Below are 57,671 nucleotides of genomic sequence, written 5' to 3'. Positions count from 1 at the left end.
GCCGCGCCGAGGGACGCCCATAAGCCTGCGAAGCCAGAACCGAGTACAAAGACCGCACTCATCGCGCTGTGTCCACCTCCCTCTCATTTCTGTCGTTCCGCGAGTCGACCATGTCTTCCCGCCTATGTTGCTTGACCGCTCAACTGATGATTGAGGGCCGGCGCCTGTGCGCCCTAACCCGTCGATGTTGCTCCGAAAGGCAGGTAACCCTCCGAGCTCAGCGTGACACCCGCGTTGGCCGTAAAACGTTGGGGCCGAACCGGCTCAGCATGCCACCATCAGGGAGTGAAGCTGGCGTTCTACGTGTTTCTGTGGCCGCATCCGGGAATGGAGCAGGCACTGGTCGCCCACGAAGACACGGTGCTTGCGCTCGTTGCTGAGCATGCAGGGGTGGTGCTGCAGCGGGCCCGGACTGACGGTGGTGGCGGCCGCCCGCTGGAAATCCAGCTGTTCGAGTGGTCTTCGCAGGACGCCATGGACGCCTACATGTCTGATCCCCGCCGCGGTGCCCTGGCCGGCGATCGTGACCGGGCCATCGCCCGCACCGAGATCGTGCCCGTACAACTCACGTGAGTTCGGTTGGTGCCCACGCCGTCCACACGGCGCTGTCGACGTGAGCTGGCTGGCCACCTTGACAGCGCGTGCGGCCTGGTAGCGCGCGGCATCCAGAGTGAACTGGGTGGGCGGGATCATCTTCAGGGTCGATGGAGGAGCCGGTGGTGGGGAATTCTCCGATTCGCAAATGCTGCGCTTACGTCCGCGGGGCCCGACTTTCATCGATGACGATGTGGTACATCCGCTTACCGAAGAGCCATCGCCCGTCGACGCGGTGAAGGGTGTCGTCGTAGCCCCCGACGAGCTGGCGCGTGGCTCCGTTCCTCAGTTGCAGTGTTTCGAGGCAATACGACCGGGTGTGGGCAGTGTCACCGTCCACTTCGATCGCCCCGATTTGGGTGATGAAAACCATCTGTGACAGCACCTGCCAGATGCCATGCCAATGGGCGCGCAGTTCGTCGGTGCCGTGGCATTCGCCCCCGGCGCCGAGGCGCACGGGATTACTGGTCCAGCAGTCGAGATAGTCGTCGAGCGCGCCGCGGCATACGGCATCGCTATAGCGATCGAACAGTTCGCGGATGAGTAGCCGGTCGTCTACGGGGCCACTGAACATAGTCAGCCCCTGCCGACCATGTAGCAGGCGATAAGGGCGACGGCGATCAGCACGACCCTGAGATCGGTGAGCCGACACAGAAGTGCCGGTGCGTGCCGGACTTCCATGAACTCGCGGAAGATGATCCGGACTTTCACCAGTTCCGGCCGGTGAAGTACGTCGCCCTGATGCACGCCAAGATGGCGCAGCTTGGACCAATAGGCGCGGGCGTCATCATCGCTATAGGTCATGGCTACGCTCTTCCGGGGCTGTGCACGGTGGGAGCGCCCAAGCGTATCCGAGTTCAACGCGTTTCTGCGGAAACGAGACACGTCGCAGAATGGCTGGCGGATGCCAACGACGCACACGCCGCGTCAATGTCGTCGTGGATGAGCACGCCGGACTCCGCTTAGTCCGCCGCTTCACGGTGGGTTACCGCCCCGAGGGAACTCTGAACGGTGCACCGGATCGCGGCTCCGACGCCATGCGTCCGGAAGACTTGTCAACGGTCAATCGCTAAGCGAACAGCTCCGTCACAACGCCGGCCTCGTCAAGAATCTCGTAAATCGAGGCAATACCGTGGCATAGGACGCGTTGCGGAATCGGCCCTACCGCGTTCCGGAGGCAAGAAACCTATCGGTGCTGATCAGCTGCGTCCGATCTTGCGGCAGGAGCCGAATGTTGTGGCCAATGGCGACTGCGCGTCGGATTGGAGATAGCTGACTTATGGCTTCGGTGCGAGGCGCCGATTATTGGATGTCCGATTCCTTCAACACCAAACGGAGACACCGATGCCATTCCGTGACCTGGTGCGAGCCTTCAACAAGCATCTACTGAATCCCGTCATGATGCTGATGGCGGGCCGCAAACACTGGTACGCCGGGTGCGTGTGCTTTCGATTTCTCTTCTCGAGCCGGTGGTTGTGCTTCCCGTTTCTCGACCATTTCCAGTGACCGGAAGTAGGCCTCGGCACTCAGCAGACGCTTGATGGTTTCGAGGTAACGGTTGGTGGCCGTCATTTCAAGCGTCCTTTTCTTGGTTGGTCTAGATTGCGTGGGAAATATTTGATCCGTTGATAATTCGCCGCCTTCATTAGTCGAAGTTGGGTGCCGACTGTCTGTTTTTTCATGAGTTGACAAGACCCGACTGCAAAAGCGCGGCGTCCACGAACCGCTGGACCGGCCGTGATTGGAAGAACCCGGTGTGTCCACCCTCGAACCAGACGATTTCGGGCCTGCCCCAGTGTTCCCAGAGGCGAACAACCTGTTCGCGCGGATGCACGAGTTGATCGGCGATCCCGGCGTAAATGAAGCGGCCCTGGACGGGAACCCGAGGTGTCAGTGACAGCGGCGAGACCATTCGGCCCAAGGGTTCGGCCAGTGTCACGGTCTCACGGCGGGGGTCGTTGCGTTTCATCCCGGCATGGCGCCCGAGCAGTTCAGTCATATCAGCGACGGGGACACCGAGAATTGCGCAGGTGAGGCCTTCCTCAAGGCTGGCCACAAGCGATGTGACGTAGCCGCCGAGGGAAATGCTGTTCATGCCGATGGGCGAGTCGGGTTCCTGCGCGCGTATCCAGGACAACACCCGGCGCACGTCCCACACGGCCTGAGCGGTGGCGTGGACATTGTCCAGTACGTCCTGGCCGGGAAACACGGCGCTTGCGGGTAGGTCACGCGCCCGCGGGCCGTGCATTGGAAGGACTGGCAGGACAACGTTCAGGCCGAGATCCTCATGGAGGTGCCACGCCCGGAACAGTGCAAGGTCGAGCCGGCCGCGGCCCATCATGGCACCATGTACGCACACCAGCCAAGGACGCGGCTCACGATGCCTCAGTAACAAGGCGTATTCGGAGTTGTTTGCGGTATAGCTCAGCCATCGTTCGCGACCCGGTTCGCCGACCTTCGGCTCATATCCGCTGTCAAACACGATGCGTTCAAAGAACCGACCATACGTTTCAACCGGCCTGACAGTGACGTCGGCAAGCGGAGGTGGGGCCTCGAAAAAACCGTCGGGATTATCCAAATAGCCTTGGTGGCTGAAGAATTCGATTCCGTCGCGTACTTCTCCTTTGATGCGCTCGAACAGATGCGGGTCACCAAGGGGCTGAAGAATCCGGATGCCGGTGAGCACAATTTCGTCGCGGAACGCTTGTGCGGCCAGTGCGAGCGTGGGGCGCGCCAATGGAAGCACGTCGGGCTGATGACCGAGATAGTTCTGCCAGGATCGAGCGTAGTAACGGCCAGTTCGTCGAAACGGCCGGATCACGTGGTCCAGTGCGGTGGAACCGCGCGAGGGCAGATGAGTGGGGACCGCTCGTGGTTCGGCGTTATACCCGGGTGCTGCCATGTCGATGACCGTAATTCTCAGCCTGCCGGACGTCCTAGGGACTTAGGTCCTGTTTGAGACGGCGGATTGCCATTTCGACGAAAATAGTTTTGGGGCAACGGTATTGTGATCGACGACGATGCTCTGATTCAGAGCAATTGGAGGAATTGGGAACTGGCCTGATGAATCCGCTGGAGCCGCTGGACGCGGCAATGATCACGGCGGAGTTGCTCTCCGACCCTTTGCATGTGGCCGCGCTACTGATTCTGGCGCCGCCGGCGACGGCTGGGCCGGGATATGTCAATGAGCTGTTTGCGCAGGCCCTGACGGATATCGCTGAAATGGACCCGCGCTTTCGTCGGCATCCACATGTCGGCCTCGACACCGCGGGCCTGTGGGTATGGCGTACCGCTGACGGCATCGACATGCGAGATCACTTGGAGTGTCGAACTTTACCTCCGGGCTCAGGTCGGGAGGCGTTGTGGAAGTTGGTCAGCGAACTGCACAGCGAACCGCTCGCCCGGTCACGGCCAATGTGGATTGCCTATCTGATCGACGGTCTGGAGGACGGTTGCTTCGCGTTCTATCTCAAGGTGCACCACACTGTGATCGATGGTGTCGCAGGAATGAACAAGATCGGTAATTTGCTGAGCGCCGATCCCGATTGCCGGTCTTCGCCGCCGTTCTATGCCATCGAACAGACGCCATCCGTTGCGCATGCGGCTGCCTCGCACCGGCGGCGTGCCAACCCGTTGGCACTTGCGCACACGGCGACGGCCGGCGTGGTCTCTGGCCTGCGTTTCGCTCGGCAATTTGTATTCGGCGAAATATCAACGGCGGTGGCGAGTATCGGGGCGAGGGCTACCGTACTTCCGTTCAGCGCCCCGTATACAAGATTCAACGGTCGACTCGGCCGAGGGCGCGTCTTCGTCGGGCTCAGTGTGCCCAAATCGCGCATCCAGGCGGTGCGCGATGCAGCCGGGGTGACCTTCAACGACGTACTGACTGCAGTCGTAGCCGGTGTGCTTCGCGAGTGGCTCGCGGCTCGCGCCGAGTTGCCGGATAAGTCTCTGGTGGCGATCTGCCCAGTCACGGTGCGAGGCCGCGGCGGCCGGGAACGGTTTGGCGAGGACAGCCACGGCAACTTGTTCGGCCTGGAGTTGTGTTCGTTGGGCACCGACCTCGCGGATCCAGCTGACCGGCTGGCTCGTATCCATCGCACGATGAGCTGGGCCAAGTCCCAAGTGGCGCAACGGGGTGCGAATGTCACGTTGCTTCTTGCCGCGCCCAGTATTGGGCCCACGGTCTTGTTGCCGCTGATTCCATTCGCGTCGTGGGTGCGCCGGGGCTATAACGTGTCGATCTCTCACGTTCCCGGCCCGAAGACTGAGATGTATTGGAGTGGGTGTCATCTCGAGGAGATCTACCCTGTGTCGACTGCTATCAGCGGTCAGGCATTGAATGTGACGACATGTTCCTATGCAGACCGGGTTATGTTCGGCTACGTTTCTGGGCGCCGAGTCATGCCAGATATCGAGTCGGTCGTACCGCTCACTGAGCGTGCGCTGGTCGATTTGGAGAATGCGGTCGCGGTGCTTGGTCGACGTGGTTAGTAGTGTGACGACGGTGGGCATAATCGTCGCCTGGTCGATCCTCTGACTGAAGTCACCTTGGTCGGGTCCTTTGCGTGTCGCGGGTCGATAAGCACCAGCGGTATGCAGTAGCAAGCACACCTTTCAGGGAACCTGTGTTGTCGATCTGCCAGCACCCGGTTGTCCCGATCAGATGCGCGAGTCAATCACGATTCGGACGGAAAGAGTCACGATGTTCAGTAAAGGGGGCGTTGAACCGTCCCAGGTTTGATGCCGCCTCCTTCTGTGAGAAGGATGGCGATTGTGCCCACGCATTGCGGCACGACAGGCCAGGCGCACACCATCTTCGAGGACTTCCACTGGAAGCATCATGTTGAGCATGGTGATCCCTTCCAGGGTTGCGCTATTTCGAGTGTCCCAGCGCGACAGGCGGATCCGACAGAGTCGTAGGTCCTCGTCTGTGACGTGAGACCGCGGGCGTGACCATCACGGGTGACTGCCCGTGGCGTATGAGTTCATTGCTGACCGAGCCGAGTACCAGGCTCGCGAGGCGTCCCCGGCCCCGGCTGCCCACAACCGTCAGCTGCGCCAGCGCGGATCTCTCTACGAGATGACGGGCGGGTTCGTTTTCGACGACAACGCGATGAACCTGGACGTCCGGATAACGTTCCTGCCAACCGGCCAGCCGCTCCGCGAGGATCTCTTCACCGACCTTGCGCAGGTTCGATTCTTCAAGGCTCGGTACGTCAGCGACCTCGGAGTATGTCCACGCATGTAGCGCCACGAGGGTGGCGTGACGCCGCGAGGCCTCATCAAAGGCCAGTGCAGTGGCCCATTCCGACGACGGCGTTCCGTCGATGCCGACCAGAACGGCGCCATCTGCTGCGGTAGGCACAGGATTTCTGACCACGACGACCGGGCAGTGCGCGTGCTGCAAGGCCACCGCGCCCACCGAGCCGAGCGGCCCGTCACGGCGTGGTCCGAGTTGACGGTGGCCAAGCACAAGCAGATCCGCGCGTCTGGTCAGGGAGCCCAGCACAATCCCGGGAAATCCCCAGAGCAGGCGGCAGTGAACGATCTGATCGCCGGACATGCATTGTCGGGCAATCAGATTCGCGTCGGCGAGTAGCTCGCGCCCTTCAGCTTCGCCCTGCACAGCCACTTCGGCTGCAGCGATGGGGCCAGGTGCCAAGCTGGTCCCGACTCCGGTGTCGAGGACGTGCACCAATGTCAGCGGCTTGCCTAGGGACTCGGCTTCAGCAGCGCCCCAGCGCACCGCGCGGATGGCGGCCGGCGATTCATCGACGCCGACGACGACTCCGGGTTCGCGAATTTGCGGTTGCGACATACGTCTTTCGTACTGCCTGCCGAACTACGCTGACAGGGTCGGAAGTCATCGACGAAGCGCCCTTTGGCTCACGACCGTCGGGTCGACGAGCACCGGGGATGATTTGGGCGCGTTCGCAGTTCAGCCACGGCCGCAGGGCGCGCGCCAGACCTTCGCCGGCCCCCCGGGCGTCGCCGCGGACATCATCGCGTGACCCGAGAACCGCCTACTCGGTCTCGGTCTTGTTGTGGAGGATCGCCGATTGCACCGCACCGAACCGATGTTGCGCCTGCTCATCGGCTCTTTCCTGCTCCTCGGCGGTGACGACGACCGCGTCCGAGCCCGGAAATACCGTCGCCTCGTGGTCGGTCTGAAGCCACCGCACGACGTACGGCGGTGAGCCGTCGCGTGAGTGCACGTCGGTGATCAGGCCCCGCTGATCCGGTAGATCGATCGTCGTGCCCTTGAGCACCAACCAGTCGCCAACTTTGGCCTTCATCGGCTGCCCCTCTCCTAGGGTTCCAATCGTGTCCGCATCTCACCGCTGCGTCGTTGCATCGGCGGGCATGTCGGTAGATCGGGGTTCAGCTGCACACTGATCTGATCTCTCATCGTCATGTCGGCGACACATCGACAGCATAAGTTCGACGGCGCTGCTCGTGATCCCTACGGCGACGATTTTTTCTTGCGGTTGTCTTTCTTGTGGTCGACGTGTGTGGGGTTCAGCGCGCGGTCGGTGCTGCGGATCAGGTTGCGATGGAACTGATACTGCGCGGTGACTAGAGTGTCGGCCAGGCTGATTGCCGCGTCGGTGATCTTGGCTCGCAGTGGATGGACCGCTTCGGGGATCGCCTCATCTAATGCTTTGTTGAACTGGCGCCAGGCCTCGGCTGCGGCGTGCTGACCGGCGCGGTCTGATTCGCGGAACTCGTCGAACAACTCGTCTGACTGCGACGATCGGGACGTCGGGGCCGTCGCTTTCAATGATGAGGACTTCGGCTTCGTGGTCTGGGGCATGTCAGGGCCTCTTGTGCTGGGTGCAAGTTTTCGCTCGATGCTATCGGCGGATCGGACGGCGCCATAGCGCCGAAAGTCCTTACGTTGCGATGGCCGATGGTCCCGACCGTTGTCAGCTGCCGAGACCGCCCTCCTGCACACGGGTTTGTGGCGGGGCTGGCATCTGTGCCCGAATTGAGCTGCGTAGATGACGCGAACGGCACCCATCATCCGTGGTATTCAAAGGAGTCCTAAGGATTAGGATCAGGCTGATTCACACCGTCAGCACCCGCTGACGCCGCCGTTACGCTCCGATACGAACACCTGCACGACAGCAAACAATCTGAAAAGAGGTCGCGGTGACGGTCACTGACGAATACCTGGCCAACAACGCCGCCTACGCGAGCACGTTCGACGGCCCTTTGCCGCTGCCACCGAGCAAGCACGTCGCCGTGGTGGCCTGCATGGACGCGCGGCTGGACGTCTACCGAATTCTGGGTCTGGCCGATGGTGAAGCGCACGTGATCCGCAACGCCGGTGGGGTGATCACCGATGATGAGATCCGCTCACTGGCGATCAGCCAGCGCCTCCTGGGCACCAAGGAGATCATTCTGATCCACCACACCGACTGTGGAATGCTGACCTTCACCGACGATGACTTCAAGAAGGCCATCCAAGAGGAGACCGGCATCAAACCCGAATGGGCCGCCGAAGCCTTCTCTGACCTGGAAGAGGACGTGCGTCAGTCGCTGCGCCGTATCGAGGCCAACCCGTTCGTCACCAAGCACGAATCGTTGCGCGGCTTCATCTTCGACGTCGCGACCGGCAAGTTGAACGAGGTCGTGCTCTGAAACCCGATGGCGCACGCCATCTCAGCCTCGACTCCAAAATCGTCGCCGCCCTCGACCGGGTCGGGGACGCTCTGCGCGTACTGGCCCGGCGGGCCGCAGAAAGCCATGACCTGTCGAGCACCCAGATGCGGGTTCTCGGTTGGCTTTTCGTGGGCCCGCCGCCCGACGCCCGCGGCACCACCTTGGCCCGTGAACTCAATGTCGCCGATCCGACAGTCAGCGATGCCATTGCCGCGTTGATCCGCAAAGGCCTGGTCATCCGCACCCCAGATCCCACGGACCGGCGCCGCCACGACCTGGTGCTGACCCACGCCGGTCGCAAAGCCGCGGCCGAACTATCCGGATGGACCGCACCGGCAGAGATCGCGACGTCCAAGCTGAGCCGCATCGAAGCCGAACAACTCCTCGACACACTGCTGCGCGTCATGGCCAAACTCCATGACGCGCAAATGCTTCCCGTCATACGCGCCTGCAGCACCTGTGTTCAGCTGGAAAGCACCGGCATTGACATGCGCAGCTACCGCTGCACGTTCTACGACACACCACTGACGATCTCGGACCTGCGAGTCGACTGCGCCGACCACGTCACCGCCTAACCCCCTCCACCTCGGCTGGGTCGATGTCCCGCAAGAGGAACTGGGCTGCGCTGCGTCCGCGCTGCCCGAGGCTCACCCAGCTCACGTTCGCACCGGCCGCACGGGCGGTCCTAGCCGACCGGGGTTCAGGCCGAGCTGTGTTCGTCGTTTGGTTCTCCCCCGCAGGACGATGATGGTATCTCTTACTGTATGGCCAACAGTATCTTGAGGAAATGCGGGCGAAGGCCACCGGGAGACAAACCCGCAGACCTCGTGGTAGCGACACGTCCAAAGGATGATTGATGAGAACCAAGGGCGCCCTTCTATGGGACTTCCACCAACCTTGGTCGGTGGAGGATATCGAGATTGGGGCACCGCGGGCCGGTGAGGTCGCGGTACGGATGGAGGCCGCAGGGCTCTGTCACTCCGATCATCACCTGGTGACCGGCGACATTCCCATGGCGGGGTTCCCGATCCTCGGCGGGCATGAAGGTGCAGGCGTGGTGATCGGCGTTGGCGACGGTGTAGAGAAGGTTGCGATCGGCGATCACGTTGTCATGTCGTTCATTCCCTCCTGCGGCATCTGCCCGTCATGCCAAGTCGGAATGCGCAATCTGTGCGACCTCGGAGCGGGCCTGTTGTCGGGTGCCTCGGTGTCCGATGGATCGTTCCGCGTCCAGGCACGAGGGCAGAACGTGGTGCCGATGTCCCTGCTGGGCACGTTCGCCCCCTACAGCGTCGTACACGAATCCTCGGTCGTGAAGGTCGATCCCACGGTGCCCTTCGAGGTGGCCTGCCTGGTGGGCTGCGGTGTGACCACCGGATACGGGTCGGCGGTGCATACCGCGAACATCGGCCCGGGCGACGATGTAGCCGTCATCGGCATCGGCGGCGTGGGCGTCTCGGCGCTACAGGGCGCGGTGTTGGCCGGCGCCCGCCGCATTTTTGCGGTCGACCCGGTGGAATGGAAACGCGAGCAGGCCATCTCGTTCGGCGCCACCGAGGCGTACCCGGACATACAGTCCGCCACCGCCGCCGTCGCCGCGGCAACGGGCGGGGCTATGTGTCGGAAAGTCATCGTGACGGTTGGCAGGGCCGAAGGCCGCGACGTTGAGTCTTGGCTGCAGTTGACGGCCAAAGGCGGCACCTGTGTGGTGACTGCGATGGGCAACGTCGTCGACACCGACGCTACCGTGAATTTGGCGTCGCTGACACTGTTGCAGAAATGCTTGTGCGGCAGCATCTTTGGCGGAGCAAACCCGCAGTACGATATTCCTTCGCTGTTGACGCTGTACTCGCTGGGGCAACTGAACCTCGACCAGATGATCACCCGCCAATACACCCTCGACCAAATCAATGAGGGCTATAGCGACATGTTGGCAGGCCGCAACATCCGCGGCGTCATCCGGTTCACTGACGCGGACTGGTGACCCCCGAGTGAGGAGCCCGCGCATTGCCATCATCGGCGCTGGATTCGCCGGAATCGCTGCGGCACTGCGACTTCGATCTGATGGGCACACCAACATCGCCGTATTTGAGGCGTCAGCTGACGTCGGCGGGACGTGGTTGCACAACACCTACCCCGGCGCCGCCTGCGATGCGCCTTCGCATATCTACAGCTACTCGTTCGCCCAGCGCACCCAATGGTCACGCCGGTTCGCACCGGGCCCAGAGATCCTGTCCTACCTGCATCGCTGTGCTGCTGATGGCGGAATCGCCGAGATGATTCACACCAACGCGCGAGTGATCACCGCGCGCTGGACCGGAACCCAGTGGCTCCTGGAGTTCGCCGACGGTGCCACCCACACTGCCGACATACTGGTCCCGGCACTCGGGCAGCTCAATGTGCCGGCGATCCCACCGATCACCGGCCTGGATCGGTTTGCCGGCAAGCACTTTCACACCGCCCGATGGCGCCACGACATCGATCTGACAGGTCTGCGGGTCACGGTCGTGGGGACCGGCGCCAGCGCCATCCAGGTGATCCCTGAAATCGCTCCGCGCGTCGGGCATCTGACCGTCGTCCAGCGTTCGGCACCTTACGTGCTACGGAAGTTCGATACCACCTATACCGAACGACTGCACCGCCTCTACCGATCCCTGCCACTGCTGCGAAGTGCTGCTCGCCAAATGATCTGGGGGTACCTGGAATTGGTCACTGTAGGCTTCACGCGGTGGCCACACGCTCTAGCGGTGCTGCAGCGTTATCACGACCGGATCCTGCGGACACAGATAGCCGATCCGGCACTGCGCAGGAAGCTTCGGCCTGATTACCCGATCGGATGCAAACGCATCCTGATGTCGAACGACTACTATGCAGCACTGACCCGCCCGAACGTCACCGTGCTGAGCGAATCACTCACTGGTGTAACTGAATTCGGTGTCACCACCACCTCAGGTCACCATCATGCCGACGTCATTATCCTGGCCACCGGTTTTACCAGCACGCCGCTGTTCTCCGGCATCGAAATCGTCGGGTGCGACGGCACCCGACTGCAGCAGGTCTGGGCCGAACGGGAAAGGGCCTATCTCGGGTTATCAGTGCCGCGCTTCCCCAACATGTTCCTCATGTACGGGCCCAACACTAACTTGGGTTCCGGTTCCATCGTGTACATGCTGGAAGCGCAAGTCGCCCACATCGTGGCTGCAGCCAATGTTATACGTGCACAACATAATCGCGCGCTGGAGATCACCGATCGCGCCTTCCATGCCTTCGGTGAGGAACTCGATGCTGCGCAACCACGCACCGTATGGTCGGGATGCAGCAGTTGGTATCACGATGCAGCAGGGCGCGATACCCACAACTGGCCGTGGACCATGAGCCAGTACCGCCGCCGAACCCGGCGAATTAACCGTGCCGACTACGAGCTGCTCGACATTTCGTCTCCAACGTGACAAGTGCCGTCCGAGTCGGTCTTTTCGAGCCGTTCAGCTGGACTCACGCCGTGTTCCCGCCTGTTGCCGCTTCGATGCCGATGGCATTGCTGGCCCGCGCCTCGTAGGACTTACGTGCCGTCGTGTCGAAATCCAGGAACAGGCGGTCGCTACCGGTGCGGCGGTGCACCCAACGGCGCCCACGTGGTCCGAGCAGGCCGACCAGGGCGAGTGCTACGCGGATGCCGCTGGGAACGGTCACGTGAGTCTTCGGTTTGTTCAGTGTCTTCACAATCGCCGCCGCGATGGCCGTGGGCTCGACCGGTCGGCTCGCTCCCGTCTGACGGGTGCCCGCGATCAGTTCGGTGTTGGTAAACGGTGGCATGACCACCGTGACGTCGACTCCGTGGGGCGCGAACTCGTCAGCCATCGCGGTGGACAATCCGACCACGGCGAATTTCGTTCCCGCATAGACAACTTGACCTGGGACGGCCATGACTCCGGCCAACGAGGCGATGTTGACGATGTGTCCGCGGCCGCGCTGGACCATCTCGGGCAGTATCAAGCGGCATCCGGTCAGCACGCCGTGGAAGTTCACTTCGGCCGCAGTTCGAATGGTCTCGTCGCTTTGTTCGAGGAACGGGCCAATGGGCATCACCCCGGCGTTGTTGATCAGCACGTCGATGTTGCCGTCTCCGTCGGTACGCGCCAGATCCAGGAATGCCGCGAAGGACGCCGGGTCGGTGACATCGAGTGGGTGGCCGCTCACGCTGCCGAGCGCGGACAGCTGTGCGACGGCGGTGTCGAGTGCTGTGACATCGCGATCACCGATAACAACCGTAGCTCCGTGCTCGAGCAATGCCCGTGCGGTCGCGTAGCCGATGCCTCTGGCGGCGCCGGTAATCGCGATGGTCTTTCCACTGATCCGGTCTACCACGTTCTCTTCCTATGCTGCCGTTGCCATTTGGGCCATTCGAGCACCTGCTGTCACCCCGATGGTGGAGAGGTACTCTGCGCGTCGACGGCAGCCAAAAGATGCGTGCCTGACTGATTCGACCGAGACCCATTCGACTCCATGCTGGGTCGCCGCTCTCGCCAGCTTGCGCAGATCAGGAATCGTATCACTTACGGTATCGGCAACAGTATCATTTTGAGAAGGCGATGCCGCCGGCATGCAGTCCGAGGAAGCTGACGCGCCTATGCGGTACGAAGCGGATGACCTACCGTCGCGTTGCGCTGTCGACGATGAACCATATGCGGCCAAAGAGATTTACCAAGGCGAGTCCTGCACCGGTCACCGCGACCCAACGTGTCCAGGTAGCGTCGGCGATCAGGTTCGTCAGCATGACGACACAAAACGCGGTGTCGGCAAGAATCAGGAACGCCACGACCGGCGTGTACCAGCGGATGAGCCCGATCTTCCAGATGGTGTGGTTGGCTACCGCGCGGGCGGGATCGGGTTCGTCGCCGAGCCGCTCGAAGTATTTCGTGTCGAACACCAACGCGAGTACCACCACCGGCAGCACCTGCGCGATTGTCGCGTAGAAGTCACGCACTCCGTCAGCCTTTCATCGGTTGCTGCTGTCACGGTTGCTTCGGTCAGAGCGGCCTGAATATGTAGTGGATCAATCTCCAGGTCGCTTGATCCCGCAACGTCGTTTCCGCCTGCGTGCCATTAGCCGCCTGGGAGGACGTCAGTAATAGGGGTGTTCTGCGCCGCGACAAGCCACCATTGGCCGTCGCGCTTGGTCAGCACATACATCGCCATCTCGCTGAACCCCCCGTGCAGTGCTTGGCGGCGAATCTGGGTTACCACCACTCCGGGAGTGGGACTGGTGGTTGCGACGATCTCGAAACGCGACGTGAGTTTGACTGGCTGTGCGCTCATCATCTGCCGGTGGACGGAATTGAGGAGGGCAAACCCGCGAACGACCTGTCCTTTCGGTGTACCCCACAGGATGTCTTCGGCGAACAACTCGTCGTACATGTCGGCTGCCCCGGTGTCATACCCGCGCTGCAATGCATGCAGCAGCGCATGGACAGCGGTTTCGGTGTCACCGCTGGGCTGATCGAACGCCGGGCGATCGGGTCCTGCCACGGCTGTAATCGTAGAACCTCAATCCTGTTTGAGGGCAACACAGCTCATCGTGCGCTGCCCGCGGGTGGCGTCATGCTCACTTGTGTTTCGTGGGTTTTAATCCTGATCTCCGGGGCGTCCTTGGTGGGCGATAGACGGCTGTTCGATAGGACCGCGGATCGATGGGGGCGATCCACTGCAGGGCCCGACGTAGCCGGGAGATGTTGGCGCCCAAGTCGTTGAGCATCTCGTCGAGGTTGTGTATGTCGAACGGCGCCACGAGTGCCCCGCGCGCATGATGGCCGTCGGTGCGGCGATGCATCCATGTCAGCCGCGCATCGATATCGGCTTCGCGCTGTTCGGGCCGGGGCAATTGCAGGCGACCCTCGAGCAGGGCCGCTGTCCACAGTGCCCCGATCTCGGCGCCCAGTGCGCTGACCATCGATGAGTTGTATCCGGCGAACGTCACAGCAGGCACCGTGGTGGGCAGGATCTGCCGATACAGCCGGAAATTGCCCTCGGGGTCGGTCAACTGTTCTCGGATCGAGCCGTCGAAAAAATCCACCTGTTGGTGAAACCCTGTGGCGCACACGACAACATCGGCGCGCACCCGGGTTCCGTTAGACAGCTCCACGTCTTTTCCGTCGCACAGGCGCGTGATTTCGGCATCGCGGTGAACGGTGATCAGCCCGGTTCCGACCTTTTCGAAAAATCCCTGGGTGACCAAGCTCGCAGTGCTTTGCGCGATCTCCTCGAAGGGTCCGTCAGGTTCCAACCCCAATGCCCGCAGCCCGAGCTGCCGGCTCACCAAGGCCTGCACCGCGTCGAGGGCGACGTCGCGCAGCAGATGGCCACGGCCGTTGTAGAAGCGCTCGAATCGATTCGGCCGCAGATAGTCGAACCCAGCTTCACCCAACCGGGTCAACGCCAGGTTCTCGTAGTTGCCGAGCACGCGCACGCGTCGCGGCATTTTCCATAACACCCGCCGAGTGACCACAGTGGTGGACGCGGCGACCTCGGAGACAGCCTCTGCGATGTCGCAAGCGGATTTGCCGTATCCGACAACCACCACATGCTCGCCGTAAATGTCTCTGAGAGAGCGGAATTCGGTCGCGTGACACACTCGTGCTCCGGCAGCGATGAACCCATCGTAGCCGGGGTAATCGGGCCTGGCCGGTGTGCTGAACACGCCGTTGGCAACCACCAGATGATCACACGTGTAGTCGGTGAGCCGGTTTTCGGCGAGCTCATGGAGCTGCAGTGACCAGCCGCCGGTGGGTACCGGTCGTGCGCTCAGGACATCGGTGCGAAGGTGGATCCGGTCTGCGAAACCGAACCAGCCGGCATAGCTCTGCAGGTAGGCCTGCACCTGCGCGCCACTGGGCACGCGCGGGTAGGTGTCCGGCATCGGAAAGTCGGAGAAGCAGTAGGTGCGTTTATTGTTCTGGCTGCGCAATCCCGGATAGCTGCGGGTCGCGCTCCATACCCCGCCCACATCGCCAACCCGGTCGAACACATCGACCGCATGGCCAGCCCCGTCTAACACTTTCGCGCTGGCCAGACCGGCGATACCCGCCCCTACGATCGCGATTCGCACTCATACAGCGTGCCAGGCCAGACCCGGTCGGAGGGCGTCAAAACGTCGGATCACAGGAAAGTCTGCGGCGACGACCTGATGGGCTCAAGCGCTAGAGGGGGATCGTCCGGGACGGAGGTGCACGTCGGGCGTATCGGCGCCAGTGGCTGGTGTAGGCGAGTGCGGGGCCATTGTGCTTGGCGTTCCTCGGCAGAGAGCTCTCCAGCGGTCATTTCGATCCGGCGAGCCGGCGGGGCATCTCAGCCGACATTCGAAAGTGACGGCGTCGGGAACGAGTGCGGAGAACGGTTCCGGCGACGGGGTTGGAGCTGGAAGCCCCGGGGTTTGAGCGTGAGCGATTCAGCGATCTGCAGCCGGTAGGTGTCGCTGGGCGACAGGTCGTAGCGGTGAAGGAGCAGACCCAGCGTGAGTACTGCTTCGTGCAGAGCGAATTGGCGGCCAATGCAGGCGCGCTGGCCTGTCCCGAAAGGTTTGTAGACGTGCGGAGGTCGGGCTTTGGCTTGGCCGGGGGCGAATCGGTCGGGATCGAACTGGTCGGGTTCCGGCCAGACTTTGGGGTCGCGGTGCGCTTGGGGCAGCAGCACCAACGCCCAGTCCCCTTGACGCATTCGGTACCGGCCGCCCAAGACGGTATCGGCCCGCGCTTCGCGAAGGTAGGCGGGCACAGTGGGCCACAGCCGTAGTGCCTCGTCGAGGGCTGCGCGTACGTAGCGCAGTTTGGCGATGTCGGTGAATGCTGGCTCGGGTTCGTCGCTGCCCCAAAGATCATCGACCTCGGCCTGGGCCCGTGCCATCGCCTGTGGGTTCGCCGTGAGGTAGTAGAGAGCGAATGACAATGCACCGGAGGTGGTTTCGTGGCCGGCGACCACGAAGGTGATGATCTGCTGGCGGATGTTCACCGGGTCGAGTCGGGCACCGGTATCTGGGTGTGCGGTGTGCAGCATCCGGTCGAGCAGATCGGGTGTCTCGGGTGTGGCTCCGGCGCGGCGGGCGGCGATAACGTCATCGACGGTGCGCTCCAACAATGCGACATCGGCTCTGTGTCGGCGCGTCGAGCCGACCACGGCTCGGCGGATTGGCGCCAGCCACCGGGTGGCGGGGAAGTTGCCGTAGCTCAGGGTCCGGTTCATGGCGGTGACAAAGGGGTGCGGTCTGTTGCGGTCGAACGCGTCGAACCGGTAACCGAATCCCGTGCGCCCGATCGTTTCCAGTGTCATGCGGGTCATGTCGGCGCTGACGTCGACGTGCTGGTGGCGCTGCGCAGCGAGATCCCAGCGGGCCAGTAGCTGGCGGGCAACAGACAGCATGGTTGCGTGGTAACCGAGCATGGCCTCGCGGGTGAACGCGGGCATCAGGATCTCATGGGCCAGTTGCCAATTCGGCTCGTCGTTGTCGGCGGTGAATAATGCGTCGCCGACGATTTGGCGCAACGCGTAGATGTGCAGACCAGTGTTCTTGGCAAAACGCGTCTCGTCGTTGAGGTCGGCGACCAGATCGGCTCCGCCCACCACAACGATGTCGACTCCGAACAGTCTGCGCACCGCGATCGGCCCCAGGTCACTCACCATCTGCATCGTCGACTGGACCGGAGTACGGGGGTTCAGCCCGACCACATCGCCGAGCAATGGCAATCGATACCGGGGATGGGGGATGGCGGCGGTGTCCACGATTGGCCCTCCTGGCTATTGACACAGAATCAATAAGGCATGATGCCGACGTTATTGAGGCGATGTCAATAGGATGTGAGGGTGCGAACGCGTCTGAATACAGCCCAGCGGCGCGCCCAGCTGCTCGAGATCGGCGCCAAGCTGTTCGGGCAACGCCCCTACGACGACGTATCGATTGAGGAAGTCGCCGAGATCGCCGGAATTTCCTACGGCCTGCTGTACCACTACTTCCCCAGCAAACGCGCCTTCTACCTGGCCATCGTCGAAGACGAAAGTGTGAAACTGCTGCACGCCAGCACGCCCGACCCACTGCTGCCGCCGCTCGCGCAGCTCACCGCCGGCCTGGACATCTACATCGACTACGCCGCGCGCTACCCCGACGGGTTCCGAGTCGCCCAAAGCGGTGCTTTCACCAACAACGATCTCCGGGAAATCCATCACGCACGCACCATTGCTCACCGTGACCGCATCCTGACGTCTCTGGCCGCAGTCATGGCCACCGACGGCGCGACCCAGATAGCGGTCACTGCTTGGCTCGGATTCGTCACCATCGCCATCCTCGACTGGCTCGACAACCGCGCCGTTACCCCCGACCAACTCCGCGACCTCTGCGTCCGCGCCTTCCTTGCCGCCGTAGACCTTCCCGCTGCTACCGCCTCGTCGTAACGGCAGATCGCGGAAGTATCCAACCCAACACATTCGATGCCGCTCGACGGGCTCCCGCACCACGCAAGCTCGTCGGATGGCGAGTGCACTGAATGCTCTCAGCTGGGTCCGGCTTTGCGGGGTAAGTCGTTGCCCTACGCGGGCTTTCGCGCGATCAGGTACGCCTGCTGTGTCGACTCGACGCCGTCACTGTCGGGTTGGCGCACCACTCGTCCGTTGATCGTGGCAGAGGCAAACACTAGAGGCGCCGATCCACAACCGCAGGCTGCGGCGGCTCCGCTTTCTGGGAGTTGTTCGCCGATCTGCTCGACTAGCATTGCCGTACATGGCTGTTTTCGTCGCGGCATCGCGTGAAAAGCGTTGAATGCCATGCGTACAGGGTCTGTGAAGGCTTCGCCGTCCACCGGGTCCATCCGCTCCCGAACTGACGGCTGGCTGGTAGCCGGGTACGTCGTTGCTGGAGGCTTCTTTGCTCAAGAGCTGTTTCTGCGTCGGCGCGGAAGCGCCTCCAGCCTGAACGCGTCTGCGGGCGACGAGGGCACTACGCGCCTACTCTTGGCGTCCTCCGCGCTTGCCGGTGGTGTTCCTCTGGTGATGCGCCGACTGCCCGTGCCGGTGATGCCCCCGCGGTGGCGGCCGCGGGGCTGGTCGTGCAAGCGTGTGGACTGGCAGTGCGGGTGTGGTCCATGCGTACGCTTGGCGGTTTCTACACCCGGACCCTGCGTGCCGCGCAGGGCCAACAGGTGGTCGACACCGGCCCGTACCGAGTGGTTCGTCACCCCGGTTACAGCGGTGCCCTGTTGGTGTGGATCGGCTTATCGCTGGCTTCGCGAAGCGTGCCTGCGACCGTCGTGGTTGCCGGTCTGATGGGCCGGGCCTATCGGCGGCGGATCGCGGCCGAAGAACACCTACTGCGAAGTGCCCTACCGGGATACGCCGACTACTGTCGCAGGACCCGGAAGCTGATCCCGTTCGTCTGGTAAGCGTCGACGCGCGTCCGGGAGATCAGTGTGCGACCGGCGTCGGGCCGCTGGCGGTTCGATGAACTTTCGGACGCCCAGGCTCGCCACTCCGTAGTGTCGGATGCACGTGGTCACGACGAGGAAGTGGTGTGCGATGACTTTGACCGAATATGCAGCCGGCACTGCGTTTCCAGGGCGCGTGGGTCGGACCATCGCCGAATCAGACCCGGCTTGGCCCAAGCCGAACCGGGCCTAGGCCGGTGCACCGAACGTCGTGTTCGTCGTGCTCGATGACACCGGCTATGGACAGTTCGGTTGCTATGGATCACCGATCAACACACCCAACCTGGACCGGCTGGCGCAGAACGGCTTGCTGTACACCAACATGCACACCACGGCGCTGTGCTCACCGTCGCGATCGTGCATCTTGACCGGTCGCAACCACCACTCCAACGGCATGGCGTGCATCACGGAAGGGTCCACCGGCTTTCCGGGGTCCAATGGGGCAATCCCGTTCGAGAACGGTTTCCTGTCGGAGATGTTGCTCCCGCACGGCTACGCCACCTATTGCATCGGGAAATGGCATCTGACTCCGGCTGAACAGATCAGTGCCGCCGGCCCGTACGACCGCTGGCCGCTGGGGCGGGGCTTCGAGCGTTACTACGGCTTCCTCGGCGGCGACACCCACCAGTACTACCCGGACCTGGTCTTCGACAACCACCAGGTCGAGCCGCCCTCGACGCCCGACGAGGGCTACCACCTGTCCGAAGATCTCGCCGACCGAGCGATCAGCTTCATTGCCGACCTCAGACAGGTCGCACCCGACAAGCCGTTCTTCCTGTACTTCGCCACCGGCGCGAACCATGCGCCCCATCAGGCCCCTGTTGAGTGGATAGCCAAGTACCGCGGGCAGTTTGACGATGGTTGGGATGCGTATCGAGAGAAGGTGTTCGCCCGCCAGAAGCAGGAGGGCATCATCGCCGAAGACGCGGTGTTGTCGGCGCACGATCCCGACGTGGCGCAGTGGGACGAGCTCGCCGATGATGAAAAGCGTCTGTACGCGCGGATGATGGAGGCCTTTGCCGGGTACTTCGAGCACGCCGACCACCAGATCGGCCGTCTGGTGGACTATCTCGATTCCACTGGGCAACTCGACAACACGCTGATCATGGTGATCTCGGACAATGGGGCCAGCGCTGAGGGCGGCCCGCATGGCTCACTCAACGAAAACAAGTTCTTCAACAACGTTCCCGACGATCTCGCACAGAACTTGGCCGCGATCGACGAGCTCGGCGGACCGAAGCACTTCAATCACTACTCGTGGGGCTGGACATTCGCGGGTAACACCCCGTTCCGCCGATGAAAGCGCGAAACCTACCGCGGCGGTGTCGCAGACGGCTTCATTGTGCACTGGCCCGCAGGTATCGAAGCCAAAGGTGAACTGCGCCATCAGTACGGCCATGTGATCGACATGGTGCCGACGGTATTGGAGGCGCTCGCTGTCGACCCGCCCGCGGCGGTGCGCGGAGTCACCCAGTCGCCCATCGAGGGTGTCAGTTTCGCGCACACCTTCGACGACGCGCAGGCGGCCACCAAACATCACACGCAGTATTTCGAGATGTTCGCTCACCGGTCGCTTTACCACGACGGTTGGCGAGCGGTATGTCCTTTTCCCGGACCATCTTTCGTCGAGGCCGGGGTCAGCTTCGGCATGCTCGAACTCAAGGAAGATGCTCTGCGGCAACTGGATGCCACCGGCTGGGAGCTGTACCACGTCGACGTCGACCCCGCAGAAACCAACAACCTTGCCGACCAGGAGCGTCCGCGGCTCATCGAGATGATCGCGCTCTGGTACACCGAAGCGGGCAAGTACAACGTCCTGCCCCTGGACAGTCGGGGCACCATGCGCTTCGCCGATGAGCGACCCCAGATCAGTGCCGCGCGTGACACCTACGTCTACCGTCCCGGCACACAGGTCGTGCCGGAAAACGTTGCGGTCAAAGTGCTCAATCGCGCCCACTCGATCACCGCTGAGGTTGAACTCTCCGACACCGACGAGGGCGTCGTCATGTGCCACGGCAGCAACGTCGGTGGCTACACCTTGTTCATCCAGGACGGTCTATTGCACTACGTGCACAACTACGTCGGTGTTCGCGAACTGCACCTGGCGTCACAGGCCCGCGTTGGTGCAGGTAGGCACACCCTGCGCTACGAGTTCGAACCGACCGGAGCGCCCGACTTGCAAGCCGGTAAGGGAACCCCCGGGCACGCGCGGCTACTCATCGACGGGCAGGTGGTGGCCGAGGCCGACTTCCCGGTGACGATTCCGCTCGCGATAGGGATCGGCGGTGGCTTGGTGGTCGGACGCAACGCCGGTTCGCCGGTCACCGAGATGTACTCGTCGCCGTTCGGGTTCACCGGCACCGTCGATACAGTCACCATCAGCACCGCGCCGGGCGAACACGACGACGAAGAAGAGAACAAACGCGCGCAGGCACGAATCGCTATGTCCCGGCAGTGATTCGAAAGCTGCCATCGACCGGCGGCTTAAGATTTGCGCGACGTTGACCTCGGTACGGCGTGAGCCCGAACTGACGGGGCGATCCACTCATCGAGAAACTCGCGCAAAACCGGTCCGTGGCGCGGTGGCCGCCCAGGGTCCACGATCAGCGATTGGAGCGTCCGGAGCATCACCTCCACCAACTCGTCCAGCTTCGATTCAGCGAAACCCGCTGCGGCCCAATCAACATCGAATCGTTGCAAGATCTGTCGACCGAACGCTACAGCCATCTCTGATGTGATGCCCGCGGTGAACACGCTGGCCTTGCCCGGTTGAAAGACCAGGTTCAGGTATCGGTCGGTAGCCAATTGCTCATAGGTGTACGCGATACCCTCCACGACCGCGACCGTCGGATCGGTGATCGAACCAAGGTGGGCCGCGAGCCGGTCGAGAAAACCGTCGACCGAGGCCAACGCCGTTCCGCCCAGCAGCGCCTCATGGGTGGGGAAGTAGCGGTAGATGGTTTGCCTTGTGACACCGAGAGAATCGGCGACCTCAGACACGCTCACCGTTCCCTGTTTGTCGATGGCTTGACGGGTTGTCGCGATGATGCGCGAGATCGCCTCCTCGTCATCAGCCGGGATATCGCCCGACCAGCCATGCCGTCGCATCTGGTGATCGTCGCACAACGGAAGCGAGAATCTTGACAATACAAACTAGCTTGACTGTATGGTCAACCAAAGGCGATCTAAAGGAGTCAGGGATGGCAACGACAACTAGTGGTCCGGTGAGCGGCACAGACGAGTCACTGACTCAGCGGGGCCTGCGTCATGCACAGGACAAGACGACCGACCTTGCCGAGCGTGAATTGCGGGTGCCGCTGCACTACTACCGAGACCCGAAGATCACCGAGATCGAAGAGTCCCAAATTCTGCGGCGTGTGCCGCTGGCCATCGTCCCGTCGGCGCAGATCCCTGAACCCAACGATTACGTCGTCCGCTCTGTGCTGGGCGATTCACTGCTCGTTACCCGTGACCGCACCGGCACCAGCCACGTCCTGCTGAATTACTGCCGCCATCGTGGCGCCATGCCGGCGTGCGGTTCTGGCAACTCCACCCGCTTCGTATGTCCCTATCACGCATGGTCATACAAGAACACCGGCGAACTGTTCATGGTGCCGGGCAAAGCCGGCTTCGACTCGATGGACACCAAGGATTACGGCCTGGTCGAACTTCCATCCGAGGAGCGTCACGGCTTCATCTGGGCCGTGCTGACTGCCGACGCTTCCATCGACCTCGACGCACACCTGGGTGACTTCGGCGCGGAACTGTCACTCTGGCAATACAATTCATACGGCTACCACACCGAACGGGAGTTCACATCAGACGTGTCATGGAAGGGGGCGTTGGAAGCATTCGCTGAGGGCTACCACTTCCCTTATGTCCACGGCGAGAGCCTCATTGGCCAGAACACACTGGCCAACACCATGGTGTACGACGAGTTCGGCAAGCACCATCGGATCGGCTTCCCGTTCAACTGGATCACCAACGTCGACACCGATCCCCAAGCGTCGCGGGAACCGTTGGCCAACATGGGCGTCATCTATTGGGTCTATCCCAATCTCATCCTCGCCAACAGCCCGGTAGGCGTAGAGATCATCGACATCCTGCCCGCCGGTGAACCGACCCGCTGCACCGTACGCCACAGCTGGATGGGCCGCGTGCCGGCAACCACCGACGACATGCGAGCCGGCTACGACGCCGTGTTCCAGGGCGTTCACGCAGCCGTTCGTGACGAGGACTTCGCGATGCTGCCCCAATGCGGAGAGGGTGTCAGGCACGGGCAACACGACCACATGATCATCGGGCGCAACGAAATTGGTGTACAGCACATGATCAAAGTGTTCGCCCAGGAGCTCGGCGTGGCTCTGGCATAACTCACAGCTAGCCACGCCACCACTGTTGTGGCAGTTGATTCGGATAGCTCGGCGTTGGCAGCAGGTACTGCGGCGGATAGTTGGATAGCCGTCGAATTCTTTGTCTCCAACCCATTTCAGGTTCACCCTGAGCACGCCGCATCTCGAGGGCGACGAATTGAGATTTGCATGTGCCGCGAGAGCCGCGACGCATCACGATGCGGCCAATACCTTTGGCCCACAGAAGCGTTCGCTGTCGCGCAGTCATTGCGGCGCGTCGGGTCGATTTCTGGCGTTGCTGACTAGATCGTCTTCGAGTGGGTAGCTTATGAGTTGGGCGGGTCGTACACGGTTTCAATAAGCGAGTTCGACAGGGAGGCATAAGTCATGGATTTCGACGTATCCCGACGTTCGGCGCTGCGCAGCGCGGGACTGGCCGCCGCTTCGGTCGCCGCCGGTGCTGCTCTCGCGTCGTGCTCACACGAGGAAAAAGCAGCGCCCCCAGGGCCTTCGCCGGCGAACCCGGATCGGACCGCACTTCCCATGAACGACCCGCCGTTCACCGGGAAGATCGGCAAGACCTACCAGGACTCCAAGGAGGCGTGGCCCGAGCTTCCCAAGCCGCCGCAGGGTGCGCCGAATGTCGTCATCGTGCTGCTCGACGACGTCGGCTTCGGTCAGGTCGGCACGTTCGGCGGACCCGTCCCGACACCGGCTCTGGACGAACTTGCCGCAAACGGACTGAAGTACAACCGCTTTCACACCACAGCCATCTGCGGGCCATCGCGGGCAGCGCTGCTCACCGGCCGGAACCATCACAACTGCGGGTCGGGTTTTCTCGCCGAGTGGGCGACCGGATTCCCCAGCTATACCACGATGCTGCCGAAGTCGACGGCCACCATCGGCAAGATTCTCAAGGAGAACGGCTACAACACCTCGTGGTTCGGGAAGAACCACAACACTCCGGACTGGGAGTCGAGCGTCGTCGGCCCGTTCGACCGCTGGCCGACCGGTCTGGGCTTCGACTACTTCTACGGGTTCATCGGCGGCGAGACCAACCAGTACTACCCCGTGCTCTTCGAGAACACTGTCGCGGTCGAGCCCGATAAGTCGCCCGAAGAGGGCTATCACTTCATGACCGACATTACCGACCGGGCCATCAACTGGCTGCAGTACAGCAAATCGGTGAACCCCGACAAGCCGGTGCTCATGTACTTCGCGCCGGGTGCGATGCACGCTCCGCATCAGGTAGCCGCGCAGTGGCGCGAGCGGTTCACTGGGCAGTTCGACCGTGGTTGGGATGCCGTTCGCGAGGAAACGGTGCAGCGCCAACGGAAATTGGGTGTCATCCCGCCCGAGGCGGAGAACACCCCGCGGCCCGACTGGTGCCTGGCCTGGGATTCGCTGAGCGCTGACGAGCGGCGGCTCTACGCGCGATTCATGGAGAACTACGCGGGCTACATGGCCTTCGCCGACCACGAGATCGGCCGCCTCCTTGCCACGATCAAGGCCCTGCCGGACGCCGAGAACACCATGGTGATCTACATCGTGGGGGACAACGGGGCAAGCTCGGAAGGTGGCCTGACCGGCACCATCAACGAGATCATGAACCTCAGCGGGTTGGAGGCATCGCTCCAAGAGAACCTGGCGCGCATCGACCAGATCGGCGATCCCACAACTGAACCCCACTATCCGCTCGGCTGGGCGTGGGCCGGCAATGCACCCTTTCAATGGGTCAAACAGGTAGCGTCCCACCTTGGTGGTTCTCGCAACCCGATGGTGGTGTCGTGGCCGGCGCACATCACCGACAAGGGGGTCGTGCGCTCGCAGTTCACCCACCTCATCGACTTGGTCCCGACCATCCTCGATGTCGCGGGGATTCCTGCCCCCGACACCGTGAACGGCATCAAGCAGAAGCCGATGGACGGGGTGTCGATCCGCTCGACATTTGCCGATGCCGGCGCCAAGCCCGTTCGCCAGCGCCAGTACTTCGAGATTTTCACCAATCGTGCGATCTACGACAACGGCTGGATCGCGTGTGCTCAGCACACATTTCCTTGGCGGCAGGACTACGCACCCGGTCACTGGGAGAACGACCGTTGGGAGCTGTACCACTTGGACGAGGACTTCAGCGAAAACCACGACCTCGCCAAGCAACACCCCGACAAACTCGACGAACTCAAAAAGCTATTCGACGAGGAAGCCGAAAAGTACGGCGTCTATCCGTTTGACGATCGCGGTTCGGCCCGGCTCACGGTTCCGAAGCCACCGCCGGGTGGAGCGGATCCGAACCGGTGGCACTTTGTCTACTACCCGGGTGCCATCAGGCTGGCCGAAACTGCCGCTCCCAACACCAAGAACCGCACCCACCGCATCACTGCGCATATCGCTCAACGCGGCGACGGAGTGCTCTGTGCCATCGGCGGTATCTCGTCCGGATTCGTCCTCTACGTACAGAACGGCATACCGCACTACGAGTACAACTGGTTCGACCGCGAACGCACCGTGCTGTCGGGCAAGGCCGCGCTCCCGGAGGGTGCGTCGACCGTGACGTTCGACTTCCTGTACGACGGTGGCGGCGGTGGCAAGGGTGGCGAGGCCATCCTGCTGGTGAACGGTGCCGAGGTCGATCGCAAGCGCATCGAAAAGACCGTGGCGGCACGGTTCGGCCTCGATACCTTCGGAGTTGGCGTCGACACCGGGTCGCCGGTCAGCATGAGCTACAAGCCGCCATTCGCGTTCCAGGGAAAGATCGACCGCATCGAGTTCGAGATCGGCGAATCCGGCTTGAACCCCGATGAGGAGGCCAAGCTGCACGCCCGCTTCACCGCGGGCAAAGACTACTGACCCGCGTTCCGGAGGGCGCGAAGCCGCGGTCACCTACCCATAGAGCAGATCCCTGAGCCAGTATCGTGTGCAGGAGGCGGACGGTTGACCTAAAGGAGCTTAGAGAGCTGGGATGGCCCTAACAGAGGGATTGTCGGCGCGTGACGCTAGACGTATACAGACGCGCGAACGACTGCTAGGGGCAGCTATTGCCGAGTTCAAGCGCGCGGGAATGGCAGCGGCCGATGTCGGCGCCATCGTCGCTGCGGCCGGTGTGGCACACGGGACGTTCTACTTCCATTTTCCGACAAAGGAACACGTCCTGTTTGAACTTGAGCGGCGCGAAGAAGAACGGATCGCCAAAACGCTCGCACAGTACCTGCGACAGCCTCGAAGCCTTGCCGAGGTGCTCGATCAAGCAGCGAAGTCGGTGATGGGGCTGGAGCGGCGGCTGGGTCAGTCGCTGTTCAATGACTTTCTGGCTCTACATTTTTCGCAAAATCGTCCACCGCAGGAAGACGGTGACGATCATCCAGTTATCGTTCTGGTCGCCCAACAAATCGAGGGTGCGCGTACTCGTGGCGAAACTGACCCCACGATAAACCCGATGAATTGTGCGGTCTTTTTCCTGCTGGGTCTTTACGCGCTGCTGATCACGACATCGGACTGGCCAGGCCGGCAGGGGACTGTCGATGACTACCTGACACGGGCGCTGCGCAGTATGGGCCCGGCCCTGCCCTGATGGGGCAGGGTGCCGTTTGTGGCCCGTTTATTCAATACTGTTGCAGTTCAACGCGTTTGGTTGGCCATGGTTTGCGTGCCCAGGTGACGACCGGGGTTGGCGGTCACCACACCAATCCGCGGATCGTTTCGCTGATCGGTATTTGTTCCACCGAGATCAGTCCTTTGGGTGCACGACAGATCCAGTCGATCGCATTTACTACGCGTGCAGCGGTGGACATGCAACCGGCAGCGGTCGTGTCCAGCCGTGGATATGACACATGAGTGTTGAGCTCCACCCGCGGATCGCCCTGCACCACGACGCGGTGTACACCCGGTTGTCCGGTTGGCGGATAGTCCCATTCCGGGCCCGATGCCGGGGTCAGTCGATTTATGTGCTCCAACGTGATCAACGGCGCTCCGTCACGCACACCCTCGACCGCGAACCGCACCGCTGCCAGCTGTCCTGGCTCGACCGTGCACATGGCGCATTCGATCCGCTCCGTTGCGTACCAGCCTTCACTCCGCTGCCGGACCTCGTCGAGTTCCACTCCGAGTTGTTGGGCCAGGTTCCGCACCGGACCGCCCCACATACCGGCGATCACACCGGGAATGAACAGCATCGGTGTTCCCTCGTCGGCGGCCATGCCGAAACCCATTGATTTTCCAGTGAACTCGTAGTCGTCGTAGTTTCCGTAGTCGAGGATTTCCTGCACGGTGATCGACTGGACTCTGCCCGTCAGGCTCAACGCGGCGTGCACCTCGGTGTCACCTGAGTAGCCGGGGTCGATGCCGTTGACATAGAGCGAGGCATTGCCGGCTTCGCACGCTTGCTCCAGGGGTACGCGTAGCCAATCATCAGCGTGCTGCGGCGCGACCAGCCAGACCATGGAGGTTGCGGCAACGTTGATGCCGGCGGCAAGGAATTTGGCCATCTGTTCGATGGCTTCCATCGGTCGGGTCTCGCCCTGCGCCGTATAGACCACGCAGTCCGGCTCAAGGGCGATCAATGCGTCGATGTCGTCGGTTGCCAGCACGCCGGTGGGATCGGTCAGTCCGCACAGTTCGGCGGCGTCTCGCCCGATTTTGGCGGGATTGGCGGCGTGTACGCCGATCAGTTCGAGATCGGGCCGGCCGATGAGCATCCGTAATGAGTACTGGCCGACGTTTCCGGTAGAAAACTGGACAACTCTGCGCATAGTCGTTCGATCCTGATCACTTGTCGGGGAAGGGGAGCGGCGAATAGTTCGAATCGATGCCACCGTCGACATGGAAGACGGATCTGGAGTTGCAGCAGTCGCGTGTTGATGGGGGCACGCACATCCTGCCGTTGAACCGTTCCGGTGTCATGCCGATTCCCTCCGCCGACGCCGTGTATGCCTATCAGGAGTTGCTGACTACAGTCAATAATCCATTCAAATATGTTGCAGCACAGTTGAAATAGGGTAAAAGGGTGTTCCGCACGCTGGCCTGGAATTCAACGCATCGAGGTTGAGCTCAGCTGAATCCACCTAGAACCCTTGCCGAGGAATGTGTTTGCAACCCAAAGCGGGCAGGAGTGCTTCGCGGCTGGGCTGGCGCGTGGGCGGCGGCGATGAGGGCATTGACTTGCCGCACTCACTGACTATAGTCAGTAATTGTGAGATTGCTGGCCCCCGAACCTGGCCGCGACCATCGCCGCGCGCCGGCGGCGGATGGGATGGCGATCGGGCTCGATGAGCATGAGGAGACCTCGCGGCTGGCCCAAAGACAGGCGGACAAGTGGCTGGTCTCCGGCAGTCTGTTGATAGGCACCGCTGCACTCGGCGTCTTTGGTCTGCCATTGTTCCTGCGCGGTTTGTGGCTGCTGCGCAAGGCGCAGCGCGACGGGTTGAACGTGCGTCCGACGTTGGTGACCTTGATCGGCTATCTGGTGATCATCGATGCCGCCATCAACACAGTCGGTTGGTCGCTGGACACCTTCGCCAACCACACCATTCTTGCCCGAGTCCTGTTGAACGGCTGGGGAAATATGTTCGACGCGGGCTACTTCTGGCACTACAACGAACTGTGGATAGGCGGCGCATCAGGCCCGGGTGAGAAGGCCATGGAGGTCGGCATGATTCTCACCGTGTTCACCATGCGGATCGCCGCGGGGATCGGGTTCCTGCAGATGAAGCGTTGGGGCCATCAGTACATGGTGGTCACCTGCTGGATGGGTGTCGTCATCTGGTGTGTCTACGTGTTCAACATGACCATGTTCGCCGATGTCCGATTCGCCGGGGTGGTGCTGCCTGTCGTGGGTTGGTGGCTCTACGACATCTTCTACATCACCCCGTTTCTCGCGATCCCGTACCTGCATTCGGTCAATCGGGAGATATTCACCGACTGATATCAATGACTTGACTCAGTGATAACCGACCCTAGAGCGCGGCAAGGAGGCCTAATGTGACCGCACAGGTCAGACAGTCGGCGCGCGAGTTGCGCCGGTTGCAGACCCGGGAACGCATACTCGGTGCCGCCATCGCCGAGTTCACATCATCGGGCATGGCGCACGCCGATATCGGTGCGATTGTGAACGCCGCCGGGGTGGCGCACGGCACGTTCTTCTTCCACTTCCCCAGCAAGGAACACGTGCTTCTGGAATTGGAGGTCCGGGAGGAAGCGCGGATGGCTTCGGAGTTCGCCCGCTACCTCGGCGGCACACACGATTTGGCGAGCGCCCTCGATCATGTCGTGCACCTGATCACTGGCCTTGAGCGTCGGCTCGGCCCATCGCTGTTCAAAGAATTTCTCGCGCTTCATTTTTCGCCGACCCGGCCGAGAACCGATGAATGGACCGATCACCCGCTGATCGTGCTGCTGGTCCGCGAGATCGAACGCGCTCGCGGTGACGGCAAGGTGCCGCCGGAGGTCGACGCGTTGTCTAGCGCCACGTTCTTCCTGCTGGGGATCTATGGGGTACTGACCACCACGTCACACACTGACACCCGCGACGCCATGTTGGCCGGTTTGGTGGCCACCGCCCTCCGTGGACTGGAAGTCCGATGACATCCGAGAAAGGACTCTGACATGGACTGGATCTGGGAGATCCTCCGCTACGTTGCCGCTTGGGGCGGAACGGGTTTGATCATCTGGTTCTGGTACTGGGTGTTTTCCAACATCGGCACTTTCTGAACCGATGACATCCGAACCCTCTGATGCGGATGCCATGGCCATCGAACGCAGTTGCGCGGTGACCGCCATGGCACTCAGCGATGGACGCCGGACTGGCGTGCGTTTGGTCACCGGGCACCGGCGCGGCTTCAGCCTGAGCGGTCAGCTCGACAGCATCTACGTGCCCTACCCCGCGCCGAGCCGGGACTGGACCCGCAGAACGCTCACATGTGGTGTGGCGCTGCAATGTTCACCGTCAAAGGAACGCCTACTCGACTACAGGATCAACGAGCTGTCGACTCGTGAACTCGCCGCACTCACTCTTGTCGAAGCAGGGGTAGCGCTCGGCTGGGTCGCCGAACAATGGCCGGGACTGGTCGCCGAACTGTGCAGGACGCTGCCTGCCCTCCAGCCGGCCGAAGCAGGCATGGACGTCAACGAGATGCTCAACCACGCGATCGTGCTGGCACGCTCGTCGCAACCCCTGGCGATCGATCCGCTGCTGGGCCGCCTGCCGTGGCAGTACACCGTGCCACAAGGGCTTTCGGACAAGTTGCGGCGGACGTTCGGGCGGATGCCGTGGACCAGCAGCCAGAAGCGGCTGCCACGGCCGTACTCGGTGCCGGTCGGCGGCGACGGTGGCGTCCGCAACTCCAATCTCCCTCCGGCGAGCCGGCCGCATGACAACGATCTCGACGTCACGCCAGAGCATCGCCCCGGCATCCCTTACCCCGAGTGGAATGCCTGGACGAAATCGTTCATGGCCGACCACGTCGCTGTGGTGGAGCGAGCCCATTCCGGCGGCAACCGACGTAGCGGGGTTGTTGCCATTGATGTGCGGAAGTGGTTCGAGCAGAACACGTATCGCGCGATGCGCAACCGCCTGGAGGACGGATCCGACCTCGATGTCGAACAGTATGTGGACCACTACATCGATGTCTCTGCCGGCGAAGCGGACGAACCGCGTCTGTTCCGCGAACTGCTGCCCAGCAGCCGCGACGTGACCACCGCACTGCTGCTCGACGGCAGCTCATCACTGGGCGTGCACGGCGGCCGCATCTTCAAACTAGAGCTGGCCTGCGCCGATGCTTTGTCCCGGGCCATGACTTCGGCACGAGAACGGCACGGCATCTTCGTGTTCACCGGCAACACCCGGCACCACGTCGAAGTCAATTGTCTGAAGGACTTTCCGGAGCGGCGCTTCGTCCCGCCCAGCGGGCTGGGCCTGTCCACCGGCGGATACACCAGACTGGGTGCGCCGCTGCGTCATCTGACCAGCCGGCTGTTGGCCCAGCCGTCCGAACGTCGGCAGCTCATCGTGATCGGCGACGGACTGATCTCCGACGAGGGATACGAGGGGCGCTACGCCTGGGCGGACTCAGCCCATGCCGTCGAGGAGGCGTGCGACGCCGGCGTGGCCATGTACTACATCGGCATCGGTCCGGTCCGGGTCGACCCCCTTCCGGAAGTGTTCGGGCCCAAGCGATCCCAGCGCATTCGCCGGATCGAAGAACTGCCCCGCGTTCTCGCCCACGTCCACAGGGAGTTGGTTGCCGCGTGACCACAAGCAAGGAGCCGAAGGCGGATTGCGCATGAGTGAAGATACGTACTTCGCCAACGCCAACGAAGTCCAGCTGTTCGAGCAGGCCTACCAACAGCAGCTGCCCGTCATGCTCACCGGGCCCACCGGCTGCGGCAAGACACGACTGGTCGAGCATATGGGACTACTGCTGGGCCGGCCCGTCGTCACCATCAGCTGCCACGATGACCTGACCAGCTCTGACCTGGTAGGCCGGTTCATGGTGACCGGCGGCGACGTGGTGTGGACCGACGGCCCGCTGACCAGAGCGGTAAAGGCCGGCGCCATCTGCTATCTCGACGAAGTGGTCGAGGCGCGTCACGATTCGCTGGCGATACTGCATTCGCTGACTGATCACCGCCGCGCGCTGTACCTGGATCGAGCCGGTGAGGTAGTGCAGGCACCCGAGAGCTTCATGCTGGTGTGCTCGTACAACCCCGCCTACCGCAGCTCACTGAAGGAACTCAAACCTTCATTCCGGCAACGGTTCGTCACTCTGCCGATGTGCTATCTCCCGCCGGAACGGGAGGCCGAGGTGATCGTTGCCGAGACACAGGTCGGCCTGCCGACCGCGCACCGCTTGGTGCGCTGCGCCAACTCGATTCGGGCGGCCGACAAGGCGTTTCACTTCGAACCGCCGTCCACCCGGGTGCTCGTCACCGCGGCTCAGCTGATCGCCGCGGGCGCAACCGAACTGGACGCCGCGCAGGCGTGCATCTTGGCGCCGCTGACCAACGACGGCGCCATCACCGAAGGGTTGCTGGAGATCGCCGCCGCATGCCTCTCCAACTCCGACACCGAAAGCCCTCTCTAGGAAGGAATCACCGCCATGGTGGATCAGAAAGAGAAGAACCGTAAGAAGGCGCTCATCGTCCTGCAGATTGTCATCTACGGCTATCTGCTGGCGATGTTCGGAATCCAGCTCTACATGTCCTTCGCCCGTGGGTGGTGGGACCTGTGACGCTGTCGCAGGCGTCCGTCGGGTTGGAGGAGCACCACGACGAGTCCCGGTTGGCCCAGCGCCGGGCCGACAAATGGATGATCGCCGGCGCCGCGCTGATGGGCATGTGGGCTCCCGGGCTGATCGGTTTCCCCATCTTCATGCGCGGGGTGTGGCTGCAGCGCCAAGCCCTGCGCTCTGGTCTCTCGGTGCGCCCCATGATCGTCACGCTCATCGGCTACCTCACGCTGATCGACGGCATGCTCAACAGTCTTGGCTGGGCACTCGACCTCATCGCCAACCACACGCTGATCAACCGAGTCCTGATGGTCGGTTGGGGAAACATGTTCGACGCTGGCTACTTCTGGCACTACAACGAACTGTGGGTCGGCGGCGCCGCGGGCCCAGGTGAGAAGTCGATGGTCTTCGGGATGATCCTCACCGTCTTCACGATGCGATGCGCCGCGGCCATCGGATTCCTGCAGATGAAACGCTGGGGCCACCAGTACATGGTTGTCACCTGCTGGATGGGTGTCGTCATCTGGTGTGTCTACGTGTTCAACATGACCATGTTCGCCGACGTCCGGTTCGCCGGCGTGGTCTTCCCGGTCGTGGGTTGGTGGCTCTACGACATCTTCTACATCACCCCGTTCCTTGCCATCCCGTATCTGCACACGGTCAACCGCGAAATCTTCACGGACTAAAGGAGAAACTGTGACCGCACCAGCGAGCACCGAAGACCAGGCCGAAGAACTTCCCCCCGGCACCACTCCCTACTACGCCCGGATGCACAAGTGGATCAAGCGCGCTGTGCTGGTCTGTCTGGTCGCCCTGGTTCTGGAGGGCGCCTTCACGTTGCCGTTCATGGCGATCTACTACGGCTACCCAACCCTGAGCCTTACCCAAATCTGCAGCGAACTGCTCAAGGTCCGTTATTCCAATGACGCCATGGAATGCAAGGTGCCCTACCCGATGTTCGGGCCCCCCGAGGGTGCCGAAGGTAAGGCCACCGCACAGGATCAGTGGGGGATCCAGCCGATCCCCAAGTACCACCGGCTCGGCTTCCGCGAACTGGTGCGCATACACGATGAAAGAGAAGCGCGGATGTCGACCAATAGGCCGACACCGTGACGGCCACACCGGAGAGCCACGCGCAGAACTGGGATCTGCGGCACGCGGATTTCAACGACAATGACCTGCTCTATGACGTCTACTCCGTGATGCGCCAGGGCTGTCCCTTCCCACACACTGATAATCCATTTCTCGCCGACATCCCCGGCGGGGCCTGGGTGGCGGTCAACTACGACGACTGCTACCGCATCGCCCAGGACTGGGAACATTTCTCCAACAACCCGGCCCCCGAATCCGCCGACTATGTCATCGGCGATCTGGTCGTGATGATGGATCCACCGCGGCAACAGAAGCTCCGCAAGGTGCTCAACCCGTACTTCTCGCCGGCCCAGATGAAGGCGCTGCAGCCGCAGATCGCCAACGAAACCGACTTGCTCATAGACGATTTCATCATGGACGGCGCGGGCGACCTGGCCCGCGTGGCCTGGCGGCAGCCGGGTATCGTCCTGTTCAAGTACCTGTTGGGCATCCCCGTAGACGACGTTGCGACGTGCTTCCAGCTCACCGACGATGCACTCAACGGCCCGAGCGACGATGTCAGGATGGCGGCCTGGGCCGGGTTGTATCAGCACATCCACGACGCCGTGACAACACGGATCGGCCAACCGTCCCGTGGTGACATGATCGATGTCCTGCTGGCGGCGGAGATCGACGGCGAGGCGCTGCCACTTGAGGATGCGGTTGCCAACGCGATGCTGCTCGTCCAGGCCGGCCTTGAGACCACCGCAAGCGCAATGTCTTTCGCCTTCCACCACCTTGCCGCCCATCCCGGGGAGCGGGACCGGCTGATCGCCTCACCCGATCTGATCCCGCGCGCCGTGGAAGAACTCATCCGTTATGCGGGCTCGATCCACGGGCTGCACCGGACCGTCACCGAGGACATCGAACTGAGCGGGCACACGTTCCGCGCGGGTGACACGGTGATCGTCAACTTCGCCGCTGCCAACCGTGACGAGAAGGTCTTCCCGGACGCCGACCGTTGTGTCCTCGATCGCCGCGAGAACCGTCACCTCGGCTTCGGGGCGGGCGTACACCGCTGCCTCGGCTCCAATCTGGCACGCCTGGAATTTCAGATCGGGGTGGAGCGGGTCCTGTCGCGGCTACCCGACTTCCGACTTGTATCCGCGGCCCGGCCGGAATTCCACGGAAACTCGATCACCCGTGGATTCCGTTCGGTCCCTGTGGAGTTCACTCCTGGGCTACGGTCCTCGACATGACTTATCGCGTAATCCAATGGATGACTGGTGACGTCGGGCAGGCCGGAATCCGGCACTTCGCGACCAATCCGACATTCGATCTTGTTGGCGTGCTTGTGCATAGCGCGGATAAGGTTGGCAAGGATGCCGGTGAAATCGCCGGCATTGCGCCGATCGGCGTGACCGCCACCGACGACGTCGAGGCGATCGTTGCACTCGACGCCGACTGCGTCTTCTATACGCCGATCATCATGGACGTCGACATGGTGTGTCGGCTGCTGCGCTCGGGGAAGAACGTCGTGACGACAAGTGGTTTCTTCCACCCGTCCCCAGATTTCCTGGAGCCGGCCAATCAGATCCGCGCCGCATGCGCCGAGGGCAGTACGTCGTTCCACGGTGGTGGCATCCACCCCGGCTACGCTGGCGATATCCTGCCGTTGACGTTAGCCCGCGTGATGAACAGGATCGACACCATCCACGTCTACGAGGTCGTCGACGTATTGAAAGATGCGCCGCTCGATCACATCGATTGGATGGGCTTCGGCAAAGCGAAAGAGAAATTTCTCACTGAGCCAACAATTTTGGGTCTAGGTTTACCCTTCTTTGCGCAGTCCATGCACATGATCGCCGATGGGTTGGGGGTGACCATTGACGCCGTCACCGCGGCCGATATCGATGTCGCCGTTGCGACGCAGGACATCCCATACCCCGAAGGTGCGATAGGCACAGGTACCGTTGCCGCACAGCGGCACGAGTGGACTGCCTGGGTCGCCGGACGACCGCTCATCGTTTTCCACGCCAGCTACGTGACGGCCGGCCCCGAAAGCCTTGACCCACCGTGGGATTGGGGCACGACCCGGTACGAGATCGTCATCGAGGGCGATCCGCCGACCGAATTGATCATGCAGGGCATCCGGCAGCCGGACGGCAGCATGGCGCATCCCGGCTATACCTGGACAGCGATGGGTGCGATCAATGCGATTCCGGACGTCTGCGACGCCGCACCCGGCTGGCTCAACCACTTGGACCTAGGCTTGATCCGACCCCGAGGACTGGTCCGCCCATGACCGGGTTTCGGCCGAGCGGCGTTCGCGCCGGATGCGCTCTGCGGGGTCGGCCGGCCCCAATCGGAGACTTCTAGGTGGTTTCGATCAGTCCGAGTTGTTGGTAGATGTCGTTGCGGTAGAGGGGTGCTTGTGAACTGGTGGGAAGCCCCCCGAGTGCCCAGTCATGGATTTGTCCCATCCCGATGACGACGTCGATGGGTGATCCCGCTTCGGCCATGCGCCCAGCGAAGGTCATTTCGTCGGGGGCGAGGATGTCGCGGGTGCCGACGTAGATGGTGGTGGCCGGCAGGTCCGCGGCGGAGCCTTGGCTCGGATCCCACAAGAGCGCGTCAGGACCGGTGTCTGGCAGGTCGCCCTGCCAGCCGGGGTCTTGTCCGGGTTTGGGAACTGACTCAACGGGATCATCGATCAGTGCGACGTTCGGGTCGGTGAACAAGGCGGTCCCGCTCAGCGCCGGAGACAGGAGCACCATGTGGTCCGGTCGGGTGCTTGCCAAACAGGCTGCGTCGCCGCCGCAGTCACGAACAATCTTCTGTACGGCCAGCATCGCGATGTCACCGCCGGCGGAATCGGCGTAAATGCTGACGTGGTCAGCGCCGTAGTCGGCGACCGTGGCGGCGATGAAATCGGCCATCGGCGGCACCACCGCCGCGGCATCGCCGCCGTTCTGCGCCAGCGGATACATGGGCACGATCACGGTGGCGCCCGTGTCGCGGGCCATCTGCGAATAATCCAGCCACTGAAGGAGATTGGGTTGAATGGTGAAGGCCCCACCGTGGATGGCTATGACCACGTCGTCGGTCGGCTGGGTGGGGCTGATCTCCCACACCTTCCACGATTGTGTGCTCCCGGTGTCATCGGTGAACGTGTACGTGGTTTTGGTGGCCTTTAGCCCCAGTGTGGTGAAGAACGGCGGGTCTGCACTCGAAATGGCCTGGCTCAGTGCGAAAGACAGCTCGACGCCGATCACCGTGGAGACCTGATGCAGGAGGCCCAACGCAGTATTGGTGAGCTGGTCGGTGAACGATGGGGGTCCCGTCAGTGTGTAATGCCCGACCAGAGTGGCGGGAACGACAATTCCGGGAGCCACCGCAATTGGTTGGCTCTGCTGGGTGGCGGTGGCGGTGGCCGCTGCCGTGGTCGTGGTCGTGGTCGCCGCCGCGGCCGATCGTGCCGCGGTGAGGTCACTGTTGCGCTCGCGGTGCACGATGCCGGCAAGCGTCCAGGCGGCCAGCGTGGCGGTGGGCAAGGATCCGTTGTTCAGCGGTGACGGTGCCGGCGTCTGCGTTACCGAAACCGGCGCCAGATGGAGTACCTGATCGATGAATTGCGTAGCGGCTACGGATGTCGCCGGCGGCGTGGGGTCCTGGAGCGGTCGCTCGTGGGCGGGCGGTGACAAGGTACCGGTCGACACGACGGTCAGTGCTGGCGCGGCCGGCGATGCCGTGACCGAACTGGTTGCCTGCGCACTGTTTTTCGAAGGGTGCGAGGCATTGGTCGGTGTCGTGGTGGCCGTGAGTTTGGTAAGCCGACTTGGCGTCGCGCCGTGGTGTTGGGTCGGCCCCTGACCGCCGGTGCTTTCTGTTGGATCATCTGGTCGGCGGTGAGCGGCGGACACATTCGTGTTGATGCTGTCGGCGGATGTGTTGGTGTCCGGGGCTTCGTGCGTTGTGTGTCGGGGATTTGGCTTGGCCGAGTTGACTGTCTGGGTGGCAGCAGACGTCGACCCTGACGATGATGAATTACCCGGTGCTGCCGAAGCGATTGCACATCCCAAACTCATTGTGACCATGGTGCCTACACCGAGGGCTGCCGCCAAGCCACCGACACGTCCCACACACGTCCGGAAGTTCGGTCCGACCGCAGCTCGCTGTCCATCAACAGTCACGACGCCCTCCCGTTGGACCACCCCATGCGACGCAATCAGAACCCTCTGCGGGAGCATGTCACATCAGCAGTTGGCTTGACCCTGAAATGTCTCGCCTAGTACGCGATTTATGCAGGCATTCGGCTGGGCCCGCGGACGCAACGTGTACTGGGGCGGGCCAACACGCCCCGAGGTGAGCACGCCTCGGGATACCTGCCCGTCGCTAGCCTCCCAAGTGACGTTCGAAGAACCTGGCCGCATCGTCTCCGGCGAACTGTGGAACACCAAGGTGCCCACCCATGTTGGCTTGCAGAGTCTTCTCTTTAGACCCAAAGGCGTCAAACAGGTTCAAGGCCGCCTGTCGGTTGTTGCCTTCGTCGTCCCACTGCAGCAGCACGTGCAGAGGAATTGTGACCTGTCGTGCTTCCACGAGCGTGGCTGCCGGAACGAAGCTCCCGGCGAACAAACCGGCAGCCGAGATGCGCGGCTCAACCAGAGCTAAGCGAACCCCGATGGCTACAAAACCTCCCGAGTACCCAATCGGGCCGCCAAGCTCGGGGGTCGAAAGAACAGCATCCAAAGTGGCTTGCCACTCCGGCACTGCGGCGTCGACCAAAGGCAACACGAGCCGGTCCACGATCTCGTCCGTGACTGGCCCACTCGCTGCCATTGCCCGTCGTAGGTCAATCCGAGCCTGCTCGACCTCAGCCAGTCGGGGCCTGTCCCCGCCGCCGGGCAGCTCGACCGTGACCGCGGCGAAGCCAGACTCGGCGGCGCGCCGGACCCGCCCCAAGAGGCGCGGGTACATGTTGTCGATTCCGCCGGGGTGCCCAACCAAGATCAGCGGTGCCGGTGCGGATGTGGTTGCCGCCGTGGGAGTCCAGAGGATTCCTGGAATCTCACCGAGGATGAAGCGGCGCTCGACCACGCTGTGGTCGAGAAAAGTTTCAGAAATGAATTGCATGGTCGTGCCTTTCGGAAGTGCCTGATGCGGCGCTCCCGGACGACCTATCGCCCGACCGTGACCTCAGAGAGGAGCACCCACGTTGATTCGTTCACGGGTACCACCTCCTCGTTGTGTCGCACGGGACTGCAGAACGGTAACAGTGGCAGCTGCGGTCGGCAATCAGTCCACATGCGGAATCGGTGTAACCAACCAACGTTGCCGAACACCACTATCACCCCGTGGGTAGCAGCAGGTCGGTCCACTCGGTTGGCGGAGCAGCCAAATTCGTCTGAACCGATGCGTTGCCTTGCGGGTCGACGTAACGACCTGTCTTTGGGTCGTATTTGACGATTGCGACTGACGGCCCGGACCCTGCGCCGCTGTATGCCGAGGGAGCCACAGCGGCAGTGTCATTGGGTGGCGATGACGCCGGTGTCTCTGCTGGTTTCGGGGATCCGCCCACCGGGCCGTAGATCTTGGCGTCTGCGTTGGCGCGGTCGTCGGGTGGGACGCCTTGCGAAATCAGGTTTGGGTCAAAGGGATACAGAAGCGGCCTGAGCAGTCCGGGCGTCCGGTCGCTGTCTCTGGAAGACACCCGCGGCAACAGCGGGGCTGTCCGTTGGTGCGTTGCCGCGGGGTCGGTCGCAGCACGGTGGCTGCGGCGTTCTGCGCGCCTCGCAGAACTGCGCTGGCGAGTTCGATCGTCAAGGTGACCGGGTCGATAACCGGAATCACCTGCGCCGGTTCGGGAACCCGTTACGGTCTCCGGCCGTGGTGGTGCTGCTTGTCGTCCCACCGATGCGGGTCACACTCCAAGGCGGCACGGTTCCAGTTGCCCAGCTCGGCGGCCGCTCGGTAGGTCGACTGCAGAAACGTCATGAGAGTCTGGTCGGGATCCTCTGCGGTCCGCACTGCTTCGTACGGCAACAGAAACTCGCCGAGTTCGGCGCTGTAAAACGCCTCCCCAGGTTCAATTCCGAAGTCGCCGAAACCATCAGGTTCGGGATATGCGTATGAATAAAACCCACCTTCGTCGCCACCGCCCGGCCAGAAGCCACAGCTGCTCAACTCGTGGGAATAGCCCTCTACCATCACCCAATCCCCGACATTGGGAGCGCCGCCGGGATGCGTGGGAGCCCCCCGCCCGGAAAACCTGGTACACGCTAAATCCATTGCGCCCCAAAAGAAGTGAACGGGGCTCGCCTTGCCTATGAAAAACGCACGAAACTCGTTCAACACTGTGTTTGCCGCCACCAGTTGACGCCAAAACAGGTGCACCGCATCGGCATCGTAGGACGCATGTTCATGATCGGTGGCAAACGGAATGGCCGGATTGACCTCGTTGGGATGCGCCTGGATCGGCACGGTGATGCCGAGTTCTCCCAGGGCGTTCGTGGTTTCGGCGTAAAACTGCGCCACCGACTTCGGTGCCAGCACGACTTGGCGTGCCTGCCCGGTACTGGCGCGTATGACCAACTGATGGTCGATGAAATCGAACTCCATATCGAAAGTCTCTGCACCGTATGGCACCGCCGATGTCGTCAGCCCACGGGGACTCACATAGAAGGGGACCTGCCACCAATGGTTGACCAGCAGTGCCTGTTCCAGTCGGATCTTGCCCACAATCTGCATCCACATGTGCAGCGTCTCGCGCGAAGCGGTCCAGTCTTCAATTCGGAGCGACGGCCAACGCGTTTTCATTGCTCTATCTCCCGGCGTTGTGTACCCGGCAGTTGGTAGCAGCCCGCGATGAGATGCGGAACCACCTCTGATTCCGCATCGCTGACGCCGACCACCTCGACGACCTGATCACCCTATCGCAATTGTTGGCAGTCAAGCTGAAAGAATCGAATTACACAGTGCCACAAATCATTCTGTGACAGCCGGCGATTACTGGCTTCAATGCCGCGTTTTGCCGGCTTGCCATCGCGCGGAAACCAGGGCATCCCGGATCCGCATCGGCACCGCGAGACCTATCGCCATGCCAGCCACGACGAGAATGGCGACGGATGCATCCGAGGCCGTCGCGGCCAATAAGTCAGGGGACGCGTTGCTTTGCAACGGGATGACGCCACTGAGCGTTCGAAACACGTAAATCCCTGGGACCAGGGCCACGACGGCCGCAAAGCCGATCGCGGCGAACGGCATGCGGAGGTAGTAAGCGACGGGGATCAGCATCACGCCGACCAGCAGACATGCCAACAGCGCGGCCGTCGGCAGATCCGCGTTCCATCCCGTGATCGCCCACCAGTGCGCTGCGTGAGCGAGCATTCCAGCGGCCACCGGCCAGCCAATCATGCGGTAGGGCATCGAGAAGTACACGGGATAGGACCCCGCAGCAGCCCCGGCAGCCAGAACGTCGGCATAAAACGGGACGTTCGCCCCGGTGTCCGTGACCGACAACGTCTGCCCGCCGAGGTGCAGCCCGAACACCAAGCCCGCGGCGATTGCCACCAGGATCAGCGTTGCGTACCCCAGCCGCGCGATACCCAACGTGATCCGCAGCGCCAACAGATCCAAGGCGCCGTTGAGGATGTGCGGGCCGGGCACCAGGACCATCGCCGGGCAGACTGCGACGAGCCCGGCCTCGGCACCGAGGTTCAGATGCGCGGCCGCCGCGCCGATCAGTCCGGCCACAGTGGTGGCAACGAACGCCTGCGTCAGCGTGCCGATCCCAAACCGACCCAGCCCCCGTCGCATCAGGCCACCGATCGCTGCACCGACGGCCACCAATAGCACTGCTAGTGGATGGGTGGCGCCGAACACAACCGCCAACGCGCCGGCACCGGTGGCGCAGGCCAGCGTGAAGACCATGCCGTTAGAGGTCGGTAAGGCTGCCGCGACGTCAATCTCACGGTCAACGGTTGCACGGTCCAGCGGACCGTCTTCTGCGCGATCGATGGCGCGCATGACAGACGCCACTCGACCCATATGCACCCCCACTGGTGACACTGATGCCGCTCGTACCGGAATGTCGGCGCGTGCGCCGGCCAGCAGCAGTGCTGCCCACGATGGGATGAGGGTGCTGCGAATACGGAGGCCCAGGTTCAGCCGTTCGACGGCGACGAGCGTCATGCTGGTCGACTGGCCGTTCTCCTGTAGCAGCGTCGCTGCCTTCATCACGGTATGGAGCGCGGCCTGCTCCTCCGCAGCGTCGTCTTGCCCTGGTTCTGGCATCAGTCGCAGCCAGCGAGATGGCCGACGACGAAGTTGAGCCGCTCGGCAGTCATCTTCCCCGATGCCAACCCGGCCTCCCTGCGCGTGATGAGATTCGCGGATCACCAGCATGACATGTACGTCGATCTCGACAAATGGCTTTCGCGCGCCTCTGGCAGCACGACTTTTCCGAGAGGGGCGCTGCCACGATGTTTCTACCGCGATGCAGAAGGCTTTCCGGGCAACGGATGGCGATTAACCAGCCCGTCTATTTCAATCGCGCCACCAGCCGTTCCCCTCAAGAACTCGGAGTCGCACTGCAATAGAACCCCGGCCGCTCAGCGACAGGGAGTGGAGAGCAAAGTTGAGCTCACTGCAACGGAGACGGTTGCGCCAGCGGGGTCTGGGTAGCGAATGACGCTATTTGGTTTTGTTATCGGGCCATTGTGAATCCCTATAACACCAATGGAATTCACGACAACGGAGCGGGCGTTGTCACGTAGGTGACCGCCGAACCCGACAACCAGGAAGGCCACCTAACGTGAATGTCCTCGCGAACCGAATCCCGTGTCCAGATGAGGAGGATGGCTAAATGGCTGGGCCGCTGCGGATTTCGGGAAATTTCGCCGAACGCACCACAAACATCGGACATTCGCTGAGCCGCTATGGACTGGTAGTGGTCCTCGCGTGGATCGGGTTCGGCAAACACGTGAAAATGGAGAGCAGGGTGCTCATCGAACATAATCCGTTGATGAGCTGGTTCTACGACGTCGCCAGCGTGACAACGGTCGCCCGCGCCCTGGGCACCGCCGAAATCGTTGCTGCAGTACTGATTGCGGCGTTGCCGCTCTCAGCCCGGCTCTCAGCGATCGGCAGCGCGATGGCGATTCTGCTGTTCCTGGGCACGGTGAGTTTTCTGTTCACGACCCCAACAGTGGTGTCCTCCTACGCCGTCGGCATTCCCGTGCTGTCAGGAATGCCCGGCCAATTCCTGCTCAAAGACATCGTCCTGCTCGGCGTCGCGATCTGGAGTTTCGGTGATGCGTTGCAGCGGTCCGGCAGTCAGTAGCAGGGGCGGGCCGTCGCGATTTGGCTGGGTACTAACATGCTGAGCTGCAACGCTATCCGCGAAAACCGGGATCACTTGGCGGGCTGCTCGGACGTGTGGATGTGTTCGCGGCGAAAACCCAGCCCCATGATCCGGCCGAGCATTCTCTTGATCAGCGAGGAGCGACTCAAGAGGCGCAACATCCAGAGTGGCGGGTCGACCTTGCTCATACGAGCCAGATTTGCAGTCTGCGCACCCTGCAAGAACTGAGCGAGTCTCGTTGGGGGATTACGGCGTCTTTGCGCCGCTCGAAGATCGTGGTCGCTCACCTGTCCCTCGCGCAATGGCCGCGCAAGTGCGTTAGCGGCGGCTACTGCGTCGGCTATGGCGTAGTTGACACCGATTCCGCCAACGGGCGACATCGCGTGCGCGGCGTCTCCGATGCACAGCAAACCGGGGAGCCACCACCGTTGCAGTCGGTTGGCGCGGACAGAGAGCAGTCTGACCTGCTCCCAGTCAGTCAGGGCGTTCAGGCTGGTAGCAAGGAAGGGGGCCACCGCGGCCACTTTCGACCGGAACGCAGCCAACCCCTCGGCCCGTACCCGTTCGAAGGCGCCCTTTTCGATGATGGCTCCGCACTGCCAGTAATCACCGCGGTTGATGGCCAGGATGATCTGTCCGGCACCGAGGTAACCGAGGGCCTCGGGGGCGGACTCTCCGTGCGGCAACCGGAACCACAGCACATCGATGGGCATCCGGAATTCCTTGAGCGGCAACCCGGATTGGTCCCGCACTATCGACCATCGCCCGTCGCACGCGACTGTGACATCGGCGTGAATCTCGACCGGACCGCCAGGGGTTTGGGCGGTCACACCGGTGATTCGGTCGCCCTGGCGTAGCAGCCCGGTCGCTTCGGTGTCCATCTCGAGTCGGAAGCTCGGGTAGCGCGCCGCCTGGGCGGCCAAGAAGTTCAAGAAGTCCCACTGCGGCATGAATGCGACGTACTTGCAGGCAGTGGGCAGGTGACGGAAATCGATGAGATCGAAGGTCTGGCCTTTGAATCCGATCCCCAGCTGTTGCACTTTTTGGTGCGGCACCTGCGTCAGGAACTCATCGAGTAGTCCAAGCTCGTCAAGCAGTTCTGTGGTCGAGGGATGCACTGTGTCGCCGCGGAAGTCGCGGAAGAAGTCACCATGCTTCTCCGCCACAATGGTCTGCACACCTGATCGCGCGAGCAGATAGCCGAGCATCATTCCGGCCGGGCCACCGCCGACCACCAGGCATGTGGTTTTCCACTGATCCATCCGAACTCCTTGTCGTATTCGCGATGTGCCGCAAGGGTCTTGGCGAGCCGATTGATCAACGGGTCGACGGATTCAACGTTCATTGCGCTCGCCGCCGGGCGGCGATCCAGTTGTTCACGGCACGCGAGTCTGCGCGATACAGCGTGCCGGCCGGTATGCCCAAATAGCGTTCGATCGCCTCGATGTGTGCGCCATAGGCGGCCACCATGTCCTTAGCGCGCGCAGGGGAGCGCGATTGGCTGCCCAGCTCTAGTAGCTGCTGAGCCATTGCGTCCTGCAGCGACTGGATCAGGGCGATGATGATCGGGCCCGCATGTTCGGGATAGGCGGTAACGAACACCTGCTCGTCGACCCCCTGGCGGACGATGGCCGTCAGCAGTGGCGCCAGTTGTTCCGCCACGGCCATGTCCAACCGCACCCGGAAAGGGAGGTTATCGGGCGAATACCAGACGGGCAGCATTGCCACGAACAGGTTCTGGCGCAACGACTTCCAGCGAATGATCTCGTTGAAGAACTGCTGCAGCTTTTCAAAGGCTTTCAGCTCGTGATCTTCGACGATCGGGGTGAGCGCCGTCTGTGAATCGCTGACGAGCCGTTGGGTAAGTCCCTCGATGACCGCGGGCTTGGAGTCGAAGTAGTGGTAGAAGGCGCCCTTCGAGATCTGTAGATCATCGAGGATGTCCTGAACCGTAAGGCGCTCATGGCCCTTCGACAGGATCAGCCTTTGCACTGCATCCAGGATGGCGTCCCGTCGCGCCGTGCGTTCGGCAACATTGACTGTCCGGGCCACAAGCATCCCCAATTATTAGACCGACGGTTGGTTTATTATTACCTTTCCGGACTCGCTAGGCAACCGTCGGTCGAGACCTGTCCTTCGGTGGGACGTCAGTGAGCGTTGCGCAGCTCGCGCCACACACAAGGTAGTTGGCCGAAAGACGATGAGGCACAGCCCGCCTCATGGCCGGTATAGGTCGTGCCTCAGGTATCTGCGGCAGAGGAAGGCCCTTGTAGGTCGCGGACTTACCGCTTCTGGCCCACCGCAGGGGCACGTTTCCCTGGCGTGTTGTGCTGTGTCGTAACGGTTTTCATCGTCGTGTTCAGTGGCGCCCGTGGTGTTCCCGTTTTCGTTGTCGTGGAGACCGCCGTGGCGCTCTTGGGGGCGGTGGCGATTGACGGCGTGGAACCAGTGGGCGGCTTGACGGTCAGCGTAACCGTGGTCTTTTTCGCAGTAGCGGTGGTCACGGCGCTGGCTGTAGCCGGCATAGATGGTTCGGCGGGGGACAGCGCGCTAGCGATCGCATTACGCACCTGGAGCACCAGCCCGATCGGGCCGTTTGTTGTCAGGAACCCAAGCGGGACTGTTACGAAAGTAAGTCCGCAGGGGAGGCAGCCGAAGCTAACAAAGTTGGGGAAAGCCTCCGTGAAGTTGAGTATGCCGTTGAGGAGAACGGCCGGCGTCTGGTAAAGAATCTGCAGTATGTCAACGGGATTCGGGACAGGCTGGGTCACAAACGCTGACAGCGTGTTATACACCCCAATCGCGCCGAGCACCGGCGCCACTACGGACCTAACCACGGCCCCCAGCACATCACCTGGAACCTGTTGAATCAGGTTCGTCAGATGGGTTTGCACCTGCCCAGGGATCAATCCGCCTTGTCCGTTGAGTAGCTCGGTCACATAGGTGTTCAGATTGGTACCGAGCTGCTGCAGGACCGGGTCGGTCGGGTTGTTCTGAGGGTTTGCCGCCGCCAACGTGCCCAGGGTTGCCAGGTCGTTTTCGGTGTTGGTGACCAGATCGCTCCAAGCGTCGGTGAACTGCACCGCTCGTGTCATGACAGGTGGTGCCGAGAGGTGAATCACCGGTGGCGCGACCGGCACGGCAGCGATCACGCTAGCGGCGGTCAGAGCGACCCCGGCGGTGACAACGGGGTGAAGGACAAGTTCCACGGCAACCTCCTTGAGTAGTGCCGGCCCGCATCGAATAGTCCTCGCGCAGCGGATTTACCGAGTGGTCGCAGGCAACGACACACGAACCGTAACTGGAGTGCGGAGAGGTGAATTCAGTAGCGCACTACTTTATTTTCGGCGCAAAGAGGCTCACGCTTTGGCTGTACAGGTGCTGGCGTGTTTCCGGTGAACCAGTCCGGCGATGATTCGGGTTTGCTCAGATTTGCGCGTACTCACCGCTTCTCACCGACCGCGCTGGATCGCGGTCGAAAGCATGCGCGGACTCGAGGCGCTGACGCCGATGACGAGGATCGTACGGCCGAATTTCCTGCCGGCCTACGTCAGTACCCCGGTCTACGAGGAACCGACAGATGTGGCAGCGCGATCACCGGTTGGCGGGCTGGTGTGCGACACCTACCGGGTCATGTGGTCCTGGGCCCTGGCGGTTACCCACGACTGTTGTCACACTGCAATCAGACGATTGCCTATCGAAGGATGTGAGTTCGTGGCGGATATCGATATCGAGACGCCGGACGGCACTATCGGCGCGGTTCTTGAGGTGCCGCCGGGAGCAGGACCGTGGCCCGGTGTCGTTGTCATCCACGATGCATTTGGGCTCCGCGCTCCTCACCGGGAGGTCGTCCGTCGAATCGCCGACAACGGCTACTTGGCCGTTGCGCCTGACATGTTCGCTCGCGGCGGTGTAATTCGTTGCATGACAAGGGTTATGAGCGATCTCATGGCATACAAAGGGAGAGCGTTCACCGACATCGCGGCAGCGCGCGAGTTCTTGGCACAGCGGCCCGACTGCACCGGTGCGGTCGGCATCGCCGGATTCTGCATGGGTGGAGGGTTCGCGCTCGTGGCCTCGACCAAAGGTTTCGGCGCATCGGCGCCGTTCTACCCACCGCCTCTTCAAAGCAAGTACGCCGAAATCCTCGACGGCGCCTGCCCGATCGTCGCCAGCTTTGGGCAGCGCGATCTGCTGAACCGTGGCAGTGGACAACGCCTGGAAGGAGTGTTGAACGACAAGAACATTGCCCATGACGTCAAGACATACGTCGGGGCAGGGCACAGTTTTGCCGACCGCGTACCGGCCCAGGTGCTAGCGCGCATCACCGGGTTTGGTGAGAACAAAGAAGCAGCGGCCGACGCGTGGCAGCGAGTGTTCACTTTCTTCGGCGAGCACCTGGCCTGACAGTCAACGACCACTCGGTCGCTCGGTGTCGGCCGGGGGTGGCGAGTCGGTCCTGTCAACGCCGATTCGTTAGTACTGGGCAGAAAACGCGTGAATTTGAATAAATGGCGCACGCGTGAATTAAGAAAGGCCGCCACGACGTTTGTCGCACGCATTTTTAGTGGGTGCAGGCTCTGGCCAACGCACCACTGAAGTCTGACGATACGGTGCTGGCCTACAGCCTGGGATCGGTCGTGGCTTCGGCCTACCTGAACACTCCAACAACCCCCCAGCTGGTACGACGTTTGTCCGTACCTGCGATACGTCGAGTCCTAGGGGCTTTCCGCGGCGATTGGCCTGCTGGCCATATCTGGTGGCGGCGCACCCACACTCCTGCCAAGGTGTACATCGTTGACCGGAAGTACGACGGCTTGGCGGATTTCCCCACCAACGTCTCATCGCCCTACTACATGCTCGCGGTGATGAATGCCATAGCCGGGGGAACACCTTGCACGACGACTGCACCGACGCTCAGTTGGACAATCCGGCCAATGTGGTCACCAAGGACGGCAACGTCACCCAAATTCTGATCCCCACGCAGAATCTGTCGATCAACAACTGGTTGCGCCAGATCGGACTGAGCAGCCTGGCCGACCAACTCGATGCTGTAGAGCGTCCGGAGATCGACAGCGCCTACACCCAGACCGCCCCGACCGGAGCGCAACTTGCGGCGTCCACCAGCGAGCAGGCTCAGATACCGCCCACATGGTTGTGCCACCAGGCCACTGAGCCCGTGCTTGGTGGCGGAATTTCCATCCCGACCTGGGGGTACTCGCCGTCAGCCAGCGCAACCGCGGCGGTCAGCAAGGTGCTCGCCGGGATCGGAATCGGGAAGCCGGCCACGACGGCTGCTGCCGCTGCTCTGCACGTGCCGGTCTCGACGACCGCTGCTGCCAGTAAGCCGGCTTCGGCGACCGGTGTTGCGGGTAAGCCGGTTACCACGTCAGGTGCTGCCAGTAAGCCGGCTGGCACCGCCGCCAAATCCACTGCGGCTCCCCGGCGCGCCGTCGCGCACAGTTCCGCAACGTCGAGCAAGCACGGCAAGTGACACGGCGTCCCTGTGGGGCACTCCGCCCTCGCCAGCTTCCGGTGTTAGTGCTTAGATTTAGGTCGGGGAGCTCGCTGAGCTAACATGACCACCGGATGTTTTCTGTACATCCGATTTACTGAGAGAAGTTGGTATATGCCACAGGGAACTGTGAAATGGTTCAACAGTGAGAAGGGCTTCGGCTTTATCACTCCCGATGACGGCAGCAAGGATCTGTTCGTCCACTACTCCGAAATCCGTAGCAACGGCTTCCGGACCCTCGACGAAGGTCAGCGCGTTGAGTTCGAGGTCGGACAGGGCGACAAGGGTCCTGCTGCGACCGGAGTCACTGCGATCTAACTGATCGGAAGCACCGTGGGCTGATGCGAAGTCATTCGCATCAGCCCACAACTCTTTTCAGGCCCTGCGCAGTCGAGCGTCTCGGCGGCTGGGCGGTGACTGTAACGCGCCACCGGCATCTGGTGAGTTCACCTGCTGTAGTGCGGATTCGATGCCTTAGGCGGTTGAGCAGTTCTGCAGTCGGTGGTATTGCATCTACGCAGCCGACGTAATGGCCCGCGCTGAAGCGGACCGTGACAGTGCCGGGGGCGCCACGATGAATCTATTAACGACACCTTCGTCCGTAAGTGGGGCACAACCGCCTCGCCCCACCCGGGCCAAAGCAAGCTCCTAGTTGGCCATTAAAGGCGGCATGGCAACACCGTTGCTATGCGGCGGCGGACCAGGCGTGTATTGGTTGCTTCCGCTGGGAAGGACGCCCTTCTCTGTCGGCGTCGGTTCGACGGTGGTTGTGGTGGTGGTAGTTGTCGTCGTGGTTGTTGGGGTCGGGGTCGTGGGCTGACCACCTTTACCGCAGCCGGCGAGCACTGCACCCGAGGTGATGAGTGCTCCGATGCTTAGGGTGATGCCTAGACGTCGAACTGTCTGTGAACCCATGATGTTGGTCCTATCTGCGATCGTTCAGCCAGCTTAGCTTCGGTCGAGTCTGTCGGCCCGACTTCGGCATTAATCATCAGCGGATGACGCGGCGCCGCACTTTTCACGGTGAATTAATATTCCAGCCCTGGTCGTAACCCGCCTTTGTGCGGCTTCGAGCTAACGCAGCGCAGGCAAGACCCGATCGGTCAGCAGCTGTACCGATTTCCACGCTTCATCGATCGGCATCGCGCCCACGAGCGGATGCAGAACGATGTGGTCGTCAGGGTTTTCGGTGACGTCCGCGATGAGTTGCTCTGGTGTCATGAAGCGGTATAGGCCGGCTGCACGGACGTCTTCGAGAGTTTTGACGGGCTCGGCTCGATGCATGAACGAGTGCCTGCGACCGCCCGACCACGACGAGTAGACCTGGGCTTCCCATAGGTAATGCTGACCGATGGTGGCCCAGGCCTGATCGGGGTCCACGTGCAGAAAGACCATGCCGCGGCTACGTTTTGGCGGCATGACCACGATAGGGACCTGTCCGGCCTCGGCGCACAGCTGACGGTAGTAGTCCGCGATGTCCGGAAGGTGGTCGGGCAGATTCAGCGGAAGTCCGTAGCGGACCGCGCGGCGAGCGGTGGCGGGTACGCTGCCGCCGACAAAGACCAAGGGGTGTGGCCTGGTGTAGGCGGCTGGGGTGACGCGCGAGGGACCGTTCCATGCTGCGGTCAAGGTTTCCAGCACGGTGTCCATGAGCCGACCACGGTCTTCGAATGGTGTCCCGAACAGCTCGTATTCGACGGGCCGATAGCCGAGGCCGAGCGTGACGATCAATCGGCCGCCGCTGATCGTGTCGACCAAGTTGATGTCCTCTGCCAGCCGAACCGGGTGCCATAGCGGACCGAGGGCGCAGTCGACACTGGCCACTAGCCGGGTGGTTCGCGCCAGAATCGTTGCCGCGGTCAGAATCGGGTTGCAACTCCAACCGTGCTCGCTGGCATGGTGTTCATCGATGCTGACGGCGTAGACGCCATGGCTGTCGGCCCATTCGCTGAGTTCGAACGCCGCGCGCATCCGCTCGTGCCGGGCACGTGAATCTTCCACCGGCGCAGAGAAATTGAACCGCACGATCGACAAAGTCATGATTGCCGCTCCATGGCATCTGGGCGGCAAGGCCCGCCGTGAACACCGGTCATGAGTACTCCGCGATCTGCTTCTTCAACCACGCGGTCTCCCAGAAATTGGTGCTGGCGGCCAAGAGCTGTTCGTGGGCTGCGCGCATCACGCTCCGGGCTCCCGCGTGTACCGGCTGTACCCGAATCACCGGTTCTGCCAGATGGATAGCGTGCAATGGCCGTTGGGCAGCCAGGTGGTGCTCGGCCCGACCGATCAGCGCATCGGTGCCGGCGAGCTCGATGAGGTCCGTGTCGATGGAGTCAGCTCCGGTGGCATAGAGCTCGGTGGTCGAACGGTGGTGGAACCAGCCCGAGTAGTTCTCCCAGATTGCCCGGACGTTCCACGGCACCTTCCCGTATCCCTGTCCGACTTCCAGTTCCGCGGGCAGCGTGATCTCCCTCATGAGCGTGCGCACATCGGCGCCCCGGTTCATCCCCTCAACGGTTCGTTCGTGAATGTAGGAGATCGCGTCACGCAGGCGCGTGAGTTCGGTCCGGATCAGCGCGGCGCCGGAGATCGGTTCGAAATGACCCGTTATCAACATCTCTGGGCCAAGAGCCAGCACCCGCTCGATGCTGGCGATCGACGTCAGTGCGTCGCGGTAGCGATCTCCACGCATGGTGACCAGATTGGGAATATGACCGAAGACCGGACCGAATGTGTTGCCGCACAGGCATACCTTCTCGTCGGGAAGCCAGACGACCATGGAATCGGTGGTCTCGCCGCCGGGGGTGGCGAGTAACTCGATTGCCCGTCCACCGACATCCAATTTGAGTCTGTCATCCACTTCAATGTCCACCGTTGGGGTGGACTGTGGGGGCAGGTGTCTGCCGAATCGTTGTTGAATCTGGGCGATTCCGGCCGCCAGTTTGTCGGCGAACGCGAACGCACTGTTGCCTGCCCGATAGGCGACCAAGCGTTCATTGTCGTCACGCCACTGGCGCCAATCGGCCTGTGCGATGACGGCGGTCTCGGGATCGCGTAGGGTGTCGACGCCGCCGACATGATCGTAGTGCCCTTGGGTGAGGATGATGTACCGGATGGGTGAGGCGTCCACTGCATCGAAATTCGATCGGTGGACGCCACTCTCGAAGCCCATGCCGGTGTTGATCACTACCCGGCCGTCAGCTGTGGTCAGCAGGTAGGCGTTGGATAGTCCGGGTGAGCACCAGATGCCCGGTGCGAGTTCCTCGGCGCGCTCGGCAGTGGCGGGGGCCAGTGCATCGGCGCCGGGCCGAGAGCGGTAGATCGGGCTGGCGGAGTTTTGGTCCATCGGTCAGGATTCCTCGGGTTGAACATCGAAGCGGTCGAAGTAGAAGCCGAAACGGGAACGAAGTTCGGTCGGCGTGACACCGAAATGACCCGGTAGGTCGTACCGGACGGCGCCGTGCTTGCCTCGTGGATTGCCGTCAAGATATGCATGGAAGGCCTTGCGGGCCTTGGCGTTCAGCTCAACTCCGGCCAGGTCGTAGAGGGCATCAAGAAGATTCATCTCGTGACCGTTGAGATGGTGAAAGGAAATGTCTATGCTGCGATCGGCGGGGATCAGTGCCCGATCGCGTACGCACGCGCTGAGCAACCGTTCGACCCGGTCGGTCCAATAGTCCAGCAGCCATTGCGGCTCAATGCTCGTGCGCCGCATTCGGTCTGAGTACGCCATCATTGTGATCGCCGACTGAATTACGGCGACCGGATCGCGGTGGGTGAATGCGATCGTCGCGTCAGGGAAGGTGGCTGACAGTGGCCCGAGCTGTTCGCAGTGTTGCGGCGATTTCAGCACCCAGGTGCGTGGGCCGCGCAGGAAGGTCAGCGCCTGCAGCACTTTTTTGAGGTAGCCATAGTGTGTTGTCTGGTCGAGTCGCAGGTAGTAGTCGCGCCAATTCGGCACGCGGGCATGCCATTCCAGGACATAGGACGCAAAGTCCAGGTCAAGGATCTCGACTTCCTCCTCGATGGCTTCGGGAAAGCGATCGTGCATGGCCGCGATTGCCGGCGTGCTCAGCATCATGCCGTCATGTTCGGCCTTGGCTCGCGCATAGCGTGGGTCAAGACCCGAAGCATCGGGACCCTGGCCCGGAATCGGCAGGGGGTCCTGGCTTTCCCAATAGGGCAGGGCACGGCGTCGAGGGTCCGCCGCGAGCAGATTGACCAGATGGGTGGTGCCCGACCGTGGCATGCCGACCACGATGAAAGGCTTTTCGATGGGAATCGATTCGATCTCCGGATAGCGGCTGAGCAGATCGGTCAACGACAGCCGATTCCGCAGCAACCGCACGATGCGCTGCCGCAGCGTCCCGCGGATGAGTTGCGTCAGTCCGTCGTCCGCCTCAATTGCCTCGACGTACGCGGTGACTCGATCCCAGAACCCGTCGGTATCCACGAAATCGTCGGCGCGTGCCTGGGCGATTGCTTCAGAGGTCATCCGTTCGATGTCGAGATCGATATGCCGGCTCTCGGTGTAATCGAGGATCTGCTGCTGGAGGTCGGTCAGTCGGGGAGCGGCCAGGTCGTCGAAGTACATCTGTGCTGTGGGCAAGTGAACCGATCCCGTGGTCGCGGCTTGCGACGTTCGAATAGTCGACATACCGTTCGATATTGTGACATCGAACGTAGACGCGCTGGTCGAGGATCGTCAAGCGTCTTCTCCGCCGACAGCGCGGGTGGTCGCGATTGTGCAGCTGCTGGCCGCCGACCCCGACCAGGGTTATTCGCTGGCCGACATCTCGCGCAGGCTGGGCATCAGCCGGGCCACCGCGCACGCCATCCTGGCCACACTCATGGTCAACGACTGGGTGGTACGTGATGACCGGAGCGCGCGCTATTCGTGCGGGCCAGCGGTCGGTGCACTCGCCCGTCCGGCTGCGACCCGGTTCGGTCAAGTACTGCACCGCCTCTCGAATGAGCTTGGAGCACAAGCCTTTCTGGCGCTGCGAGACGGGGATTCGCTGGTAGTGACGGATTCGGTGGGTGGCTCGTCGGCGAATCCGTACGTGTCAGAGGGTTTGCGGTTACCGATGGTTGCCCCGTTCGGGCGCGACTATGTCGCACATGCCTCCGGCAAGGCCCGACTGCAATGGTTGGAAGGGCTTGGCCGACCATCGACACAACTTCGGCGGCGCCTGGATGCCGTACTCGACGAGATCGGCAGGCGGGGCTATGTCATCGAACGGTTCAGTCGCGAGTACGTGCGGGTCTACACGGCATTGCAGGCCTTGTCCGCGGGTGCGCCCGATGCGATCACCGCCCGATTGGCCGGCGCGTTTGCCGACCTGACCCTGGTGGATTACCTTCCCGATGAGCTGGACGCCGCGTCGAGGCATCAGATCGCCACCATCTCCGCGCCCATCGAGGATCCGGCCGGGGTACTGGCCATGTCGATCACCGTTGCTCCATTCGGTTCGTTGACCACGCGGCAGATCGCGACTTTCGGCGCTGCTGTGTGTGCCGCCGCTCGGGAGATCGAGGAAACGGCGCCGTCTTGGTAGCTGGCGGGTAGTTCGCGGCATGGGCCGGCCGGACCGGTTTATTTCGCTGAACTCTGACAAATTCCGGCTCGCGCGGCTGGTTGCCTTTGCTAGGTTCCGGGCGGGGAAGGTTGACGGCAGCGTAGAAAATCATCGCCGCCGAACTACAGGACACATAGGGGCGGAATATGCGTAAGACAGTGTGCGCGACGCTTGCAGCGGGCGCGGCAGTGACCGTGATCGGTGCGGTCACGGCATTCACCAGCACAGCGGCGATGGCCGAGACAACAGCGCTGATCATGGGCGGCAGCGGTCTGGGCAATCCGGTCGTGACCACCGACGCCGGACTGACGATCCCAATTCCGAACTACATGCCGAATGTCGAAAAGTATTACATCGCACCGAATTCGAGTTGCAAGCCGGAGAGTTGCCAACTGGTACCGGTGGTCACGCCGGAGGGTCTGCTCCCGCCGATCATCGGTAACACCACATTCGATGTGTCGGTTGCGCAGGGTGTCAGCGACCTGAGCACCGCCTTGGACAATCAGTTGGCCACCGACCCCAAAGGGAAGGTCGTCATCTTCGGCTATTCGCAAAGCGGTGACATCGTCACCAAGACGCTGAGGAATTTCGCCGCCGATCCTGCCTCTGCCCCATCGCCCAAGCAGGTCTCCTTTGTGGTGATCGGCAATACCAACCGGCCCAACGGCGGAATCCTGTCGCGATTCCCCGGGCTCTACATCCCGATTCTGAACGTCACTTTTGACGGTGCCGCGCCGACCGATACCGGCTACCACACCACGGACATCGCCTTCGAATACGACCCGGTGGCCGACTTCCCCGAGTATCCGGTCGACCTGCTGTCTGATGTGAACGCCCTGGCCGCGATTTTCGAGGTCCACGCGACCTACCCGAACCCATACCTGCCGATACCGAGTATTCCGTTCTTCCCGACCGACATACCCGACGAGTACACCCCCGCTGAACTCCAGCAGGCGATGACCGATCCCGCCAACCGTCAGGTGTACGGCGACACCACGTTCATCACCATTCCGGCGAAAAACCTTCCGATGCTTGAGCCACTGCTGCAGATCGGGGCTGCTACCGGGACCAGCTTTCTGACTCAACCGATCGTCGATCTGGTGCAGCCGGCCTTGCGGGTCCTCGTCGATCTCGGCTACGACCGGACTGTGCCCTACGGTCAGGCGACACCGGCCGGACTCTTTCCCACGATCAATCCGGCGACGCTGGCGAGTCAGCTTCAAGTGGCCGTCAGCCAGGGCGTCCAACAAGCGTTGGCGGATATAGGAATTCAGCTCGCGACCGCGACGAAGGCCGCGGTGAGCGCCGCTGCGACGTCCGGGAGGGCTGGCGCAGCCTCGGCACAAGCCACCGCGCAGCAGGCCCGCCGCACATCGTCAACTCCGGCTCCGACCGCTACCGTAGCCGAAAATGCTTCGGGTGCAACGAAAACCGGACCGACGGCCAGCGTTGGCACAGGGGCGGACAAGACACCGACGTCGGGGCCGGCCAAGGACAACCGGTCTCAGGTTGCCGGCACCGTGGTGGACAAGTTTTTGAAGAAAGACCAGTCAACTGGCACCGGCGACTCGTCACACGCCAAGGCATCCACGGGCACCCACGCGGTCACCCAGCGTCACCACTGAGGTCGCCGAAACCTTCGTGGCGCCGATGTCGAATTGCCTTGCAGTCCAGGTTATTTTGATGAGTTGGCCTAGGGCACGAGGTGGAACGAATCACCTTGCGGGACCGCGGTCCCGTTGAAGAACAGGGGAATCGACAGTCCGAAACCGTCGAACGACGGCCCCACTTCTATCGCGGTGTCGAGCAGGCGGATGGCTGAGACCGCGACGAGTGTATTGACGGAGTAACGGCGTGCTGGATGCTGTGGGGACCGTCAGCACAACGCCGACGGTCCCGGCGAGCAGGACGGACGTGCGTACCGACAGCGCGGTATCCCCCATGGCGGGGAAAGCTACCAGCGGATATGGGCTGATAGCGAGTGAATGAACCGCCCGGTGGACGGTTGGTTCATGGCTGCGTGACGCGCAGTATCGAGGGGCGAGACCTCGACAGGTAGTGCTGGGAATTATTCGGACCATGGTCCGGTTAGCTGTAGTATGCCTGCGATTACTGCTGACACCTTGAACCTGCCGCGCATTGCGGCCGCCGCACCGAGCGACACCGAACGCCCGGTCCGGTCCGTCACTACCGGCCCGCGTGGCTATGAGGGTGAAGGTTTCCCGGTGGTGCGCGCCTTCGCCGGGGTCAGCCCGACGGAACTCGACCCGTTCGTCCATATGGACCAGATGGGTGAGGTCGAGTACGAGCCCGGACAGCCAAAGGGCACCGATTGGCACCCCCACCGCGGCTTCGAAACCGTCACGTACATGATCGATGGTCTTTTCGCGCACCAGGATTCGCACGGTGGCGGAGGCTTGATCACCGATGGTGCCACCCAGTGGATGACAGCCGGTTCGGGAATCCTGCACATCGAGACACCGCCCGCCGAACTCGTCGAAAGCGGCGGCGTGTTCCATGGCATCCAGCTGTGGGTCAACCTGCCGCGCAAGGACAAGTTCGCCGCCCCGCGATACCAGGCCATCGAAGCCGGCCAGGTCCGGTTGCTGTCGTCGGACGACCGCGGCGCGCTGGTACGGGTGATCGCCGGCGAGTTGAACACCGAGAACGGAGCCCAACCCGGTCCGGGCGCGACCTACACCCCAATCACCATGGCGCACGCGACAATCGAGCCGGGAGCCAGGTTGAATCTGCCCTGGAATCGGACGTTCAATGCGTTGGTCTACGTGTTGTCCGGGCGTGGCACCGTGGGGCCGGTTGGTCATCCGATCCACCAGGGTCAACTCGCGGTGTTGGGTCCAGGCGATCGGATCACGGTGGCTGCTTCGGAAAGTCAGGACTCGAATCGCCCGGCGCTTGAGGTGCTGCTGTTGGGCGGGCAGCCGATCCGGGAACCTGTGTTCCACTACGGACCGTTTGTCATGAATTCGAAGTCGGAACTGATCCAGGCCATCGAGGACTACGAGTCCGGCAAGTTCGGCAGCATTCCGCCGAATGCCCTTATGCCGCACACCGCGCGCAACTCGGCGTGACGGTAGGCAGCCGATGGATGTTGAAAATCGTTGCCGCAGAGTGATCGTCGTCGGCTGACGCCGCGGGTCGGCGCCGGAAAGACCTGACGCCACCGGTGATGGCCACCACGGCGGAAAGGTGGTCTCAGCCCTGCGGCGCGATTCCGGCTGCTTGACGTGCGGCGCGAACGAACGAGTGCTTGGTCGTCTCGATTCCGTCGAGGTACCCGCCGACTAGGGCAGCGTCGCGGAGCAACACCAGGGATGCGGCGATGTCGGCCGGGTCTTCTCGGCCTGCGGCTGCTTCTTCGAGCGCGCCGCGGAACCAGGTGCGATGTGACGTGATGAGCCGCCGGACTGGGTTGTCGGGGTCGGGGTATTCGGCAGCGGCGTTGATGAAGGGACAGCCGCGGGTGTGGTAGCGGGCTACGTCCTCGGCAATGCCGTTGATCACCAGCTCGAGCATGTCGGTGTCCGGTCCGGCAGTGGCGGTGGCCTCGGCGAAATAGCCGCGGATCGTGGCGTCTTCCAATGCCAGGTACGCCTCGACCAAACCTTGTTTTCCGGTGAAGTGTCGATACATGGTGGCGCGGGTGACCTGGGCTTCGGCCAGGATCCGGTCGACGCCGACGGAGTGGATTCCCTCGCGGTAGAACAACTCGGTCGCGGTGCGCAGCAGCCGTTCGCGGGGCTGAGAAACCGAGTCGGGAGCGTTCACCTATGCAACGGTACGCCCCAATCGAGAACGTTCTTTCTGTTGAGGAACAGATCGCCGAACG

At 62.3% G+C, this 57,671-nt stretch carries 57 protein-coding genes (1 of these 57 cut by a window edge); 30 read left to right on the top strand and 27 right to left on the bottom strand.

From position 1 onward, the window contains the following. A protein-coding gene (locus M2432_RS16505; protein ID WP_280827890.1) for an FAD-dependent oxidoreductase crosses the window boundary here: on the bottom strand, positions 1-62 show its 5' end (the start). 1,141 nt of this gene lie to the left of the window's left edge; 62 of the gene's 1,203 nt are visible here — the first part of the coding sequence; the start codon lies at positions 60-62; its stop codon lies beyond the left edge, outside the window. A 223-nt stretch (positions 63-285) separates the two neighbouring features. Between M2432_RS16505 and M2432_RS16500 the strand changes: the two genes are divergently transcribed. Then, complete coding sequence (locus tag M2432_RS16500; RefSeq protein ID WP_280827889.1) at positions 286-573, top strand: hypothetical protein; 288 nt, start codon at positions 286-288, stop codon at positions 571-573. A 178-nt stretch (positions 574-751) separates the two neighbouring features. Here the strand turns inward: M2432_RS16500 and M2432_RS16495 are convergent, their stop codons facing one another. The 4 genes from M2432_RS16495 to M2432_RS16480 form a co-directional block, all read right to left on the bottom strand. After that, a complete protein-coding gene (locus M2432_RS16495; RefSeq protein WP_280827888.1) occupies positions 752-1,168 on the bottom strand; it encodes a nuclear transport factor 2 family protein in 417 nt (138 codons plus the stop codon). 2 nt (positions 1,169-1,170) lie between these two features. Beyond that, positions 1,171-1,398 carry a hypothetical protein gene (locus tag M2432_RS16490; RefSeq protein WP_280827887.1) on the bottom strand — a complete coding sequence of 76 codons (228 nt, stop codon included), beginning with the start codon at positions 1,396-1,398 and terminating at the stop codon, positions 1,171-1,173. Positions 1,399-1,977: 579 nt separating this feature from the next. Then, positions 1,978-2,166, bottom strand: coding sequence for a hypothetical protein (locus M2432_RS16485; protein WP_280827886.1), 189 nt, complete (start codon positions 2,164-2,166; stop codon positions 1,978-1,980). Positions 2,167-2,272: 106 nt separating this feature from the next. Further along, positions 2,273-3,412 (bottom strand): hypothetical protein, encoded by a 1,140-nt coding sequence (locus M2432_RS16480; protein WP_348536311.1) that lies wholly within the window; start codon positions 3,410-3,412, stop codon positions 2,273-2,275. A gap of 245 nt (positions 3,413-3,657) precedes the next feature. On the opposite strand from M2432_RS16480, the gene M2432_RS16475 reads away from it, so the two are divergent. After that, positions 3,658-5,088 (top strand): wax ester/triacylglycerol synthase family O-acyltransferase, encoded by a 1,431-nt coding sequence (locus tag M2432_RS16475; RefSeq protein WP_280827884.1) that lies wholly within the window; start codon positions 3,658-3,660, stop codon positions 5,086-5,088. 382 nt (positions 5,089-5,470) lie between these two features. On the opposite strand, the gene M2432_RS16470 is transcribed toward M2432_RS16475, so the two are convergent. The 3 genes from M2432_RS16470 to M2432_RS16460 all read right to left on the bottom strand — a co-directional run bounded on the left by M2432_RS16470 (position 5,471) and on the right by M2432_RS16460 (position 7,333). Further along, positions 5,471-6,415, bottom strand: a complete 945-nt coding sequence (locus M2432_RS16470; RefSeq protein ID WP_280827883.1) for a universal stress protein — start codon at positions 6,413-6,415, stop codon at positions 5,471-5,473. A 205-nt stretch (positions 6,416-6,620) separates the two neighbouring features. After that, positions 6,621-6,893, bottom strand: a complete 273-nt coding sequence (locus M2432_RS16465) for a DUF1918 domain-containing protein (protein WP_280827882.1) — start codon at positions 6,891-6,893, stop codon at positions 6,621-6,623. 167 nt (positions 6,894-7,060) lie between these two features. Then, a complete protein-coding gene (locus M2432_RS16460; RefSeq protein WP_280827881.1) occupies positions 7,061-7,333 on the bottom strand; it encodes a hypothetical protein in 273 nt (90 codons plus the stop codon). 416 nt (positions 7,334-7,749) lie between these two features. Between M2432_RS16460 and M2432_RS16455 the strand changes: the two genes are divergently transcribed. The 4 genes from M2432_RS16455 (at position 7,750) to M2432_RS16440 (ending at position 11,711) form a co-directional block, all read left to right on the top strand. Then, positions 7,750-8,241, top strand: coding sequence for a carbonic anhydrase (locus M2432_RS16455; RefSeq protein WP_280827880.1), 492 nt, complete (start codon positions 7,750-7,752; stop codon positions 8,239-8,241). Positions 8,242-8,279: 38 nt separating this feature from the next. Continuing rightward, positions 8,280-8,837, top strand: a complete 558-nt coding sequence (locus M2432_RS16450; RefSeq protein ID WP_348536310.1) for a MarR family winged helix-turn-helix transcriptional regulator — start codon at positions 8,280-8,282, stop codon at positions 8,835-8,837. 281 nt (positions 8,838-9,118) lie between these two features. Next, positions 9,119-10,246, top strand: a complete 1,128-nt coding sequence (locus M2432_RS16445) for an NDMA-dependent alcohol dehydrogenase (RefSeq protein ID WP_280827879.1) — start codon at positions 9,119-9,121, stop codon at positions 10,244-10,246. Positions 10,247-10,253: 7 nt separating this feature from the next. Further along, positions 10,254-11,711 carry an NAD(P)/FAD-dependent oxidoreductase gene (locus M2432_RS16440; RefSeq protein ID WP_280827878.1) on the top strand — a complete coding sequence of 486 codons (1,458 nt, stop codon included), beginning with the start codon at positions 10,254-10,256 and terminating at the stop codon, positions 11,709-11,711. Between the two features lie 43 nt (positions 11,712-11,754). Here the strand turns inward: M2432_RS16440 and M2432_RS16435 are convergent, their stop codons facing one another. The 5 genes from M2432_RS16435 to M2432_RS16415 all read right to left on the bottom strand — a co-directional run bounded on the left by M2432_RS16435 (position 11,755) and on the right by M2432_RS16415 (position 17,034). Next, positions 11,755-12,627 carry an SDR family oxidoreductase gene (locus M2432_RS16435; protein ID WP_280827877.1) on the bottom strand — a complete coding sequence of 291 codons (873 nt, stop codon included), beginning with the start codon at positions 12,625-12,627 and terminating at the stop codon, positions 11,755-11,757. Positions 12,628-12,910: 283 nt separating this feature from the next. Continuing rightward, entirely contained in the window at positions 12,911-13,216 is a 306-nt protein-coding gene (locus tag M2432_RS16430; protein WP_280827876.1) for a hypothetical protein, read from the bottom strand. A 149-nt stretch (positions 13,217-13,365) separates the two neighbouring features. Further along, positions 13,366-13,788, bottom strand: coding sequence for a nuclear transport factor 2 family protein (locus tag M2432_RS16425; protein ID WP_280827875.1), 423 nt, complete (start codon positions 13,786-13,788; stop codon positions 13,366-13,368). Between the two features lie 76 nt (positions 13,789-13,864). Continuing rightward, a complete protein-coding gene (locus tag M2432_RS16420) occupies positions 13,865-15,364 on the bottom strand; it encodes an NAD(P)/FAD-dependent oxidoreductase (protein ID WP_280827874.1) in 1,500 nt (499 codons plus the stop codon). A gap of 239 nt (positions 15,365-15,603) precedes the next feature. Then, positions 15,604-17,034 carry a cytochrome P450 gene (locus M2432_RS16415; protein WP_280827935.1) on the bottom strand — a complete coding sequence of 477 codons (1,431 nt, stop codon included), beginning with the start codon at positions 17,032-17,034 and terminating at the stop codon, positions 15,604-15,606. 78 nt (positions 17,035-17,112) lie between these two features. Between M2432_RS16415 and M2432_RS16410 the strand changes: the two genes are divergently transcribed. The 4 genes from M2432_RS16410 to M2432_RS16395 all read left to right on the top strand — a co-directional run bounded on the left by M2432_RS16410 (position 17,113) and on the right by M2432_RS16395 (position 21,180). Continuing rightward, entirely contained in the window at positions 17,113-17,697 is a 585-nt protein-coding gene (locus M2432_RS16410; protein WP_280827873.1) for a TetR/AcrR family transcriptional regulator, read from the top strand. 629 nt (positions 17,698-18,326) lie between these two features. Further along, positions 18,327-18,680, top strand: a complete 354-nt coding sequence (locus tag M2432_RS16405) for an isoprenylcysteine carboxylmethyltransferase family protein (RefSeq protein ID WP_280827872.1) — start codon at positions 18,327-18,329, stop codon at positions 18,678-18,680. 253 nt (positions 18,681-18,933) lie between these two features. Continuing rightward, on the top strand, positions 18,934-20,022 hold the full coding sequence (locus M2432_RS16400) for a sulfatase-like hydrolase/transferase (RefSeq protein WP_280827871.1): 1,089 nt from the start codon (positions 18,934-18,936) through the stop codon (positions 20,020-20,022). A gap of 42 nt (positions 20,023-20,064) precedes the next feature. Beyond that, positions 20,065-21,180 (top strand): hypothetical protein, encoded by a 1,116-nt coding sequence (locus M2432_RS16395; RefSeq protein WP_280827870.1) that lies wholly within the window; start codon positions 20,065-20,067, stop codon positions 21,178-21,180. A gap of 26 nt (positions 21,181-21,206) precedes the next feature. Here M2432_RS16395 and M2432_RS16390 read toward each other — a convergent pair whose 3' ends face one another. Then, positions 21,207-21,830 (bottom strand): TetR/AcrR family transcriptional regulator, encoded by a 624-nt coding sequence (locus M2432_RS16390; RefSeq protein WP_280827869.1) that lies wholly within the window; start codon positions 21,828-21,830, stop codon positions 21,207-21,209. A gap of 92 nt (positions 21,831-21,922) precedes the next feature. Between M2432_RS16390 and M2432_RS16385 the strand changes: the two genes are divergently transcribed. The 3 genes from M2432_RS16385 to M2432_RS16375 all read left to right on the top strand — a co-directional run bounded on the left by M2432_RS16385 (position 21,923) and on the right by M2432_RS16375 (position 26,642). Then, the gene (locus tag M2432_RS16385) at positions 21,923-23,095 is read left to right on the top strand and encodes an SRPBCC family protein (RefSeq protein ID WP_280827868.1); all 1,173 of its coding nucleotides are present in this window, start codon (positions 21,923-21,925) and stop codon (positions 23,093-23,095) included. Between the two features lie 366 nt (positions 23,096-23,461). Then, positions 23,462-25,921 (top strand): arylsulfatase, encoded by a 2,460-nt coding sequence (locus M2432_RS16380; protein ID WP_280827867.1) that lies wholly within the window; start codon positions 23,462-23,464, stop codon positions 25,919-25,921. 112 nt (positions 25,922-26,033) lie between these two features. Continuing rightward, entirely contained in the window at positions 26,034-26,642 is a 609-nt protein-coding gene (locus tag M2432_RS16375) for a TetR/AcrR family transcriptional regulator (protein ID WP_280827866.1), read from the top strand. A gap of 103 nt (positions 26,643-26,745) precedes the next feature. Here the strand turns inward: M2432_RS16375 and M2432_RS16370 are convergent, their stop codons facing one another. Beyond that, entirely contained in the window at positions 26,746-27,819 is a 1,074-nt protein-coding gene (locus tag M2432_RS16370) for a dihydrodipicolinate reductase (RefSeq protein WP_280827865.1), read from the bottom strand. Positions 27,820-27,875: 56 nt separating this feature from the next. Between M2432_RS16370 and M2432_RS16365 the strand changes: the two genes are divergently transcribed. The 10 genes from M2432_RS16365 to M2432_RS16320 all read left to right on the top strand — a co-directional run bounded on the left by M2432_RS16365 (position 27,876) and on the right by M2432_RS16320 (position 35,668). After that, on the top strand, positions 27,876-28,064 hold the full coding sequence (locus M2432_RS16365) for a hypothetical protein (protein ID WP_280827864.1): 189 nt from the start codon (positions 27,876-27,878) through the stop codon (positions 28,062-28,064). Positions 28,065-28,319: 255 nt separating this feature from the next. Then, a complete protein-coding gene (locus M2432_RS16360) occupies positions 28,320-28,991 on the top strand; it encodes a hypothetical protein (protein ID WP_280827934.1) in 672 nt (223 codons plus the stop codon). A 56-nt stretch (positions 28,992-29,047) separates the two neighbouring features. Then, a complete protein-coding gene (locus M2432_RS16355) occupies positions 29,048-29,650 on the top strand; it encodes a TetR/AcrR family transcriptional regulator (protein ID WP_280827863.1) in 603 nt (200 codons plus the stop codon). A 130-nt stretch (positions 29,651-29,780) separates the two neighbouring features. Further along, complete coding sequence (locus M2432_RS16350) at positions 29,781-31,316, top strand: MorD protein (protein ID WP_280827862.1); 1,536 nt, start codon at positions 29,781-29,783, stop codon at positions 31,314-31,316. Positions 31,317-31,347: 31 nt separating this feature from the next. After that, positions 31,348-32,148: a CbbQ/NirQ/NorQ/GpvN family protein gene (locus M2432_RS16345; RefSeq protein ID WP_280827861.1), complete on the top strand. Its 801-nt coding sequence runs from the start codon at positions 31,348-31,350 to the stop codon at positions 32,146-32,148. A gap of 15 nt (positions 32,149-32,163) precedes the next feature. After that, positions 32,164-32,295, top strand: coding sequence for a hypothetical protein (locus M2432_RS16340; protein ID WP_263988211.1), 132 nt, complete (start codon positions 32,164-32,166; stop codon positions 32,293-32,295). After that, on the top strand, positions 32,292-32,978 hold the full coding sequence (locus tag M2432_RS16335; RefSeq protein ID WP_280827860.1) for a hypothetical protein: 687 nt from the start codon (positions 32,292-32,294) through the stop codon (positions 32,976-32,978). Before M2432_RS16340 ends, M2432_RS16335 begins: the two co-directional genes overlap by 4 nt. A gap of 10 nt (positions 32,979-32,988) precedes the next feature. Next, positions 32,989-33,405 carry a hypothetical protein gene (locus M2432_RS16330; protein WP_280827859.1) on the top strand — a complete coding sequence of 139 codons (417 nt, stop codon included), beginning with the start codon at positions 32,989-32,991 and terminating at the stop codon, positions 33,403-33,405. Then, positions 33,402-34,622: a cytochrome P450 gene (locus tag M2432_RS16325; RefSeq protein ID WP_280827858.1), complete on the top strand. Its 1,221-nt coding sequence runs from the start codon at positions 33,402-33,404 to the stop codon at positions 34,620-34,622. The genes M2432_RS16330 and M2432_RS16325 overlap by 4 nt, the downstream gene beginning before the upstream one ends. Further along, positions 34,619-35,668, top strand: coding sequence for a dihydrodipicolinate reductase (locus M2432_RS16320; protein ID WP_280827857.1), 1,050 nt, complete (start codon positions 34,619-34,621; stop codon positions 35,666-35,668). The genes M2432_RS16325 and M2432_RS16320 overlap by 4 nt, the downstream gene beginning before the upstream one ends. Before the next feature lie 70 nt (positions 35,669-35,738). Here M2432_RS16320 and M2432_RS16315 read toward each other — a convergent pair whose 3' ends face one another. The 4 genes from M2432_RS16315 to M2432_RS16300 all read right to left on the bottom strand — a co-directional run bounded on the left by M2432_RS16315 (position 35,739) and on the right by M2432_RS16300 (position 41,658). After that, entirely contained in the window at positions 35,739-37,082 is a 1,344-nt protein-coding gene (locus tag M2432_RS16315; protein ID WP_280827856.1) for an alpha/beta hydrolase, read from the bottom strand. Between the two features lie 676 nt (positions 37,083-37,758). Further along, positions 37,759-38,499, bottom strand: coding sequence for an alpha/beta hydrolase (locus tag M2432_RS16310; protein WP_280827855.1), 741 nt, complete (start codon positions 38,497-38,499; stop codon positions 37,759-37,761). 738 nt (positions 38,500-39,237) lie between these two features. Beyond that, a complete protein-coding gene (locus tag M2432_RS16305) occupies positions 39,238-40,182 on the bottom strand; it encodes a DUF5996 family protein (RefSeq protein ID WP_280827854.1) in 945 nt (314 codons plus the stop codon). A gap of 198 nt (positions 40,183-40,380) precedes the next feature. Continuing rightward, positions 40,381-41,658 (bottom strand): threonine/serine exporter family protein, encoded by a 1,278-nt coding sequence (locus M2432_RS16300; protein WP_280827853.1) that lies wholly within the window; start codon positions 41,656-41,658, stop codon positions 40,381-40,383. Positions 41,659-42,229: 571 nt separating this feature from the next. On the opposite strand from M2432_RS16300, the gene M2432_RS16295 reads away from it, so the two are divergent. Beyond that, a complete protein-coding gene (locus tag M2432_RS16295) occupies positions 42,230-42,706 on the top strand; it encodes a DUF417 family protein (RefSeq protein ID WP_280827852.1) in 477 nt (158 codons plus the stop codon). 71 nt (positions 42,707-42,777) lie between these two features. On the opposite strand, the gene M2432_RS16290 is transcribed toward M2432_RS16295, so the two are convergent. The 4 genes from M2432_RS16290 to M2432_RS16275 form a co-directional block, all read right to left on the bottom strand. Continuing rightward, positions 42,778-43,989, bottom strand: coding sequence for an FAD-dependent oxidoreductase (locus M2432_RS16290; RefSeq protein ID WP_280827851.1), 1,212 nt, complete (start codon positions 43,987-43,989; stop codon positions 42,778-42,780). Continuing rightward, positions 43,935-44,072: a hypothetical protein gene (locus M2432_RS16285; RefSeq protein ID WP_280827850.1), complete on the bottom strand. Its 138-nt coding sequence runs from the start codon at positions 44,070-44,072 to the stop codon at positions 43,935-43,937. Before M2432_RS16285 ends, M2432_RS16290 begins: the two co-directional genes overlap by 55 nt. Beyond that, positions 44,069-44,785, bottom strand: coding sequence for a TetR/AcrR family transcriptional regulator (locus tag M2432_RS16280; protein WP_280827849.1), 717 nt, complete (start codon positions 44,783-44,785; stop codon positions 44,069-44,071). The genes M2432_RS16285 and M2432_RS16280 overlap by 4 nt, the downstream gene beginning before the upstream one ends. A 224-nt stretch (positions 44,786-45,009) precedes the next feature. Continuing rightward, entirely contained in the window at positions 45,010-45,936 is a 927-nt protein-coding gene (locus tag M2432_RS16275) for a hypothetical protein (protein WP_280827848.1), read from the bottom strand. 505 nt (positions 45,937-46,441) lie between these two features. Here M2432_RS16275 and M2432_RS16270 point away from each other — a divergent pair. The 3 genes from M2432_RS16270 to M2432_RS16260 all read left to right on the top strand — a co-directional run bounded on the left by M2432_RS16270 (position 46,442) and on the right by M2432_RS16260 (position 48,560). Further along, positions 46,442-47,134: a dienelactone hydrolase family protein gene (locus M2432_RS16270; RefSeq protein WP_280827933.1), complete on the top strand. Its 693-nt coding sequence runs from the start codon at positions 46,442-46,444 to the stop codon at positions 47,132-47,134. 487 nt (positions 47,135-47,621) lie between these two features. Further along, positions 47,622-48,221 carry a PE-PPE domain-containing protein gene (locus M2432_RS16265; RefSeq protein WP_280827847.1) on the top strand — a complete coding sequence of 200 codons (600 nt, stop codon included), beginning with the start codon at positions 47,622-47,624 and terminating at the stop codon, positions 48,219-48,221. 135 nt (positions 48,222-48,356) lie between these two features. Then, the gene (locus M2432_RS16260) at positions 48,357-48,560 is read left to right on the top strand and encodes a cold-shock protein (protein WP_280827846.1); all 204 of its coding nucleotides are present in this window, start codon (positions 48,357-48,359) and stop codon (positions 48,558-48,560) included. A gap of 756 nt (positions 48,561-49,316) precedes the next feature. Here the strand turns inward: M2432_RS16260 and M2432_RS16255 are convergent. From M2432_RS16255 to M2432_RS16245, 3 genes are read right to left on the bottom strand one after another with little or no spacing between them, the layout of a single operon-like run. Then, a complete protein-coding gene (locus tag M2432_RS16255) occupies positions 49,317-50,282 on the bottom strand; it encodes an LLM class flavin-dependent oxidoreductase (RefSeq protein ID WP_280827845.1) in 966 nt (321 codons plus the stop codon). A gap of 49 nt (positions 50,283-50,331) precedes the next feature. Beyond that, entirely contained in the window at positions 50,332-51,588 is a 1,257-nt protein-coding gene (locus M2432_RS16250) for an MBL fold metallo-hydrolase (RefSeq protein WP_280827844.1), read from the bottom strand. Between the two features lie 3 nt (positions 51,589-51,591). Further along, the gene (locus M2432_RS16245) at positions 51,592-52,836 is read right to left on the bottom strand and encodes a sulfotransferase (protein WP_280827932.1); all 1,245 of its coding nucleotides are present in this window, start codon (positions 52,834-52,836) and stop codon (positions 51,592-51,594) included. 76 nt (positions 52,837-52,912) lie between these two features. Between M2432_RS16245 and M2432_RS16240 the strand changes: the two genes are divergently transcribed. The 3 genes from M2432_RS16240 to M2432_RS16230 all read left to right on the top strand — a co-directional run bounded on the left by M2432_RS16240 (position 52,913) and on the right by M2432_RS16230 (position 56,913). Next, positions 52,913-53,800 carry a helix-turn-helix domain-containing protein gene (locus tag M2432_RS16240; protein ID WP_280827843.1) on the top strand — a complete coding sequence of 296 codons (888 nt, stop codon included), beginning with the start codon at positions 52,913-52,915 and terminating at the stop codon, positions 53,798-53,800. A 167-nt stretch (positions 53,801-53,967) separates the two neighbouring features. After that, positions 53,968-55,446, top strand: a complete 1,479-nt coding sequence (locus M2432_RS16235; RefSeq protein ID WP_280827842.1) for a PE-PPE domain-containing protein — start codon at positions 53,968-53,970, stop codon at positions 55,444-55,446. A 474-nt stretch (positions 55,447-55,920) separates the two neighbouring features. After that, on the top strand, positions 55,921-56,913 hold the full coding sequence (locus M2432_RS16230) for a pirin family protein (protein WP_280827841.1): 993 nt from the start codon (positions 55,921-55,923) through the stop codon (positions 56,911-56,913). Between the two features lie 124 nt (positions 56,914-57,037). On the opposite strand, the gene M2432_RS16225 is transcribed toward M2432_RS16230, so the two are convergent. After that, a complete protein-coding gene (locus tag M2432_RS16225) occupies positions 57,038-57,610 on the bottom strand; it encodes a TetR/AcrR family transcriptional regulator (RefSeq protein ID WP_280827840.1) in 573 nt (190 codons plus the stop codon). Positions 57,611-57,671 lie beyond the last annotated feature (61 nt).

The sequence above is a fragment of the Mycobacterium sp. OTB74 genome, from assembly GCF_029892685.1.
In the GTDB taxonomy this organism is placed as follows: domain Bacteria; phylum Actinomycetota; class Actinomycetes; order Mycobacteriales; family Mycobacteriaceae; genus Mycobacterium.
Note: the sequence above shows the minus strand (reverse complement) of the source record. Positions and strands in the feature narration are given on the sequence as shown.

Bases quoted from the DNA above. Each gene is read 5' to 3' on its own strand.
- M2432_RS16495 (WP_280827888.1), bottom strand. From the start codon at position 1,168: ATGTTCAGTGGCCCCGTAGACGACCGGCTACTCATCCGCGAACTGTTC.
- M2432_RS16490 (WP_280827887.1), bottom strand. From the start codon at position 1,398: ATGACCTATAGCGATGATGACGCCCGCGCCTATTGGTCCAAGCTGCGC.
- M2432_RS16485 (WP_280827886.1), bottom strand. From the start codon at position 2,166: ATGACGGCCACCAACCGTTACCTCGAAACCATCAAGCGTCTGCTGAGT.
- M2432_RS16475 (WP_280827884.1), top strand. From the start codon at position 3,658: ATGAATCCGCTGGAGCCGCTGGACGCGGCAATGATCACGGCGGAGTTG.
- M2432_RS16470 (WP_280827883.1), bottom strand. From the start codon at position 6,415: ATGTCGCAACCGCAAATTCGCGAACCCGGAGTCGTCGTCGGCGTCGAT.
- M2432_RS16465 (WP_280827882.1), bottom strand. From the start codon at position 6,893: ATGAAGGCCAAAGTTGGCGACTGGTTGGTGCTCAAGGGCACGACGATC.
- M2432_RS16445 (WP_280827879.1), top strand. From the start codon at position 9,119: ATGAGAACCAAGGGCGCCCTTCTATGGGACTTCCACCAACCTTGGTCG.
- M2432_RS16390 (WP_280827869.1), bottom strand. From the start codon at position 21,830: ATGCGACGGCATGGCTGGTCGGGCGATATCCCGGCTGATGACGAGGAG.
- M2432_RS16385 (WP_280827868.1), top strand. From the start codon at position 21,923: ATGGCAACGACAACTAGTGGTCCGGTGAGCGGCACAGACGAGTCACTG.
- M2432_RS16380 (WP_280827867.1), top strand. From the start codon at position 23,462: ATGGATTTCGACGTATCCCGACGTTCGGCGCTGCGCAGCGCGGGACTG.
- M2432_RS16375 (WP_280827866.1), top strand. From the start codon at position 26,034: ATGGCCCTAACAGAGGGATTGTCGGCGCGTGACGCTAGACGTATACAG.
- M2432_RS16370 (WP_280827865.1), bottom strand. From the start codon at position 27,819: ATGCGCAGAGTTGTCCAGTTTTCTACCGGAAACGTCGGCCAGTACTCA.
- M2432_RS16365 (WP_280827864.1), top strand. From the start codon at position 27,876: ATGCCACCGTCGACATGGAAGACGGATCTGGAGTTGCAGCAGTCGCGT.
- M2432_RS16360 (WP_280827934.1), top strand. From the start codon at position 28,320: ATGGCGATCGGGCTCGATGAGCATGAGGAGACCTCGCGGCTGGCCCAA.
- M2432_RS16350 (WP_280827862.1), top strand. From the start codon at position 29,781: ATGACATCCGAACCCTCTGATGCGGATGCCATGGCCATCGAACGCAGT.
- M2432_RS16345 (WP_280827861.1), top strand. From the start codon at position 31,348: ATGAGTGAAGATACGTACTTCGCCAACGCCAACGAAGTCCAGCTGTTC.
- M2432_RS16340 (WP_263988211.1), top strand. From the start codon at position 32,164: ATGGTGGATCAGAAAGAGAAGAACCGTAAGAAGGCGCTCATCGTCCTG.
- M2432_RS16320 (WP_280827857.1), top strand. From the start codon at position 34,619: ATGACTTATCGCGTAATCCAATGGATGACTGGTGACGTCGGGCAGGCC.
- M2432_RS16310 (WP_280827855.1), bottom strand. From the start codon at position 38,499: ATGCAATTCATTTCTGAAACTTTTCTCGACCACAGCGTGGTCGAGCGC.
- M2432_RS16305 (WP_280827854.1), bottom strand. From the start codon at position 40,182: ATGAAAACGCGTTGGCCGTCGCTCCGAATTGAAGACTGGACCGCTTCG.
- M2432_RS16300 (WP_280827853.1), bottom strand. From the start codon at position 41,658: ATGCCAGAACCAGGGCAAGACGACGCTGCGGAGGAGCAGGCCGCGCTC.
- M2432_RS16295 (WP_280827852.1), top strand. From the start codon at position 42,230: ATGGCTGGGCCGCTGCGGATTTCGGGAAATTTCGCCGAACGCACCACA.
- M2432_RS16290 (WP_280827851.1), bottom strand. From the start codon at position 43,989: ATGGATCAGTGGAAAACCACATGCCTGGTGGTCGGCGGTGGCCCGGCC.
- M2432_RS16285 (WP_280827850.1), bottom strand. From the start codon at position 44,072: ATGAACGTTGAATCCGTCGACCCGTTGATCAATCGGCTCGCCAAGACC.
- M2432_RS16280 (WP_280827849.1), bottom strand. From the start codon at position 44,785: ATGCTTGTGGCCCGGACAGTCAATGTTGCCGAACGCACGGCGCGACGG.
- M2432_RS16260 (WP_280827846.1), top strand. From the start codon at position 48,357: ATGCCACAGGGAACTGTGAAATGGTTCAACAGTGAGAAGGGCTTCGGC.
- M2432_RS16255 (WP_280827845.1), bottom strand. From the start codon at position 50,282: ATGACTTTGTCGATCGTGCGGTTCAATTTCTCTGCGCCGGTGGAAGAT.
- M2432_RS16250 (WP_280827844.1), bottom strand. From the start codon at position 51,588: ATGGACCAAAACTCCGCCAGCCCGATCTACCGCTCTCGGCCCGGCGCC.
- M2432_RS16245 (WP_280827932.1), bottom strand. From the start codon at position 52,836: ATGTACTTCGACGACCTGGCCGCTCCCCGACTGACCGACCTCCAGCAG.
- M2432_RS16235 (WP_280827842.1), top strand. From the start codon at position 53,968: ATGCGTAAGACAGTGTGCGCGACGCTTGCAGCGGGCGCGGCAGTGACC.
- M2432_RS16230 (WP_280827841.1), top strand. From the start codon at position 55,921: ATGCCTGCGATTACTGCTGACACCTTGAACCTGCCGCGCATTGCGGCC.